Source organism: Mesorhizobium sp. f-mel (assembly GCF_053850215.1).
Genome location: NZ_JBSPTO010000002.1, coordinates 281,528 through 335,488, shown reverse-complemented (window position 1 = coordinate 335,488; position 53,961 = coordinate 281,528). Strand labels below are relative to the sequence as shown.

58 protein-coding genes, 1 other RNA gene and 3 pseudogenes (2 of these 62 only partly in view) are annotated in these 53,961 nt (G+C 62.2%); 33 read left to right on the top strand and 29 right to left on the bottom strand.

Going from position 1 to position 53,961, the window contains the following annotated elements; all coding sequences use genetic code 11:
- From ACWUKX_RS05715 to ACWUKX_RS05685, 7 genes are all read right to left on the bottom strand, one after another.
- A protein-coding gene (locus tag ACWUKX_RS05715) for a 3-methyl-2-oxobutanoate hydroxymethyltransferase (protein WP_456004712.1) crosses the window boundary here: on the bottom strand, nt 1-682 show its 5' portion. Its footprint begins 131 nt before the window's first position; 682 of the gene's 813 nt are visible here — the first part of the coding sequence; it begins with the start codon at nt 680-682; its stop codon lies off the left edge, out of view.
- Between the two features lie 10 nt (nt 683-692).
- Nucleotides 693-1,475, bottom strand: coding sequence for a TIM barrel protein (locus tag ACWUKX_RS05710; RefSeq protein ID WP_455840317.1), 783 nt, complete (start codon nt 1,473-1,475; stop codon nt 693-695).
- Between the two features lies 1 nt (nt 1,476).
- Complete coding sequence (locus ACWUKX_RS05705; RefSeq protein ID WP_455840318.1) at nt 1,477-1,788, bottom strand: MocE family 2Fe-2S type ferredoxin; 312 nt, start codon at nt 1,786-1,788, stop codon at nt 1,477-1,479.
- 103 nt (nt 1,789-1,891) lie between these two features.
- Nucleotides 1,892-2,683, bottom strand: coding sequence for an ATP-binding cassette domain-containing protein (locus ACWUKX_RS05700; protein WP_027153775.1), 792 nt, complete (start codon nt 2,681-2,683; stop codon nt 1,892-1,894).
- Complete coding sequence (locus ACWUKX_RS05695) at nt 2,683-3,684, bottom strand: ABC transporter permease (RefSeq protein ID WP_456004910.1); 1,002 nt, start codon at nt 3,682-3,684, stop codon at nt 2,683-2,685. The genes ACWUKX_RS05700 and ACWUKX_RS05695 overlap by 1 nt, the downstream gene beginning before the upstream one ends.
- 171 nt (nt 3,685-3,855) lie before the next feature.
- Nucleotides 3,856-4,842: a sugar ABC transporter substrate-binding protein gene (locus tag ACWUKX_RS05690; RefSeq protein WP_456004710.1), complete on the bottom strand. Its 987-nt coding sequence runs from the start codon at nt 4,840-4,842 to the stop codon at nt 3,856-3,858.
- Between the two features lie 111 nt (nt 4,843-4,953).
- Nucleotides 4,954-5,961, bottom strand: a complete 1,008-nt coding sequence (locus tag ACWUKX_RS05685) for a sterol desaturase family protein (RefSeq protein WP_456004707.1) — start codon at nt 5,959-5,961, stop codon at nt 4,954-4,956.
- A 270-nt stretch (nt 5,962-6,231) separates the two neighbouring features.
- On the opposite strand from ACWUKX_RS05685, the gene ACWUKX_RS05680 reads away from it, so the two are divergent.
- Nucleotides 6,232-7,269, top strand: coding sequence for a LacI family DNA-binding transcriptional regulator (locus tag ACWUKX_RS05680; RefSeq protein ID WP_456004704.1), 1,038 nt, complete (start codon nt 6,232-6,234; stop codon nt 7,267-7,269).
- Nucleotides 7,270-7,319: 50 nt separating this feature from the next.
- Here the strand turns inward: ACWUKX_RS05680 and ACWUKX_RS05675 are convergent, their stop codons facing one another.
- On the bottom strand, nt 7,320-9,164 hold the full coding sequence (locus tag ACWUKX_RS05675; RefSeq protein ID WP_456004701.1) for an aminopeptidase P family protein: 1,845 nt from the start codon (nt 9,162-9,164) through the stop codon (nt 7,320-7,322).
- A gap of 267 nt (nt 9,165-9,431) precedes the next feature.
- Here ACWUKX_RS05675 and ACWUKX_RS05670 point away from each other — a divergent pair, with 267 nt between their 5' ends.
- Entirely contained in the window at nt 9,432-9,617 is a 186-nt protein-coding gene (locus ACWUKX_RS05670; protein ID WP_029351430.1) for a hypothetical protein, read from the top strand.
- A gap of 35 nt (nt 9,618-9,652) precedes the next feature.
- Here ACWUKX_RS05670 and ACWUKX_RS05665 read toward each other — a convergent pair whose 3' ends face one another.
- Both ACWUKX_RS05665 and ACWUKX_RS05660 read right to left on the bottom strand, forming a co-directional pair.
- Nucleotides 9,653-10,525 carry a 50S ribosomal protein L11 methyltransferase gene (locus ACWUKX_RS05665; RefSeq protein ID WP_456004698.1) on the bottom strand — a complete coding sequence of 291 codons (873 nt, stop codon included), beginning with the start codon at nt 10,523-10,525 and terminating at the stop codon, nt 9,653-9,655.
- 64 nt (nt 10,526-10,589) lie between these two features.
- The gene (locus ACWUKX_RS05660) at nt 10,590-11,168 is read right to left on the bottom strand and encodes an SCO family protein (protein ID WP_455840326.1); all 579 of its coding nucleotides are present in this window, start codon (nt 11,166-11,168) and stop codon (nt 10,590-10,592) included.
- 214 nt (nt 11,169-11,382) lie between these two features.
- Between ACWUKX_RS05660 and ACWUKX_RS05655 the strand changes: the two genes are divergently transcribed.
- From ACWUKX_RS05655 to ACWUKX_RS05645, 3 genes are all read left to right on the top strand, one after another.
- On the top strand, nt 11,383-11,877 hold the full coding sequence (locus tag ACWUKX_RS05655) for a CreA family protein (RefSeq protein WP_455840381.1): 495 nt from the start codon (nt 11,383-11,385) through the stop codon (nt 11,875-11,877).
- Nucleotides 11,878-11,949: 72 nt separating this feature from the next.
- A complete protein-coding gene (locus ACWUKX_RS05650; protein ID WP_029351421.1) occupies nt 11,950-12,591 on the top strand; it encodes a DapH/DapD/GlmU-related protein in 642 nt (213 codons plus the stop codon).
- 83 nt (nt 12,592-12,674) lie between these two features.
- Nucleotides 12,675-13,103 (top strand): low affinity iron permease family protein, encoded by a 429-nt coding sequence (locus ACWUKX_RS05645; RefSeq protein WP_456004907.1) that lies wholly within the window; start codon nt 12,675-12,677, stop codon nt 13,101-13,103.
- A 3-nt stretch (nt 13,104-13,106) separates the two neighbouring features.
- Here ACWUKX_RS05645 and ACWUKX_RS05640 read toward each other — a convergent pair whose 3' ends face one another.
- Complete coding sequence (locus tag ACWUKX_RS05640; protein WP_456004695.1) at nt 13,107-13,973, bottom strand: SDR family NAD(P)-dependent oxidoreductase; 867 nt, start codon at nt 13,971-13,973, stop codon at nt 13,107-13,109.
- Nucleotides 13,974-14,107: 134 nt separating this feature from the next.
- Between ACWUKX_RS05640 and ACWUKX_RS05635 the strand changes: the two genes are divergently transcribed.
- Nucleotides 14,108-14,389, top strand: a complete 282-nt coding sequence (locus tag ACWUKX_RS05635) for a hypothetical protein (protein WP_029351415.1) — start codon at nt 14,108-14,110, stop codon at nt 14,387-14,389.
- A gap of 107 nt (nt 14,390-14,496) precedes the next feature.
- On the opposite strand, the gene ACWUKX_RS05630 is transcribed toward ACWUKX_RS05635, so the two are convergent.
- From ACWUKX_RS05630 to ACWUKX_RS05620, 3 genes and pseudogenes are all read right to left on the bottom strand, one after another.
- Entirely contained in the window at nt 14,497-15,072 is a 576-nt protein-coding gene (locus tag ACWUKX_RS05630; protein WP_065010296.1) for a TMEM175 family protein, read from the bottom strand.
- 143 nt (nt 15,073-15,215) lie between these two features.
- A pseudogene (locus ACWUKX_RS05625) lies at nt 15,216-15,437 on the bottom strand (hypothetical protein); the annotation flags it as partial.
- Between the two features lie 230 nt (nt 15,438-15,667).
- The gene (locus tag ACWUKX_RS05620) at nt 15,668-16,693 is read right to left on the bottom strand and encodes a LacI family DNA-binding transcriptional regulator (RefSeq protein WP_456004692.1); all 1,026 of its coding nucleotides are present in this window, start codon (nt 16,691-16,693) and stop codon (nt 15,668-15,670) included.
- 197 nt (nt 16,694-16,890) lie between these two features.
- On the opposite strand from ACWUKX_RS05620, the gene ACWUKX_RS05615 reads away from it, so the two are divergent.
- From ACWUKX_RS05615 to ACWUKX_RS05590, 6 genes and pseudogenes are all read left to right on the top strand, one after another.
- Nucleotides 16,891-17,925 (top strand): Gfo/Idh/MocA family protein, encoded by a 1,035-nt coding sequence (locus ACWUKX_RS05615; RefSeq protein WP_456004689.1) that lies wholly within the window; start codon nt 16,891-16,893, stop codon nt 17,923-17,925.
- On the top strand, nt 17,922-18,830 hold the full coding sequence (locus tag ACWUKX_RS05610; protein WP_456004686.1) for a sugar phosphate isomerase/epimerase family protein: 909 nt from the start codon (nt 17,922-17,924) through the stop codon (nt 18,828-18,830). The genes ACWUKX_RS05615 and ACWUKX_RS05610 overlap by 4 nt, the downstream gene beginning before the upstream one ends.
- A 103-nt stretch (nt 18,831-18,933) precedes the next feature.
- Nucleotides 18,934-19,947, top strand: a complete 1,014-nt coding sequence (locus ACWUKX_RS05605; RefSeq protein ID WP_095518637.1) for a substrate-binding domain-containing protein — start codon at nt 18,934-18,936, stop codon at nt 19,945-19,947.
- Between the two features lie 89 nt (nt 19,948-20,036).
- Nucleotides 20,037-20,834 carry an ATP-binding cassette domain-containing protein gene (locus tag ACWUKX_RS05600; protein WP_456004683.1) on the top strand — a complete coding sequence of 266 codons (798 nt, stop codon included), beginning with the start codon at nt 20,037-20,039 and terminating at the stop codon, nt 20,832-20,834.
- On the top strand, nt 20,831-21,880 hold the full coding sequence (locus tag ACWUKX_RS05595) for an ABC transporter permease (protein WP_456004681.1): 1,050 nt from the start codon (nt 20,831-20,833) through the stop codon (nt 21,878-21,880). Before ACWUKX_RS05600 ends, ACWUKX_RS05595 begins: the two co-directional genes overlap by 4 nt.
- Before the next feature lie 11 nt (nt 21,881-21,891).
- Nucleotides 21,892-22,081, top strand: a pseudogene (locus tag ACWUKX_RS05590) (ferritin family protein); the annotation flags it as partial.
- An 86-nt stretch (nt 22,082-22,167) separates the two neighbouring features.
- On the opposite strand, the gene ACWUKX_RS05585 reads toward ACWUKX_RS05590, so the two are convergent.
- The 4 genes from ACWUKX_RS05585 to ACWUKX_RS05570 all read right to left on the bottom strand — a co-directional run bounded on the left by ACWUKX_RS05585 (nt 22,168) and on the right by ACWUKX_RS05570 (nt 27,209).
- Complete coding sequence (locus ACWUKX_RS05585; RefSeq protein ID WP_456004679.1) at nt 22,168-22,866, bottom strand: hypothetical protein; 699 nt, start codon at nt 22,864-22,866, stop codon at nt 22,168-22,170.
- Nucleotides 22,867-23,359: 493 nt separating this feature from the next.
- On the bottom strand, nt 23,360-24,250 hold the full coding sequence (locus ACWUKX_RS05580; RefSeq protein WP_456004676.1) for a ParA family protein: 891 nt from the start codon (nt 24,248-24,250) through the stop codon (nt 23,360-23,362).
- Between the two features lie 63 nt (nt 24,251-24,313).
- A complete protein-coding gene (locus tag ACWUKX_RS05575) occupies nt 24,314-24,451 on the bottom strand; it encodes a hypothetical protein (protein WP_456004674.1) in 138 nt (45 codons plus the stop codon).
- A gap of 73 nt (nt 24,452-24,524) precedes the next feature.
- Nucleotides 24,525-27,209, bottom strand: coding sequence for an ATP-dependent helicase (locus tag ACWUKX_RS05570; RefSeq protein WP_456004671.1), 2,685 nt, complete (start codon nt 27,207-27,209; stop codon nt 24,525-24,527).
- 96 nt (nt 27,210-27,305) lie between these two features.
- Between ACWUKX_RS05570 and ACWUKX_RS05565 the strand changes: the two are divergent.
- Both ACWUKX_RS05565 and ACWUKX_RS05560 read left to right on the top strand, forming a co-directional pair.
- Nucleotides 27,306-27,525, top strand: a pseudogene (locus ACWUKX_RS05565) (hypothetical protein); the annotation flags it as partial.
- A gap of 85 nt (nt 27,526-27,610) precedes the next feature.
- Nucleotides 27,611-28,516 (top strand): dienelactone hydrolase family protein, encoded by a 906-nt coding sequence (locus ACWUKX_RS05560; RefSeq protein WP_456004668.1) that lies wholly within the window; start codon nt 27,611-27,613, stop codon nt 28,514-28,516.
- Here the strand turns inward: ACWUKX_RS05560 and ACWUKX_RS05555 are convergent.
- Nucleotides 28,497-29,423, bottom strand: a complete 927-nt coding sequence (locus tag ACWUKX_RS05555; protein WP_456004666.1) for an EamA family transporter — start codon at nt 29,421-29,423, stop codon at nt 28,497-28,499. The genes ACWUKX_RS05560 and ACWUKX_RS05555 overlap by 20 nt on opposite strands.
- Before the next feature lie 89 nt (nt 29,424-29,512).
- Between ACWUKX_RS05555 and ACWUKX_RS05550 the strand changes: the two genes are divergently transcribed.
- A complete protein-coding gene (locus tag ACWUKX_RS05550) occupies nt 29,513-29,992 on the top strand; it encodes an Lrp/AsnC family transcriptional regulator (RefSeq protein ID WP_128343536.1) in 480 nt (159 codons plus the stop codon).
- A 289-nt stretch (nt 29,993-30,281) separates the two neighbouring features.
- On the opposite strand, the gene ACWUKX_RS05545 is transcribed toward ACWUKX_RS05550, so the two are convergent.
- Nucleotides 30,282-30,479 (bottom strand): hypothetical protein, encoded by a 198-nt coding sequence (locus tag ACWUKX_RS05545; RefSeq protein ID WP_029351403.1) that lies wholly within the window; start codon nt 30,477-30,479, stop codon nt 30,282-30,284.
- 122 nt (nt 30,480-30,601) lie between these two features.
- Nucleotides 30,602-31,108 (bottom strand): thioesterase family protein, encoded by a 507-nt coding sequence (locus ACWUKX_RS05540; protein WP_456004663.1) that lies wholly within the window; start codon nt 31,106-31,108, stop codon nt 30,602-30,604.
- 203 nt (nt 31,109-31,311) lie between these two features.
- Here ACWUKX_RS05540 and ACWUKX_RS05535 point away from each other — a divergent pair, with 203 nt between their 5' ends.
- From ACWUKX_RS05535 to ACWUKX_RS05525, 3 genes are all read left to right on the top strand, one after another.
- A complete protein-coding gene (locus ACWUKX_RS05535; RefSeq protein ID WP_456004660.1) occupies nt 31,312-32,730 on the top strand; it encodes an FAD-binding oxidoreductase in 1,419 nt (472 codons plus the stop codon).
- Between the two features lies 1 nt (nt 32,731).
- Nucleotides 32,732-33,289, top strand: a complete 558-nt coding sequence (locus ACWUKX_RS05530; protein ID WP_456004657.1) for a hypothetical protein — start codon at nt 32,732-32,734, stop codon at nt 33,287-33,289.
- Nucleotides 33,290-33,412: 123 nt separating this feature from the next.
- Nucleotides 33,413-37,471: an AsmA family protein gene (locus ACWUKX_RS05525; RefSeq protein WP_456004655.1), complete on the top strand. Its 4,059-nt coding sequence runs from the start codon at nt 33,413-33,415 to the stop codon at nt 37,469-37,471.
- A 6-nt stretch (nt 37,472-37,477) separates the two neighbouring features.
- On the opposite strand, the gene ACWUKX_RS05520 is transcribed toward ACWUKX_RS05525, so the two are convergent.
- The 4 genes from ACWUKX_RS05520 to ACWUKX_RS05505 form a co-directional block, all read right to left on the bottom strand.
- On the bottom strand, nt 37,478-37,705 hold the full coding sequence (locus tag ACWUKX_RS05520) for a ribbon-helix-helix domain-containing protein (protein ID WP_029351392.1): 228 nt from the start codon (nt 37,703-37,705) through the stop codon (nt 37,478-37,480).
- A 20-nt stretch (nt 37,706-37,725) separates the two neighbouring features.
- Nucleotides 37,726-37,971, bottom strand: coding sequence for a DUF4169 family protein (locus ACWUKX_RS05515; protein ID WP_455847333.1), 246 nt, complete (start codon nt 37,969-37,971; stop codon nt 37,726-37,728).
- Nucleotides 37,972-37,989: 18 nt separating this feature from the next.
- Entirely contained in the window at nt 37,990-38,520 is a 531-nt protein-coding gene (locus tag ACWUKX_RS05510; protein ID WP_065010458.1) for an SspB family protein, read from the bottom strand.
- A gap of 118 nt (nt 38,521-38,638) precedes the next feature.
- Nucleotides 38,639-39,328, bottom strand: coding sequence for a TetR/AcrR family transcriptional regulator (locus ACWUKX_RS05505; protein WP_456004652.1), 690 nt, complete (start codon nt 39,326-39,328; stop codon nt 38,639-38,641).
- Between the two features lie 168 nt (nt 39,329-39,496).
- On the opposite strand from ACWUKX_RS05505, the gene ACWUKX_RS05500 reads away from it, so the two are divergent.
- Nucleotides 39,497-40,702, top strand: coding sequence for a multidrug effflux MFS transporter (locus ACWUKX_RS05500; RefSeq protein WP_456004649.1), 1,206 nt, complete (start codon nt 39,497-39,499; stop codon nt 40,700-40,702).
- 515 nt (nt 40,703-41,217) lie between these two features.
- Here the strand turns inward: ACWUKX_RS05500 and ssrA are convergent.
- Nucleotides 41,218-41,576, bottom strand: a transfer-messenger RNA (tmRNA) gene (ssrA, locus tag ACWUKX_RS05495).
- A gap of 169 nt (nt 41,577-41,745) precedes the next feature.
- Between ssrA and ACWUKX_RS05490 the strand changes: the two genes are divergently transcribed.
- The 6 genes from ACWUKX_RS05490 (at nt 41,746) to ACWUKX_RS05465 (ending at nt 46,368) form a co-directional block, all read left to right on the top strand.
- Nucleotides 41,746-42,057, top strand: coding sequence for a DUF2853 family protein (locus ACWUKX_RS05490; protein ID WP_095518624.1), 312 nt, complete (start codon nt 41,746-41,748; stop codon nt 42,055-42,057).
- Between the two features lie 165 nt (nt 42,058-42,222).
- Nucleotides 42,223-43,017, top strand: coding sequence for a thymidylate synthase (locus ACWUKX_RS05485; protein ID WP_456004646.1), 795 nt, complete (start codon nt 42,223-42,225; stop codon nt 43,015-43,017).
- 294 nt (nt 43,018-43,311) lie between these two features.
- Nucleotides 43,312-44,109, top strand: a complete 798-nt coding sequence (gene modA / locus ACWUKX_RS05480; protein ID WP_456004643.1) for a molybdate ABC transporter substrate-binding protein — start codon at nt 43,312-43,314, stop codon at nt 44,107-44,109.
- A gap of 14 nt (nt 44,110-44,123) precedes the next feature.
- Entirely contained in the window at nt 44,124-44,828 is a 705-nt protein-coding gene (gene modB, locus ACWUKX_RS05475; RefSeq protein ID WP_065010276.1) for a molybdate ABC transporter permease subunit, read from the top strand.
- A complete protein-coding gene (gene modC / locus ACWUKX_RS05470; protein WP_456004641.1) occupies nt 44,825-45,937 on the top strand; it encodes a molybdenum ABC transporter ATP-binding protein in 1,113 nt (370 codons plus the stop codon). The genes modB and modC overlap by 4 nt, the downstream gene beginning before the upstream one ends.
- An 89-nt stretch (nt 45,938-46,026) precedes the next feature.
- The gene (locus ACWUKX_RS05465; RefSeq protein ID WP_127211717.1) at nt 46,027-46,368 is read left to right on the top strand and encodes a winged helix-turn-helix domain-containing protein; all 342 of its coding nucleotides are present in this window, start codon (nt 46,027-46,029) and stop codon (nt 46,366-46,368) included.
- Between the two features lie 30 nt (nt 46,369-46,398).
- Here ACWUKX_RS05465 and cobF read toward each other — a convergent pair whose 3' ends face one another.
- Entirely contained in the window at nt 46,399-47,172 is a 774-nt protein-coding gene (gene cobF / locus ACWUKX_RS05460) for a precorrin-6A synthase (deacetylating) (protein ID WP_456004638.1), read from the bottom strand.
- Nucleotides 47,173-47,301: 129 nt separating this feature from the next.
- Between cobF and ACWUKX_RS05455 the strand changes: the two genes are divergently transcribed.
- The 8 genes from ACWUKX_RS05455 to ACWUKX_RS05420 all read left to right on the top strand — a co-directional run bounded on the left by ACWUKX_RS05455 (nt 47,302) and on the right by ACWUKX_RS05420 (nt 53,396).
- Nucleotides 47,302-48,315, top strand: coding sequence for a DUF4424 domain-containing protein (locus ACWUKX_RS05455; RefSeq protein WP_456004635.1), 1,014 nt, complete (start codon nt 47,302-47,304; stop codon nt 48,313-48,315).
- Complete coding sequence (locus tag ACWUKX_RS05450) at nt 48,315-48,833, top strand: dihydrofolate reductase (RefSeq protein WP_456004633.1); 519 nt, start codon at nt 48,315-48,317, stop codon at nt 48,831-48,833. The genes ACWUKX_RS05455 and ACWUKX_RS05450 overlap by 1 nt, the downstream gene beginning before the upstream one ends.
- A 143-nt stretch (nt 48,834-48,976) precedes the next feature.
- Entirely contained in the window at nt 48,977-50,080 is a 1,104-nt protein-coding gene (hflK, locus tag ACWUKX_RS05445; RefSeq protein ID WP_029351366.1) for an FtsH protease activity modulator HflK, read from the top strand.
- Nucleotides 50,080-51,024: a protease modulator HflC gene (hflC, locus tag ACWUKX_RS05440; RefSeq protein WP_029351364.1), complete on the top strand. Its 945-nt coding sequence runs from the start codon at nt 50,080-50,082 to the stop codon at nt 51,022-51,024. Before hflK ends, hflC begins: the two co-directional genes overlap by 1 nt.
- A 6-nt stretch (nt 51,025-51,030) precedes the next feature.
- A complete protein-coding gene (locus ACWUKX_RS05435) occupies nt 51,031-51,219 on the top strand; it encodes a DUF2065 domain-containing protein (protein ID WP_029351362.1) in 189 nt (62 codons plus the stop codon).
- Between the two features lie 142 nt (nt 51,220-51,361).
- Nucleotides 51,362-52,876: a DegQ family serine endoprotease gene (locus ACWUKX_RS05430; protein WP_456004630.1), complete on the top strand. Its 1,515-nt coding sequence runs from the start codon at nt 51,362-51,364 to the stop codon at nt 52,874-52,876.
- A gap of 20 nt (nt 52,877-52,896) precedes the next feature.
- Complete coding sequence (locus tag ACWUKX_RS05425) at nt 52,897-53,097, top strand: PIN domain-containing protein (protein ID WP_456004627.1); 201 nt, start codon at nt 52,897-52,899, stop codon at nt 53,095-53,097.
- Nucleotides 53,094-53,396 carry a hypothetical protein gene (locus ACWUKX_RS05420; RefSeq protein ID WP_456004624.1) on the top strand — a complete coding sequence of 101 codons (303 nt, stop codon included), beginning with the start codon at nt 53,094-53,096 and terminating at the stop codon, nt 53,394-53,396. The genes ACWUKX_RS05425 and ACWUKX_RS05420 overlap by 4 nt, the downstream gene beginning before the upstream one ends.
- Here ACWUKX_RS05420 and ACWUKX_RS05415 read toward each other — a convergent pair.
- Both ACWUKX_RS05415 and serB read right to left on the bottom strand, forming a co-directional pair.
- The gene (locus ACWUKX_RS05415) at nt 53,354-53,917 is read right to left on the bottom strand and encodes a GNAT family N-acetyltransferase (RefSeq protein ID WP_456004621.1); all 564 of its coding nucleotides are present in this window, start codon (nt 53,915-53,917) and stop codon (nt 53,354-53,356) included. The genes ACWUKX_RS05420 and ACWUKX_RS05415 overlap by 43 nt on opposite strands.
- A protein-coding gene (serB, locus tag ACWUKX_RS05410) for a phosphoserine phosphatase SerB (RefSeq protein WP_029357064.1) crosses the window boundary here: on the bottom strand, nt 53,914-53,961 show its 3' portion. It continues 855 nt past the right edge of the window; the window shows 48 of its 903 coding nt (coding positions 856-903); its start codon lies beyond the right edge, outside the window; the stop codon is at nt 53,914-53,916. Before serB ends, ACWUKX_RS05415 begins: the two co-directional genes overlap by 4 nt.

Genomic DNA, 53,961 nt, shown 5'->3' with positions numbered 1-53,961 from the left:
GCAGCCGTTCAAACTCGGCGGCGAAGTTGCGGTAGGTTTTGGCGTGGCGTGGTTTGTGGCCGGCGGTGTGGCCGAGCACGTCCTCGCTGAAAAGGTACTGCGCGTCGGCATGTGGCCCGGCACCCATGCCAAGCATGATCATCGGTGTATTCCTGGTGATCAGTTCGCCGATCCGGTCAGGCACCACTTCCAGCTCGGCGCCGAAGCAGCCGATGGTTTCGAGTCGCTTCACATGGTCCCACACGACGCGCGCACTTTCGGCTGTCCGGCCGACAGCCCTGAAGCCGCCGGTCCAGGTGCATTGCGAGGGGATCAGGCCGACATGGGCGACGATCGGCACGGCATTGTCGCAGAGTGTCTTCTGGATATCGAGCGAGGCTGCGCAATAGAAGCAATCGCCGCCGAGGCGCATGAAGTGGTAGGCAGCTTTGAGATAGTCCTCTGATGTCACCAGATTGCCGGCGGGGCCGTAGGGGAGACCGACCTGCACGAAGCAGCGGCTAGCGGCCTCGCGCATCTCCGGTGAGAAGAAGCGGCTTTCGATCGACAGCATGTCGACGCCGGCCGCGTCCGCCGCGGCTGCCTCTTCGAACGTGGTGACGTAGAGCATGGAGATCTTTTGCCCGCGGCTTTTCATGGCGCGGATGTCCGCGACGGTGGGCCGGCTGTTCTTGGTGACCATTCCTGTTCCCTCAGATGGTGAAAGCGTTGCGAAAGGCTTCGAGCGCCGCCTCGGGATCGCCGGAGGCGAAGGCCTCCATGCCGACCGGCCCCCGATAGCCCATGTCCTTCAGCGCGCGAGCGATGCCGCGATAGTTGATTTCGCCAGTGCCGGGCTCCATCCGTCCTGGCACGTCGGCCACCTGGACCTCGCCGAGCCACGGCAGGCAGGCGCGGCAGAGTTTGATCAGATTCCCTTCGCCGATCTGCGCGTGATAAAGATCGAGATTGAGGCGCAGGCCCGGCCGGTTCACGCTCGATACCAGCGCCAGCGTATGTTCGGCGTGCGCAAACGGCACGCCGGGGTGGTCGACCGGAAGGTTCAAATTCTCCAGCGTGAAGATCACGCCCTCGGCTTCGGCGAGGTCGGCGATGCGGGTCAGCGTGTCGCGGGCCTTGAGCCACATCGCGCCGGTGATGGTCTCGCAGGGCGTGACCGGCAGGCCGCCTTCGCCCAGTCCGGTGCCGTGCAAATTGAGCCGGGCGACGCCGAGGCGCTTGCCGACCGCCGCTGTCTCCTTCGCCGTCCTTAGCAACTCGGCGGCGCCGTCGTCATCGGCAAGCCGGCCCCTGAGATAGCCGTTCATGATCGAGAAGGTCGTGCCGGATTTTTCCAGCATTGCGAGGTCATGGTCAGGCCAGTTCCAGAGGCCGACATGAAAGCCCATTTCAGTGAGGCGCCTGACGCGCCATTCCATCGGCCGGTCGCGCCATAGCATCTCGGCACAGGCCGCAAGGGTGAACGTATCACTCATCTCAGATCTCGATATAGACGCGGCCGGCCTCGACCTTGGTGTTGTAAGTTTTAAGGTTCACGCAAACCGGCGCGCGCAGCGCTTCGCCGGTGCGGTAATCGAACACGCCGTTGTGCTTCGGGCATTCGACCCTGTATTCCATGACCAGCCCGCCGCTCAGATGCACTTTTTCGTGCGTGCATAGGCCATCGGTACAGAAGAATTCGTCATTGGGGCTGCGGTAGATGACGAAGGTCCGGCCATCATGATCGAAGCGGACCAGGTCCTCTTCCTCGATATCGTCAGTCGCACACGCATTAATCCACGTCGCCATTGTCTGCCTGCTGTCTGTCTTCGGTTGGTCGAAAGGCGGCCGGCGGGAACACGCATTCCGCCGGCCGCCCGAGAAGATGCCCTGTGGAGGAGAGCGGGCGTCTTCATTGTGTTGCGCTGAAGCTCTCGATCTCGGCTTCGAGCTCGGCCATCTGCTCGCCGCCGGCCATCAGGTCGGTGATCGCCTCGCGGCTTTTCTCGCCCTTGCGGAAATCGGCGGCCTTGGAGCCTCTGATCAGCACGGCGAAATGGTCGCCGACGGTCAGCGCATGGACGACATTGTGGGTGATGAAGATGACCGCGATGCCCTTGCGGCGCGCCTGCAGCACAATGCGCAGCACGTGAGCCGCCTCCTTGACGCCGAGTGCGGCGGTCGGCTCGTCGAGGATCAGCACGCTGGCGCCGAAGTGGACAGCGCGCGCGATTGCCAACGCCTGCCGCTCGCCACCGGACAGCCCGCCGACGAGGCGGTCGCCGTCGTCGATGCGGGTGATGCCGAGCTGGCGCATCTCGGTGACGGCGATCTCGTTGGCCCGCTTGCGGTCGTAGATGGTGAGCGGCCCCCAGCGCCGTGTCGGCTCGGCGCCGACGAAGAAGGAGCGGCCGATGCTCATCAGCGGGAACGTCCCGCCGAACTGGTGGACCGTCGCGATGCCATGATCGCTGGCGTCGCGGGGGCTGCCGAATTCGACCGCCTTGCCGTCCATTTCCATTGTCCCCGAGGTCGGCTTGTGGACACCGGAGAGGATCTTGATCAACGTGGATTTACCCGCGCCATTGTCGCCGAGCAGGCACAGAACCTCGCCTCTGTTGACGTCGAGCGAGATGTCGTGAAGGACGTCGATCGGACCGAACGACTTGTTGATTCCGGTCAGCCTGAGCAGGGGCGTGGTCATCAGCGGGCCCTCGATTTGGTGCGCGGCGAGTAGGTCAGCGCCATGGTGCGGAACGTGTTATTCATCAGCACGGCGGTGAGCAGCAGGACGCCGATGATGAGGCTCGCCCAGTTGGCGTCGAAGCCGGTGTAGAAAATGCCCTGGTTGACGATCGAGAAGGTCAGCGTGCCAAGCACGATGCCGACCACCGATCCGTACCCGCCGGTGAGCAGCACGCCGCCGATGACCACGGCGATGATCGAGTTAAAGATGAACGACTGGCCGGCGGCCACCTGGGCGCTGTTGTAGAGGATTGCCTGCGACATGCCGACGAAGGCCGCGCACAGACCGCTGCTCATGAATAGCGCGATCGTCACTCGATCGGTCGGGATGCCGGCATTGCGGGCGCTCACGGCGTCGCCGCCCATGGCGAGGATCCAGTTGCCGAAGCGCGAGAAATTCAGGATGAAGCCGACGATCAGGATGACGGCAATCCACCAGAACAGCGTGACCTCGAATTTGCCTCCGAGATAGTCGCCCAGCAGAAATTTTGCCATCGGCCCACTTTTCAGTGCCACGCTTGTGCTTCCCGTCATAATGACCGAGAGACCGAGCGTCAGTCCGGCCAGTGCGAACAGCGTTGCCAGGGTGACGACGAAGGATGGCACTTTGGTGCGGATCACCAGCAGGCCGTTGATGAACCCGACGGTGAGTCCAAGGCCGAGGGCTGCGAGGATTCCGACGATGATCGGCAGGTCGTAGTGGCCCGAGATAATGGCAATGGTCATCGAGCTGGCCGGGACCATCGAGCCGACGGAGAGGTCGAGATGTCCGGCGATCATCAACAGCCCGACCGGCAGTGCGATGATGCCGAGTTCCGAGGCGACGTTGAGCCAGCTCGCGGCGCCGCCGGCCGACATGAAATTGGCGCCGCCAAAGATCGAGAAGAAGACCAGCACGGCGATCATGCCGATCAGCGAGCCGACCTCGGGGCGCCGAACGAGCCCCCCGATCGAGGGCATCGAAGAGTGCGGGGGCGCAGTCGCTGCCACGGCGGGTTGGTCATGGGCTTGGGATGTCATCGAAGTGTCCCTGGCTTGAACATGGGGAGCCTGGCGCGGCCTTCCGTCGGAGGCGCCGGCCGGCGATGTCCGGCCCTCGGACGCATCCTCTGGCCGGACACTTTGCGCAAGCTAGCGAGCGCCGGCGGCGGCACCTGCCAACGTCGCGTCAACGTTGGAGGCGTCGACGATGCCCGGTCCGGTCAGCACCGGCTTCGTTGGCAGGTCGAGCCCATAGTTGACGAAGCCGTTCAGCAGCGACACGGCGAGATAGCCCTGCAGATAGGGCTGCTGGTCGATGGAGAACATCTGCTTGCCCTCCTTGATGCGCTGCAGGCCGGTTTCGTCCATGTCGAAGGAAGCAAGCTTGACCTTGTCGCCGACATTGGCCTGGCCGATTGCGTTGGCGGCGCTGTTGGCGTCGCCGGCGCTGATGGTGATGACTCCGTCGATGGTGTTGTCCTTCAGCACCGCGGCCTTGATCGCCTCCGCCACCACGGTCGGGTTTCCGAAGCTGGACGAGGGCAGCGGCAGCTGGCTGGACTTGCCGCCGCTCTTGGCGATGGCGTCGGCAATGCCCTTGCAGCGGTCTTCGGTGTTGGTGGCGCCCGGCAAGGTGTTGACACACAGCACGTTCTTTGAGCCGTGGCTGCCGTAATATTCGCCGCCGCCCAGACCAGCGGTGTATTCTTCGTTGCCGACATAGTTCATGGCGCCGAGCCGCTTGGCTGCATCCATCCCGCCGGAATTGTAGATGATGAGCGGCACGCCTGCGGCTACGACTTCCTTGAAGGCGTCATCCATGGCCTCGGGCACCCAGTCCGGGCCGACGATGGCGCTCGGATTCTGGCTGAGCGCGGTGCGGATGAGCTTGGCCGCGTCCGGGCCGAGATTGTCGTAATTCTGCGGACCGAGCCAGGTCACCGAGCCGCCCGTCAATTCCGCGACCTTGCCAGCGTCGTCGGCGCCCTTCTTGACCTTCGACCAGAACGGATCGTCGGCCTTGCCGCCGATAACGAAGATTTTCGCTCCCTTGGGCTCCGCCATGGCGGAGGTAGCGGCTGTCGCCGCCACGCTGGCCAGCATGATCGCTGCCAAGAGTTTCGTGATATGCTTCATGTCTTTCTCCTCCCATTTGCCGTCTTCAGACGGGTTTAGAAAACTGTGCCTCTCCCGCACGCGCGCCTCTCTCCCGCTCGCGCTGCATGACGTGATCGATGGTTCGCCGGGTCATGCCCTGGCGTTCATACGCTCCCGCTTTTTCTTGAACCGGGCGTCCATCATGGCGTCGCCCTCCTTGGTGCCGTCGTGCCAGGTGCCGAACCATCTATCGAGCGGGATCAGCCCATCGCCGCCGTAGTTCACCTCGAAATATTTGTGGTGCAGGTAGTGCGCGTAGGCATGGCTTTCGACGGCCTTGTCCTCGGTCACCTCCAGCTTGTCGAAGCCGAGATGACCGTTGACCGCGCCGAAGCCGGCAACATGCAACTGGAACAGCGCGACAATGGGATTGGACGGGATGACCAGGTGCCAGAAGGCGACCGCGTGATAGAGGAACCCTTCCACCGGATGCATCGACAGCGACGACCAGGGCGAGGGGTTGATCGAATTGTGGTGGACCGAATGGATCCAGCGATAGAGCGGCCCCCAGTGGATCAGGCGGTGGATGAAGAAGAAGTGCACCTCGTGGATGGCCGGCGCGATCAGCACCAGCGCGGCGAGGTAGACCGGGTGATCCTGCCAGCTGACCCAGGGGACGTATCCGTTGGCGAAGCACCACAGGAAGACGACTTCAACCACCGTCCACAACGGGATGGTGATGAAGAACGAGCGCAGGAAATTGTCGAGGTTCTGGCTCTGAAACCAGAAGACGTCGGAGGGCGCATCGGCGGGGAATTTGTGGTTGTATTTGAAGCGCGTCGCCTGCGCGCGCTTGATGTAATAGCGCAGCTCGAAAATGCCGTAGAAGACGAAGATGGCGCAAGCGTTGACGGCGTAGAGCCACAGCGCCCAGCGCCAATTGATGGTCTTTATCGTCTCGATGTCAGGGACGATATAGAACCAGTAGAGGAGGGCGGTGGCCATGTGGAAGGCATTCCACGGCCAGAAATAGCCAGGCAGCCAAGCTAGGATCTTCGGCAGCTTAGGCGGCCAGTTCCAGAACGGAACGACCTCGATGCGCCCGTTCGGCTTCCAGTCGCCGCGCTTGTCGCGCACGCCGTATTTGAGATCGTCCATCCAGAACTCCACTCGCAACGCCCTGGGATGGCCCGCACACGCACGCGGCCTCTCCCCGCCGTCGGCGGAGAGTCAGAACGTCTCTGCGCTGTGCTGTTGCTATCCTTGGGCTGGCGGTGCTTCCGCCTTGCTTGCTTTTGTTGAGATAAACATCTTGATCCAAAATGAATCAAGAATAGAATGTTTATTCCAAAATGATTGTATCATTCATCTCAGGATTGCCTAATGAATGATATCTTTGTATCAATTGCTAGACGCTGAAGAGACGAAATGGATCAAGGCAAGCGGCCAACGATCAAGGACGTCGCCGCCGAGGCGAATGTTTCGGTGGCCACGGTCAACCGGGTGCTGAGTGGTTCGGGCGCCGTCCGTCAGGGTACGCGCGAGCGTGTCATGCTGGCCGCGGAGCAGATCGGTTTCTATGGCATGGGGGCGCTGCGCAGCCGTGTGGCGGCCGCCCGGCCGCGTTTCAGGTTCGGCTTCCTGCTGCATCAGCCCGGCCGGGCCTTCTACCGCAACATTGCCGAGGCGCTGCGTGCGGCGGTGCCAACGATGCCCGACTGCGAAATAGAGCTGCGTACCGAGTTTTTGGACGATTTGTGGCCGCAGCACGTCGCCTCGCGCATGCTGGCCTTGGGCGCCGAATGCAACGCTGTTGGCGTCGTCGCCGCGGTCCATCCACTCGTCACCCAGGCGGTGGATACGCTCAATGCCCGCAGCGTGCCGGTCTTTGCGCTGATCTCGCAGATATCGGCGACGGGCCATGCCAGCTATATCGGGCTGGACAATTGGAAGGTCGGGCGCACCGCGGCCTGGGTCTTCGAGCATGTCTGTCGCGCGCCCGGCAAGCTCGGCATCCTCGTCGGCAATCATCGCTACCGCTGCCAGGAGATGAACGAGAGCGGCTTTCGCTCCTATTTCCGCGAGCATGCGCCGGGCTTCACGCTGCTGGAGCCGCTGCTGACCTTCGAATCGAGCGCCATCGCGCAGGAGATGACCGAGAAGCTGCTGAACGACAATCCGGATCTCTCCGGTCTCTATGTCGCCGGCGGTGGCATCACTGGCGCTATCGCGGCACTGCGCTCCACCGGCCGGGCCGGCAGCCTCGTCGTCGTCGGTTATGAGCTGATGGACTCGACCCGCCCGGCGTTGCTCGACGGGACGCTGACCTTTGTCATTTCGCACCCGCTTGCCCGCATCGCGCAGGAAGCGCTGGCAGGGATGGTCCGTGCGGTCTCCGCCCCGAATGGGAGCGGCAACTTCACCACCATCTTGCCCTTTGAAATATACACTCGCGAGAATATCTAGCCGGCAATTTGCCGAGATCGGCAACCCGGTGGCCCGACGCCTTTCAAAACTCAGATCTTTGCATCGTGCGGCAGCGGCGCGGTTGCCTTTTCCAGCCAGGCCAGCGTCTCGCCGTCGAGCATTGGTCCGATCTCGGCCAGCACGCGGGCGTGGTATATGTCGAGCCAATGCAGCTCGTCGCGCGTCAATAGGTCGGACCGCACCAGCCTGACGTCGATAGGCGCCAGTGTCAGTGTCTCGAAGCCGTGCATGGCGATGTCGCCGCCCTCTATCGCCTCGGCCGGCGTCACCAGGACGAGATTCTCGATACGGATGCCGTAAGAGCCTTCCTTGTAGTAGCCCGGCTCGTTGGAAACGATCATGCCTGCCAGCAGCTTTTCGGTGCCGGTCCTGGCGATGCGCTGCGGGCCCTCGTGCACGGCCAGATAGGAGCCGACGCCGTGGCCTGTGCCATGGGCGAAATCGCAACCGTGTTTCCATAGAGCCAGGCGCGCCACAGCATCGATCTCGGAGCCGCGCGTGCGCGGCGGAAAGCGCAGCATGGAAATGCCGATCATGCCTTTTAGCACCAATGTGAAGCGTTCGCGCATTTCCTCGGTCGGCTTGCCGATCGGCACCGTGCGGGTGATGTCGGTGGTGCCGTCCTGGTACTGCCCGCCGGAATCGAGCAGGAACAGCTCGCCAGACTGAAGCTTTCGGCTGGTGGCACGGGAGACACGGTAGTGCATGATGGCGCCGTTCGGACCGGCGCCCGAGATGGTGTCGAAGGACAGGTCGCGCAGCGGCATCTGCGTTTCCTCGCCGGTGCTGCGGCGGCACTCCTCGAGCTTGGTGACGACTGCGATCTCGTCGAGCTTGCCAGGTTCCTGACGGTCGAGCCAGCAAAGCAGCTTGGCTACGGCGGCGCCATCGCGGCGATGCGCGGCGCGGGCGCCGTTGATCTCGGCCTGGTTTTTCGTCGCGCGTGGAATGCGGGCAGGATCAGGTGCAGTGATGACGGTGCCACCATTGTCCTCGACCAGCATTCTCAGTTTCTCCGCCGCCAGCACCGGGTCCAGCGCGATTCTTGCGCCACCCTTGGCCAATCCTGCGATCGCCGCTTCGAATTCACTGGGTTCGTGCAATTCGGCGAGCTGCGTCAGATAGGCCGCGACGGTCCGCGAAAACTTGCGCTGGTCCATGAAAAGCAGGTGCGACCCGTCGGCGGCGAGCACGGCGAAGCCGAGCGCCAGCGGCGTATGCGGCACGTCGCCGCCGCGGATGTCGAAGACCCAGGCGATGGAGGACGGGTCGGTCAGCACGGTATGGGTGGCGCCATCCTTGCCAATGGCCTCGGCCAGCCGTGCCAGCTTGTCCTTGGCCAGTTCGCCGGCAAACGCGATCGGATGGAGCTCGACCGGCGCCAGCGGTGGTTCGGGTTGGTCCTTCCAGATGGCATCGATTGGATTCTTCTCGAGCGGCACCAATGTCGCGCCCGATTTTTCGGCCGAAGCTTTCAGCGCCTTGACGTCGCCGATCGTCTGCAGCCACGGATCGAAGCCAAGCCGCACGCCCTTGCCGAGATTGTCCGTGATCCAGGTGGGGGGCGGATTGTCGACCAGGCTTTCGATCGAGAAGATGTCGAGATCGACCTCCTGGCGAACCTGCAGCGTGTAGCGCCCGTCGACGAACATGAAAGCACGGTCGCCGAGCACGATGGCGACGCCGGCCGAGCCGCTGAAGCCGGTCAGCCATTTTAGCCGCGCCGAGCGGTCGGCGACATATTCGCCCTGATGCTCGTCGGCACGAGGCACGATGAAGCCATCCAGCCCGTTGGCCGCAAGCCATTGACGGAGCAACGCAACACGCGGCTTGCCGACGGCGGGGTCGCCGGCGGAATCAAAGGTCTGGAACATATGGCCTCTCCTCGGATGTTGGCGCGACCGTAGCGCATGACCCCGAAAATCGGAATCGACTTTTGCTACGCCGATCTTCGGTCCGGAGAAAATCAGCGCAAGATCAGAGTGCTACAGCGTCAGCCGCCTAACAATCGGTGGGGCTTGGTCAGAGCATCGCTTTTGCGCATAGACGCCATGCAGAATCAGTGATTTTCAAATAGGTCAGCAGACCTTACGTTTTCGACGTGGAGGAACGAGTCTTATTGCCCTGCAAAGGAGACCATCATGTCCACGATTTCAGCCAGACGCGGATTTTTCAGAAGCGCTGTGAATGCTCTCATCGAAGCACGCCAGCGCGAAGCGAGCCGCTATGTGAGCGGCGTTCTGCTTGGCTTTGACGACGAAACGCTGAAGGCGAACGGCTACGATCGCGAAGAACTGAAGAAGGCGGCAAGGTCGCGCTACGTCTGAGCGAATTTACGGCCTGCGTTTGAAAGTGCTGGGCCTCACCGCTTAAGGTGAATCGTCACCCAGCCTTCGCGGTGCAACGTCCTGACATGGCGGAACTGCTGGCCGACATAGGCCGAAATCACCGCGTCGCGCTGCCGGTCGAGGATACCCGACAGCACGATCGAGCCGCCCAAAGCGATATGCCTTGCCATTTCAGGCGCCAGCCGCATCAGCGGCCGCGCCAGTATGTTGGCAACGATGAGATCGAAGGGGCCGCGCGCGGCAAAAATCGGATGGTGGAATCCCCGCGCCGTCACCGTTTCGACAAGCGCCTTGACGTGGTTGAGCCGCGCATTGGCGGCGGCGACCTTTATGGCGACCGGATCGATGTCGGTCGCCAGCACCGGAATATGGGCGAGCTTGGCCACCGCGATGGCCAGCACCGCACTGCCGGTGCCGAGGTCGAGCGCGTTGCGCGGGCGCTCGCGCCGCACGACCTGTTCCAGCATCTCGAGGCAACCGGCGGTGGTGCCGTGATGGCCGGTGCCAAAGGCGAGGCCCGCTTCGATCTCGATGGCGAGTTCGCCACTGTGGCGCTTCCCGCGGTCATGCGCGCCGTGGACGAAGAAACGGCCGGCGCGCACCGGCTTCAGTCCCTCCAAAGAACGCGCCACCCAGTCGATATCAGGCACGGGCTCGCGCGCAATCGGCCTCGACAAGACAAGCCCGGCAAGGATCTCTCTCACACGAGCCTCGACGGCGTCGACATCGCCGTCGGCATAGAGCGACACTTCGTGGATGTCGCGGTCCTCATCGATTTCGAGGATGGCAATCGGCAGACCCTCGTCTTCGAAGGCTGCTTCGAACGCCGCGAAGATACGGTCGGCCTCGATCTTTCCAGTGGTGAAATAGAGCCGCGTTTGGGTCATCAAGGATGGTCTTGTTTGAGCATGATCTTATCCGAAAACCGGTTCCCACTTTCGGGATCATGCACTAGCCTTCCGCCGCCAGCCGCTTGAGCTTGGCGATGGCGGTCTCCGAGCTTTCGCCATAAGCGATGGTGCCGGCGAAGTCGCCTCGGTCGTTGAGCAGCAGCACCGAAGCCGTGTGGTCCATCGTGTAGTCGCCGTTGCCGGTATCGACCTTCTTCGAATATATGCCGAAGGATTTGGCCATGGCGTGGACCTTGTCGGGGTCGCCGGTGATGCCGAGGATGCGGTCGGAGAAGTTGCTGATATAGGCGTTCATGATTTCCGGCGTGTCGCGCTCCGGGTCGACCGAGACGAAATAGGCGCGCAGGTTCTTGCCGTCGTCACCCATCGTCTTCAGCCAGCCGGCCAGTTCGAACAGTGTGGTCGGGCAAACTTCCGGGCAATGGGTGAAGCCGAAGAAGACGACGCTAGGGTGGCCGCGAAACGCAGCCTCGGTGATCGGGGCGCCCTTCTGGTCGACCAGCGTGAACGGCGCGCCGAACGGCTCACCGCCATAATGCCCGCGGTACCAGTCGAAGGTGAGCCAGCCGATGCCTGCTGCCATCAGGACGAGAATGCCGACCAGTATTGAACGCATCATCAATTGGTGTCCGTCGCGATTTTCATTGGCGCCGTATCGGCGCCATGCAGCTTGTTTGGCGAACACTCTTAACGGTTTGATCTCATCCGCGCAAAGATGTCGCGTTGCCGCAACCGGCTTTCCTGTCAAAAGGTGATCCGCTTGCAAAGCGCTGCCGCCCGTCCCACCTGAGACCGGCGAAACTCGAAACCGCAGGAGGCTCCCCTTGCAAAGACTGATTGGGCGAAAACTGATCGGCGGCGCTTTGGCCGCATGCCTCGTCGTCGGTGCCGGCGCAGCCGCCGCTCAGGAGGTCGGCAAGGTCGGCGTCGACTGGCTCGGCAACGACATCATCGTCGAGGCGATCAAGGATCCGAAGGTCGAAGGCGTGACCTGTCACGTCACCTATTTCGAACGCGGGATGATCGACCGCCTGCAGAAGGGCAACTGGTTCGAAGATCCGTCCGATTCCTCGATCTCCTGCCGCCAGACCGGGCCGATCACCATCGGCGAGATCGACATGAGCGAGGCCGGCGAAGAGGTGTTCAAGCAAGGCATCAGCCTGATCTGGAAGAAACAGGTGGTGAACCGCATCTACGACAAGGCAAACGACACCCTGATCTATCTGTCGCATTCGCGCCAGGTGCAGGACGGCTCGGCGAAAATGTCGGTCACCACCGTGCCGCTCTACGGGCAGAACGTGGTGTGGACCAACGGCAAGCCGAAATAGGCGACCGCAATTGCCCTGACGGACGATCGGTCCCGCTTGCGGGACCAATCGCTCGGGCGTAAAGCCGCGGGGATGGATCGTCCCGAAAATCTTGTCCCCAAGGATCCTGAGCCGCGCATCCATCCGACAGCGGAATTGAAGGCGTGCAAGCTCGGGCGCTACGCCTCGATCGGCGAGCGGGTCATCCTGCGCGAGGTATCGGTCGGCGACTTCTCCTATTTCGAACGTCATGCCGAGGCGATCTACACGACCATAGGCAAGTTCTGTTCGATCGCCGCCAACAGCCGCATCAACGCATTGGAGCATCCGATTGAGCGGGTGACCCAGCACAAGGTCAGCTATCGCCCGAACGAATATTTTCGCTGGCTGGGCGTCGACGGGGCGTTTCGGGAAAGGCGGCGGGCGAAGTCCGTCAGCATCGGCCACGACGTCTGGATCGGCCATGGCGCGGTGATCATGCCTGATGTGACCATCGGCAATGGCGCGATCGTCGGCGCCAACGCTGTGGTGACGCGCGACGTACCTGCCTACGCGATTGTCGCCGGCGTTCCGGCCAGGCAATTGCGCCAACGCTTCGCGGCGGACGTCGCCGCTCGGATCGAAAGCCTCGCCTGGTGGGACTGGCCGCCCGAGAGACTGGCCAAGGCAGTCCCCGACATGCAGACGCTGTCCATCGAGGCCTTCCTCGACGTCTGGGACAACGAAATACCCTGATCTTGCGGGCGCGTGCACGGCTATATCAGTGAAATCCCTCCGTGCAAGGGAACCCGGAGCTGATGCTGGTTGTTTCTCCTGCCATGATAGAGAAGCTTTTCACCAGGATCGCCAACTACGTTGCCCATCTCGCCGGTCTGCCGTCGACATTCGCCGTCTGCTTCCTGATCATTGTTGCGTGGGGGGCAAGCGGACCGATGTTCGGGTTTTCCGATACGTGGCAACTCGTCATCAATACCGGCACGACGATCGTCACCTTCCTGATGGTGTTCCTCATCCAGAATACCCAAAACCGTGATGGCGCCGCGATCCAGGCGAAGCTCGATGAATTGATCCGGGTCAGCAAAGCCAAAAACACCTTTATCGGTATCGAGCATCTGACCGAATCCGAGGTTCAGGAGATCCGCGAAAAATGTGAGCGCGCGGCGAAGCGGCATGACCGGCAGGTCGCCGATATGGCGGTCAAGAAAGCCGCGGCGCAAAAGCCCGGCTCGAAGACGCATGCGGCGTGAGCGTCAGCTTTCCATGAACGCCGCGAATGCTTCCTTGTGGTCCGGGTGCCAACGCGACAGAGCAGGGCGGTTTTCGATGATGTCGCCGATCGCCCAGGCCATGCGCTTTTCGTCCATGGGCCGTGTCGCCTCGTTATCGGGGCACAGGATGTAGAAGTCGCCACGCACCAGCGCGGCCAGCATGAAGTCGATCACCTGCTCGCCGGTCCAGGCGCCGGCGGGTTTTTCGGTCGCACCTTCGGTCAGGCCGGTATAGGTGAACCCCGGAATGAGCAGATGCGCAGCAACTTTTGCGCCGGGCTCGTTGCGCAGCGCGTGTGCCAGGCCTTCGGTGAAGGTCTTCACGCCTGATTTGGAGACGTTGTAGGCAAGGTTGCCGGGCGGCGTGGTGATGCCTTGCTTGGAGCCGGTGTTGACGATCAGGCCCGGCCTGCCGGTCGCCAGCATGCGCGGTGTGAAGGCCTCGACGCCATGAACGATGCCCCAGAAATTGATGTCCAGCAGCCGCTTCCAGGCGTCGCGGTTTTCCCAGGGCTTGCCGGGATTGTTGCCGACGCCGGCATTGTTCATCAACAGGGACACGCCGCCGAAGGCACCGAACGCCTTTTCGGCCAGCCGGTCGAGTTCGTCGGGCCTGGAAACGTCGGTGGCGACAGCAAGCACCGCGCTGTCGCCGGCAATCGTTGCAACGGCGCGGGCAGCCTCATCGAGCCGCGCGCCGCCGATATCGGCCAGCACGATTTTCAGGCCCATCGCCGCCAGCCGCTTGGCCGCGGCAAGGCCGATGCCGCTGGCGCCGCCGGTGATGACGGCAACGTTGCCGGAGGCGAGGGCAGGCAAAGCGCTCTGGATTTCGGCATCGGTGGTCATGGCTATAGCGTCCTCGTTCAAGTTGCGCCGAACTTAACGCGGCGCGGGGCTCGCGCAAGCCCGCTTTGGCGTCCTTGGGTTGACCACATCGGCAGGCGCTGCGCATGCTGTCCGCGTAAGAAGGAGATTACCGATTGACTGACTGGATCGAGATCCTGAAAGAACAGACCGCCACCGGCGACCAGATGAGCCGCGAGGTGCCGCAAATGCTTGCCAATCCCGACATCAGCGAAGCGCAAGTGAAGACGCTGTTTTCGGCGCTCGAAAAGCAAGCGGAATTTGTCGAGAAGCTGCGCATGGCGCTGGAGAAATTCGGTCATGATTTTTCGGTGATCAAGGCGGCCGAGCGGCTTGAGGAGCGCTATGCCGACCTTGCGGCCTCGGTGGCGGAAAAGCTGAAGGCGATGCGAGGCTAGAGCGGAACGCATTCTTATTGAATGGGGCATCCCGCTCTATCTGTTTGTTTTAGCAGCATTTGTGCGACGCCAAGCGATCCACTTGGCTGCAAAATGCTCCAGCAGGCCTATTTTTCGATCACCCGCTCGAAGCGCCTGTCCGGCACGAACCAGATCATGGCGACCAGGACGTAGATAGCGACGCCGATCCACTGGCTGATGAAGGTCAGCGGAATGGCGGCGATATAGAGGGCCAGCGAGATCCTTCCCTTGCGGTCGCTGCCCAGCGCCCTGGCAAAGGCGGTATCGTTGCTGTGCAGCCGATGCAGCATGACGGCGAGGATGATGTAGGCGGCCGCGCACAGCGCGAGTTCGGCCCCGTAGACGGCGACCGGAACCGGCGCGAAATGGTTTTCGCCCATGAAGGCAGTGGTGACCGGCATCAGCGACAGCCAGAACAACAAATTGAGGTTCGCCCATAGCACGCGGCCGTCGACGCGCTGCACGGTGTGGAACATGTTGTGCAGATTGTTCCAGTAGATGCCGACATAGATGAAGGACAAGACATAGCTGAGGAAGACCGGCCATAGTGGCGCCAGGGTTGAAAAATCCTCGCCGTGCGGCACCTTCAATTCCAGCACCATAATGGTGATGATGATGGCGACGACGCCATCGGTAAACGCTTCGACCCGTCCCTTGCCCATGGATTCTCCCTACCAACGCACTGAAGTTAAAAGATAATTTTGCGCAGCGCCACCGGCAATAGCGTCAAACCTTGTCAGGAGCAAGCTAGGGAATACATGGCCGCCGCTCTCCGGCGGCCGGCGACAGCGTTGTCGCGGCGTCCTCACACCCCCGTGACAAACCCATCCAGCACGCGTTTCTGGCCGGCCTTGTCGAAGTCGATGGTCAGCTTGTTGCCTTCGATGGCCGAAACATTGCCGTTGCCGAATTTCTGGTGGAAGACGCGGTCGCCGACATTGAAGGCCGACGGCTTGTCGGCGACGGATTTGGCGACCAGCTCGCCATCGATGGTGCGGCCCTTGATGGAGGTGCGGCCAGGGCCATAGCATATAGAGCGCGACGCCGATCCACTGATTGACGAAGGCCAGCGGGATGGCGGCGATGTAGAGGGCAATTGAGATCTTTCTCTTGCGGTCGGTGCCCAACGCTTTTGTGCAGGCCGAAGCGACCGAGTTCGCCCTTGCCGTTGATGCGTTGGATTTTTTCCAACACCCCTCATTTGCCTTCACTTCGTTCAGGTATTTCTTTTCACAACAACGAGGGGGAAGGCCATCATCAATCGCTGTCTCGTGCGATCAGCTCCAGCGGCCAGACCTCGCGGATGATCCGGGCCCCCTCAGGGCCGGCGAAGGCCGGAATCGACGCCAGCAACATTTCGGCCAGCCGCCGTCCCATCGGCTCCAGGGGAGGGCGGAAGCCGGTCAGCGCCGGTGAGAAATAGCGGCAGAGCGGCGTGTCGACGATGACGATCACCGCAATGTCGTGACCCGGCCTGATGCCCATCTCGGCCAGCGCCTTGCAGCCGCCAAGTGCCATGGCGTCATTGTTGAAGATGATGGCGGTCGGCGGATCCTTGGAGCGCATCACCTCAGGGGTCACCGCGTAGCCGCCGGCCTCGTTGATGAAGCCTTCGGCGACCAGTTCGGGGTCGAATTCGATGCCGTGCCGCCGCAACGCCTTGCGATATCCGGTGAGGAACAGATAACCGAAGTTGAGATCGAGCGACGGGCGGATGGCCGCAATGCGGCGGTGGCCGCGCGCGACGAGACGATCGACCGCGTCAGCCCCGGCTTTTTCGAAGTCGAGGTCGAGCGAGGGGTAGGCATCGCCGCCAGAGCGGCTGCGGCCGAGCGTCGCGAACGGGAAACCGGCCTGGGTCAGATAGTCGATGCGCTCGTCCTCGCGCCGCGTCCAGGCCAGCACCACCGCATCGGCCCGCCGGGTCTCGACGACACGGCGCAGGCGCTCCTGCTGATAGTCGCCCGGCGCGCCCATCACCACGATCAGGTCGAGTCCGCTTTCGGCGAGCTTGGCCTGCAACCCGGTCAGGAACGGAATGAAGAACGGCTCGCCATATTCCTGATCGCCCGGATGCGGCTGCAGCATGAAGGCGATCGAATGGGTGGCGCCGCGCCGCAAACTGCGGCCGGACTGGTTCGGCGAATAATTCAGCTTCTTGGCCGCATCGAGCACGCGCTGGCGTGTGTCGGCGTTGACGTCGGCGCGGCCGTTGAGCGCGCGCGACACCGTGCCGATCGAAATGTTCAGGTGACGCGCAAGGTCGTGAATGCTGGACGCCAAAGGACAGTTCTCCCCTTGCTTGGCTAGCACCGGCTGCTCTCCGGGCCAAGGTGATCAAGGTGATTTTCGGGAGCGGCCAATTGACATTCTACGCCTTCGGGTGTGTTCTCGTAAACGTTTACGGAAAAACGTTTACGGTCATGCCGTGAATGCCGTGACGATCGGTCTGGAGGGGCCGAGCGGAGGAGGAGCGCTGGATGATGAATGTCGTCCTGGTCGGCTGCGGCGCGATGAGCAAGGCCTGGCTCGATGCAGCCAGGCAGGTCGCCGGGCTCGCCATTGTCGGGCTTGTCGACCTTGACGCCGAGCGGGCGAGGGCAAGGGCGCGCGAATACGAGCTTGCCGGCGCGGTTATCGGAACCAGCCTCGACGCCGTGCTCGACCAGACCCGGCCCGATGCGGTGTTCGACGTCGTGGTTCCCGCGGCCCGGCGCGACGTCGCGCTTTCAGCCTTTGCCCATCATTGCCATCTCCTGACCGAGAAGCCGCTCGCCGACAGCCCGGACAATGCGCGCGCCATCGTTGAAGCCGCCCGGCGTGCCAAGCGCGTGCACGCCGTCATCCAGAACCGCCGCTACGTCGCCAATGTCAGGCGTATCAGGCGTTTTCTCGAGTCCGGCGCCATTGGTGCTGCGACCAGCATCCACGCCGATTTCTTCGTCGCGCCGCATTTCGGCGGTTTTCGCGAGGAGATGGCCCATGTCCTGCTGCTCGACATGGCGATCCACACATTCGACGCCGCCCGCTATATGGTCGGTGGCAACCCGGCCAGCGTCTATTGCCAGGAATGGGAGCCGGCCAATTCCTGGTATCGGCAAGGGTCGTCGGCAACCGCAAGCTTCGACCTAGGCGGCGGCAAGCTGTTCACCTATGCCGGCAGCTGGTGCGCGGCCGGATTCCGCACCAGCTGGGACAGTACATGGCGGATCGTCGCCGAGCGCGGCAGCATTGTCTGGGACGGCGAGGACGGGCTGAAGGCGGAAATCGTGCAGCCGGTCCGTGAAGGCCTGTTCGACCGCACCGAACCGATAGCCGTGCCGCCGCTCGACCCGGCCGATCGCGTCGGCGGCCATCTCGGCATCATCCAGGATTTCGTCCGCGCGGTCGAGACCGGCACCGAGCCGGAGACGCGCGGCGCCGACAACATCAAGAGCCTGGCCATGGTTTTCGCTGCGATCGAGAGCGCCGAGACCGGGCGCCGGGTCGCCATCGCTGCACAGGAAGGATCATGATGCCAAACCCGCTGCTCGACATCAGGATCGGCACAATGGTGCGGGCCAATCTCGACGACCCGGCCGCCTATATCAGGCAGATCCTGCCGCTCGGCTTCGAGAGCATCCAGCCGTTCTTCTGGCAGACACTGGGCGGCAAGGACATTCCGCGGCTGGCGGGCGAAATCCGCGAGGCGATCGGCGATGCCGATGTCATCGTCTCGTCGATCGGCGTGTTCGGCAATCCGCTGGAGAGCGGCGAGATCGATCGCGGCGTCCTCCAGGCGTGGGAAACGATCATCGACAACGCGCATCTGTTCGGCACCAGCATGGTCAGCGGCTTCACCGGCCGCATTCGCGGCAAGCCGCTGCCCGACAGCCTGCCGCGCTTCCGCGAGGTGTGGGAACCGCTGGCTAAACGCGCCGCTGACAAGGGCGTGCGCATCGCCTTCGAGAATTGCGCGATGGACGGCAACTGGGCGAGCGGCGACTGGAACATCGCCCACAATCCGGACGCCTGGGAGCTGATGTTCAACGAATTGCCCGATGACAATCTCGGCCTGGAATGGGAACCCTGCCATCAGCTCGTCTATCTGATCGATCCAATCCCGCAGATCCGCAAATGGGCGCCGCGCATCTTCCATGTCCACGGCAAGGACGCGACGGTGCGCTGGGACGTGATCCGCGAGCATGGCGTGTTCGGCCGCCTGCCATTCGTGCAGATGCGCACGCCCGGCTTCGGCGACAGCGACTGGACGCGGGTGATCAGCGAATTGCGGCTGGCCGGATACAAGGGTGCCATCGACATCGAGGGCTGGCACGACCCGGTCTATCGCGGCGACCTCGAGATTACCGGCCAGGTGCGGGCGCTGGATTACCTCAAGCAATGCCGGGGAGGTGCCAGCTACCTGCCAAATCCGGCTTGAGAATCCGGCCGGCGGGAGGGCCGGTCAGTGAAGCATTGCGGCGAAAAGCCGAAGCATTCGTCGAAACCCCTCGGCTTGCGAGGGAACAATGGGAGGAACGTGCATGAGCATCGCGATGAGAACGACAGTTCTGCGCTCGACCGTCGTGGCGGCCGCCACGGCGCTCGCCGCCGCCATCTCCACCTTGCCGGCGCAGGCGCTCGACGCCCAGTGGTGCAAGGACGTCCATATCCGCTTCTTCGTCGGCGGCGCCGAGGGCGACGCCTTCGGCACCATCGTCTACAATGGCGCCAAGCAGGCGGCCGCCGATCTCGGACCGAAGGTCGACTACATCTTCTCCCAGTGGGACGCCGAAAAGATGGTGCAGCAGCTGCGCGAGGCCGTCGCGGTCAAGCCCGGCGGCATCGCCATGATGGGCCATCCTGGTGACGCCTCGATCATGCCGCTCGCCGAACAGGCGCACAAGGACGGCATCAAGATGATGTACCAGAACGTGCCGGTGCCGAAGGTGGTGGCGGCGTTCGGCGGCGGCTATGTCGGCGCCCAGCAGGAGCAGCAGGGCCGCGCGCTTGGCGCCGAAGCGCTCAAGCTTGCCGGGCTCAAGGCCGGCGACAAGGCGATCATGATTGGCCCCTTCGAGAACGAGGCCCGCGGCGCGCGCGAGCGCGGCACGGTTGCCGTGTTGAAGGAGGCCGGCGTCGAGGTCATCCAGCTCCCCTCGCCGCCGAGCGGCGAATGGGCTTCCGATCCCAATCTGGCCATTCCGGTGCTCACGGCGGCACTGCTCAACAATCCCGACGTCAAGGCGGTCGGCTATCCCGGCGGCCAGATGCTCGGCAACGTCGCCACCTACATGCAGGCGGCTGGACGCAAGCCGGGCGACATCTTCAACTTCGGCTTCGACACCAGCCCGCAGATCGTCGAAGCCTTCAAGGGCGGCTGGGTGCAGCTCACCGCCGACCAGCAGCCCTTCCTGCAGGGCTATCTGCCGATCCTCAGCCTCTGCCAGCAGGTGGTGCTGGGTCTGGCGCCGATGAATGTCGACACCGGCGCCGGCTTCGTCACGCCGCAGAATTACGAGATCGTCGCCGAACTCGCCAAGCAGGCGCTGCGCTGACCTCCCAAGCCGCCGCCGGCCGGGATCGACCCCGGCCGGCGGGACCGCCGGCGGAAAAGGCCGGTAAGCGACAATCAAGCGAGGATCCGATGGCCGAACGCATCATCGAACTGCGCGACATCAGCAAGTCCTACGGTCAGGTCTACGCGCTGGGCGGGGTCAATCTCAGCGTCGTCCGTGGCGAGGTCGTCGGCCTGATCGGCGACAACGGCGCCGGCAAATCGACGCTGATCAAGATCCTGTCGGGCGTAGTCAAGCCGACCAGCGGCGAAATCCTTGTGCGCGGCAAGCCGGTGACCGGATGGAGCGCCGCGCGCTCGCGCGACGCCGGCATCGAGACGGTGTTCCAGGACCGGGCGCTCGCCGTGCAGCAGACGATCGTGCGCAACATCTTCATGGGCCGCGAACTCACCGGCTGGCTGGGCTGGCTGAAGGTCAACAAGGAGATCGAGGAGGCGAGCCGGCTGATGCGCGAGATCGGCTTCACCTCGAAGGTGTTCACGCCGCACTCGATCGTCGGCCAGCTCTCGGGCGGCGAACGCCAGGGCGTGGCCATTGCCCGCGCCATCTACAAGAAGGCTGAGCTGATTGTCCTCGACGAGCCGACGACGGCGCTGTCGCTGACCGAGACCGCCAAGGTCTTCCACTTCGTGCGCCAGGTGCGGGCGAGCGGGCGCTCGATCCTGTTCATCGGCCACAACATCCACCATGTCTTCGACATTGCCGATCGCTTCGTGGTGCTCGACCGCGGCAAGGTGGCGTTCACCGCCGGCCGCAGCGAGGTCAAGTCGGCCGAAGACCTGATCAACTTCATGGAAGACCTAGCCCACCCCGGCGGATTGCCCGGGTTGCACGAGGCCGGCGATGCGGGGAGGGCAGCGCGATGAGCAAGACCATGGAACCCGACCTGAAGAGTCCCCTCGGCGGCACGCATAATGAGGCCGCCGGGAAAGAGTGGAGACATCCATCCGACAATTGGCTGCGCGGTTTCATCCTCGACAACCGCGCCGCGCTCGGCACGCTTGCCGTGTTCATCGTCATGATGGCGGTGTTCATGATCGCCAATCCGACCGTTTTCACCACCTGGTACCTCTATAGTTCCGTGCTCACCACGCTGCCGGTGGCGCTGTTCGTGGTGGTGCCGCTGGTGTTCGTCGTCACCTGCGGCGAGATCGACCTGTCGTTTCCGGCGACAATGGGCTTTGCTTCCTGGGTGTTCGCGCTGGTCGTGCAGGCCGGCTACGACCCGTTCCTCGGCATTGCCGCCGCCATCGCCACGGGCACGCTGCTCGGCTTCCTGGTCGGGTCGCTGGTCGTCTATGGCGGGCTGTCGTCGCTGATCGCCACGCTTGGCATGAATTTCCTGCTGCGCGGCCTGATCCAGATCATCAATGAGGGCAGGTCGACGGCGCTGACCAGCCTCGCCGACAGCTGGGCCTACCAGATCTTCTCCAGCCAACTCTATGGCATCCCGGTGCAGATCTTCTGGGCCATCGCTTTCGTCGTGCTGTCGGCGCTGCTCTACAACCGGCATCGCTTCGGCGCGCAAGTGAAGGTCGTCGGCGACAATCCTGACAGCGCCCAGCAGATGGGCATCGACGCCAAGCGCGTCAGGGTCAAGGTCTTCGTCTTCGTCGGCATCGGGGCTGCGATCGCCGGCACGTTTTCGGTGATGATCAACTTCACCTGGTGGCCAACGGCTGGCGACGGCTATCTCCTGCCGGTCCTGGCATCGGTGTTCGTCGGCGGCACGCCAACCTGGGGCGGCATCGGCACCGTGGTCGGCGGCGCTATCGGCGCGGTCACCGTGTCGTTCATCCAGACCGGCGTGGTGGCGGCCGGCCTGAGCGGCTTCTACGTCCAGTTCTTCAACGGGCTGATCATCATCCTGTCGCTGCTCGGCCATAAGTGGAACCAGGCGCGGTATCGGTGAGGGGCTACCCGATCAGCGACTACGAACGGCACTCCTCGGTGGAGAAGGACCCGCAGCCTCGCTATCATGAAGAACGCGCAAGGCGAGGAGTTCAAGCATTTCGGCATGAACCTCGAATTCCTGCTCCGCCAGAAGAAGGACTGGCGGGCGGAATTGAAGGAGATCCTGTTCACCACGGGCGACATCGTGAAACTCGGCGAGGCGAGCGCGATTCCGATCACGTGTTGTCACATCAGTGGAAAGACCGATCGAGCTCGGATTTCAACTTATCGGAAATATCTACGGCTTTAAGTAAAAACTATGTGAATGTTATCCTTTCCGAGCCTCTCTTTCGCTTTGTTCAAAATGGAGTCGGGCAGGGATGCCCATTTGTCGGCAAAGCAAGATAGAAATACGTCCCCAAGATACTCAGAAACTTCAGACTGAAGAGTTATGCATTCACCTACGGATTTGCTTGTTGCCACGATACTTTCTAGATCGCCATAGGTCGGGAGCGTAGAAAATGATTGGCTATGGACGTGCGCGGACAGAAGTCTATACGGATCTTGCTCGCTGCGATGCTTATTCTTTTTCAGAGCAGAAAATCGAGATTTGAACCCCTCATAATAGTTTTCTAAGTACCCAAGAGCTTCCTTTTTGAGAACAAAACCGTCGCCAGTCTCAGTTACCCTCTTCCACTCAATAGGATGATCTTTGAAGTATAGCCATGACAATGCCACATCTATCTGTCCTCTTAGGGCGAATAGCGCGGGTCTAACAATCCCTACTGTCAAGCAGCCTGCTGATTCAACTATTAAGGCCCGAAGCCCTTCAATCAACTCGTCGGCGGTGCCGGTTTTCTCGGATGTTCGTAGATATTCTAACCAAACAAGAAGTGATATACCGGCTTCGTATGTATTCTGGCAATTCGTTTGCCCCTGAGAGCTAATTCTGTCGGCAATACTCTTTGCGAGCCTGTCAACCTGATCTTTGAAATCGACCGTCATTTTTCGCTTTTTCGAGAGAGCGGCCAATCCGACGGGGTGTTGTGGACTCGCGCATTTCGAATTTTGGTTACCAAATGAAGCAATTCGCTTTCACTGATCACCTCTCCAACCTTGTCGATCCATGTTCTGAAAGAATTCCTATTCAGATCTGGTATGGGTCGAGGCGGGTTTAATTCGTCATATATTCTCTCTCTCAAGATGTTAGCCGCAGATGACTTTGACAACCCCGCCTCTTGTAAGAGAAGTCTCTCAATTTTCGAAACGACCTCGTCGCTGAGGTTGCCGCCAGAGATGGGGCCCTGCGATGAGTAAATCCTTGGGGCCCGACCTACGGATCCATCTCCGACATATGACCGAATAAACGAAATTTCGTCCAAAAAGGCACTGGCCCCATATTCATTGATCCATTGAGCTAGCTTGCGCAGCTCTGATTCGCGCAACTCGGAAGCCGCTAAAATGAGGGCGGCTTTGCCAATTGAGGTTTCCATCTATCTTAAAGCCCTATTTTCTTCGCGAGCTCGTCCGCAAAACGATTTAGCTCGGCTCTTACAACGCTGCTCCAAGGACCCGTCCTATCAGATGCAAACCCAGTGTAGTCGGTTTTTGCCCGTAAGTGCGACGATTCGTGAATCACCTGGGCCATCGTCCTGGACCCAAACGTTGGGTGGCCCCGAAGCTCAGCTTCGATCTTATCGATCTCCGGGCCTGACTTCGAGCGCGGTATACCGTTCAACGCCACAATAAACTGCGGCTTGGGTGAGATGGATGGCACGTTGTCTACAAACTCACTAAGTATTTCAAGGCCAAGTATTGAGTACTTATCGGGTTTAACTGGAACCAGAACATGTGTGCAAACTTGTAGAGCACACAAAGTTAAGAATGAGCTACTTGGATTGCAATCGATGCATACGACCCCGTATTTCTTCTTCTCGTTCTCAATAAATTTGAAAAATCTATTCCGTACCGTCTTTAGTTTGCCGTTGTCATCCATCAAACTGTATTTCACAAGACGAAAATCACCAGGAACTATCCTAAGAGATTTTCTTGGATTTGTCGACTTGAAATGAAATAGCTCTCTCGATATATTTTCAGAATCCGGAGGGGAATCCACAGACGTACTTACAGAAAAAAGGCTCGGATTGGATGGCGTTTCCATGGCTGAAAATATAGTGCTATTTTTACTTTTCCATTTTTTCTCATAGTCGTCGCGGGTAAATAGTTGCTGCGTCAGATTGAATTGTGGGTCTAGATCGAGGAGCAGTGTTGAAACTATCTTTCGTTCAAAAAGGGCCCGAAAAACGTGGGCGCTAATTGTCGTCTTCCCGACGCCACCTTTCATATTCAAGACTGCGATGACCGGCACGAATGGTGCACTATTTGCCATGATATCCCCCTCCACTCATAGTAATTAAATAGAAATCTACTGGGGAACGCAACCTGATCGGAGCTAAGATCTGGTCAGCTTCGGCGGCGGATCAATCGCTGTCGCGCGCGGCGGCCAGACTTCGCGGATGATGCGCGTGCCTTCGGGACCGGCAAACGCCGGGATGGAGGCCGGCAGCATTTCGGCCAACCGCCGGCCCATCGGTCCAGCGCCGGGCGCAAGGGCGGCCAGCGCCGGCGATAGCGGCAGAGAGCGGCGCAGCGTAAGGCGGAACTCACACCCCCGTGACAAACCCGTCCAGCACGCGTTTCTGGCCGGCCTTGTCGAAGTCGATGGTCAGCTTGTTGCCTTCTATTGCCGCAATGTTGCCGTTGCCGAATTTCTGGTGGAAGACGCGGTCGCCGACATTGAAGGCCGACGGCTTGTCGGCGACGGATTTGGCGACCAGCTCGCCGTCGATGGTGCGGCCCTTGATCGAGGTGCGGCCGGCGCCATAGCCACTGTCGGTTTCGCCATAGCCGATGCGCTCGACCTGGTGGCCGGAACGCGAGCCCCAGTTGCGGTCGGTCGCCTCGGTGCGGTTCTGTTGCGCGCGCTGCCAGCCCGGCGTCCCATAGGTGCTGGAGAAGGCGCCGGATTTCTCAGTGCCGCCTGTATTGCCGCCCACATTGTCGAAGCGCGACGCGCCATAGGGGTTCTGCCGGCCACCACGTCCCGGGGCAAAAGAACCGCCGCCGTAGGAATTGCCGTAACCACCGTAGCTGTTGCCGCTCTCTGCGACTTCGACATGAGCTTCCGGCAATTCCTCGAGGAAGCGCGACGGGATGGTCGACTGCCAGAGGCCGTGGATGCGGCGGTTGGAGACGAACCAGATGTGCAGGTTCTTCTTGGCGCGGGTCAGGCCGACATAGGCGAGGCGGCGTTCCTCCTCGAGCCCGGAGCGGCCACCCTCGTCGAGGGAACGCTGGTGTGGAAAAAGACCTTCCTCCCAACCAGGCAGGAACACCGTCTCGAATTCGAGGCCCTTGGCCGAATGCAGCGTCATGATGTTGACGGCGTCGAGCTCGGCGTTCTGCTCGGCGTCCATCACGAGTGCGACATGTTCGAGGAAGGAGCGCAGCGATTCGTACTCCTCCATGGAGCGGATCAGTTCTTTCAAGTTTTCCAGCCGGCCGGGCGCTTCAACCGAGCGGTCGTTCTTCCACATGTCGGTGTAGCCGCTCTCCTCCAGGATGGTCTCGGCGAGCTCGGTGTGCGGCGTGGTTTCCAGCGCCTTCTGCCAGCGCTCGAAATTGGCGGCGACTTCGCGCAATGCTGCGCGCGGCTTCGGCTTCAGTTCGTCGCTCTCGGCGAGTTTTTCCGCAGCCTCCAGCATCGGGATGCGCAGCGCCCTGGCGGTGTCGTGGATCTGGCGGATGGTGGCTTCGCCCAACCCGCGCTTCGGCACGTTGACGATGCGCTCGAAGGCGAGGTCGTCGGCGCCTTGGGCGACGACGCGGAAGAAGGCTAGCGCATCGCGGATTTCGAGACGCTCGTAAAAGCGCGGGCCGCCGATGACGCGATAGTTGAGACCGAGCGTGACGAAGCGGTCCTCGAACTCGCGCATCTGGAAGGAGGCGCGGACAAGAATGGCCATATCGTTGAGATTGTGCCGATTTCCTTGTTTATCTGGGCGCTGGTAGGCCTCGATGGTTTCGCCGACGGCGCGGGCCTCTTCCTCGGAATCCCAGGCGGCGTGGACATGCACTTTCTCGTCGTCCTCAGCGACCTTTTCGGTGAACAGCGTCTTGCCGAAGCGGCCCTCATTGTGGGCGATGAGGTGGGAGGCGGTGCCGAGGATGTGCGCGGTGGAGCGGTAGTTGCGCTCTAGCCGGATGATCTTGGCGCCGGGGAAATCCTTGTCGAAGCGCAGGATATTGTCGACCTCGGCCCCGCGCCAGCCATAGATCGACTGGTCGTCGTCGCCGACGCAGCAAATATTTACTTTGTTTTCTCTCACGGGCTGTTCCGCGCCTGCCGGCGCGGGCCCTCCGCGCGGGCCTCGCAACGGCTCGGCCGCCCGGTCGGGCTTGCGGCCTTCGGCCGATCGCAGATCTGTCGACGTTGAAGCACGTCCGGCATCCGGCCGCTGCGCCAGCAGGCGCAGCCACATGTATTGGGCGGTGTTGGTGTCCTGATACTCGTCGACCAGGATGTATTTGAAGCGCTTGTGGTATTCCTTCAGCACGTCTGGATAGGCGCGGAAGATGCGGATCGGGTGGCACAGGAGATCGCCGAAGTCGCAGGCGTTCAGCGTCTTCAGCCGCTCCTGGTAGGCCTTGTAGAGCTCGCGGCCCTTGCCGTTGGCGAAGGCGCGGGCGTCGCCCTCGGGAATGTCGGCGGGGCCAAGCCCCTTGTTCTTCCAGCCGTCGATCATCTGGGCGAACTGCTTGGCCGGCCAGCGTTTGTCGTCCAGCCCTTCGGCCTGGATCAGCTGCTTGATCAGGCGCACGACATCGTCCGTGTCGAGAATGGTGAAGTCGGATTTCAGCCCGGCAAGCTCGGCGTGCCTGCGCAGCAGCTTCACACCAATCGAATGAAAGGTGCCGAGCCACGGCATGCCCTCGACTTTGCCTTCGCCGATCAGCATGCCGATGCGCTGCTTCATCTCCCGCGCCGCCTTGTTGGTGAAGGTGACGGCGAGGATCTGCGAGGGGAAAGCCTTGCCGGTGGCGAGGATGTGAGCAATGCGGGTGGTCAAGACGCGCGTCTTGCCGGTGCCGGCGCCGGCCAGCACAAGAACCGGGCCTTCGGTGGTTTCCACCGCCAGCCGCTGCTCGGGGTTGAGCCCGTTCAGATAATCGGGTGCATTGTTGTGGCCGCTGCGCGCAGCCATGGCACGCGCAGCAATGCCCGACGGGGCCACGGGCCGCGCGTTCGGTTCGTCAAAAAAAGGCATATCTTCCGAAAAGCCGGACATTGTCCCCGAATGTAGTGATTCGGCAGCGAAAGGCCAGAAGTGTCTCCGTTTTGTTCTCGATCCAGGCCGGAACTTACAAATCCGGTAGGACACATGTCCAAGCTGGCCCCGCACGCGGACGTGCCGCCGCCGGGCGATACAAAGGGCAGCGACCAGGGCCTAAACCGCAATGACGTGCGCCTTACGCAGTGATATTGAAGCCGTTTCTGTCGCTGCTCGGTATTCCCTGTCAGCCGCCGCCCTGGGCTTTGTCGCAGGCGTCGATCTCAGGACCGGCAAGATCGTCCACAAGCATCGCAACGGCACCGTCGACGACGGCCTCACTCATCCGTGACTGGACCCTGAGGGCTTCTATCCTATGTTGCGCGGCGGAAGTACTTCCCGAAGCCGAGGAGAGCGCCATGACAAAACCGAGCCCTGCCAGCCCAGCCGTCACGAGACCCGCCATTACCCAGGCGATGATAGACGCCTATGACGAATACACGCATCTGACGCTCGACCGGCGGCGCTTCATGGAACAGTTGACCAGGCTTGCCGGATCAGGTGCGGCGGCGGCCGCAATTGCGCCCCTGCTGGCGGCGAATTCGGCCCGGGCAGCGATCGTTGCCGAGGACGATTCACGCGTGACCGGCGAGGACATCAGCTATCCCGGCAGCGGCGGCGAGATGAAGGGCTATCTGGTCAAGCCGGCCGGCCAGTCCGGCAAGCTCGGCACCGTCATGGTCGTGCATGAGAACAGGGGGCTCAACCCGCATATACGCGATGTGGCGCGGCGCGTGGCGCTGGAAGGCTTCGTGGCACTTGCCCCGGACTTCCTGTCGCAGCTCGGCGGCACGCCGGCCGACGAGGACAAGGCGCGTGACCAGTTCTCCAAGCTCGATCCGGCGCAGACCGTCGCCAATGCGGTCGCAACAGTCGCTTTCCTCAAAGAACACGCGGATGGGAACGGCAAGGTCGGCGCGGTCGGCTTCTGCTGGGGCGGCGGCACGGTGAACACGCTGGCTGCCAACACGCCGGATCTGGCTGCCGCTGTCGCCTATTACGGCATGCAGCCGAAGGCCGAGGATGTGCCGAAGATCAAGGCGGCGCTGCTGCTGCATTATGCCGGGCTCGACACCCGCATCAATGCCGGTATCGACGCCTTCAAGAAGGAACTCGATGCCGCCAAGGTCGAGTACACAGTCTATGTCTATGAAGGCGCCAATCATGCCTTCAACAATGACACGTCCGCGGCCCGCTACGACAAGAACGCGGCGGACCTCGCCTGGGGCCGAACGATCGCCTTTCTCAAGGAGAAGCTTGCCTGATCAGGCATTTGCCCGGTTTGTGAAAAGCGACCCCGGCCATCACCAGCGCAATGCCGATGCAATCGATAGGGCCGGGTATCTGGCGGAGCACAATGACGCCGATCAGGGTGGCGCTGACCGGCAGCAACGACAGCATCAGCGCGAAGCTCGAGCGCGGCAGCCGCGACATGGCAAGCTGGTCGCAGATGTATGGGATGACCGACGAGCAGATGCCGACGCCGATGGCGGCGATGAGCAGTGGCGGCGCCGAGAAAGCCGGCAGCGCATCGGTGAAGCCGACCGGCAGCACGATGAGGAAGGCGACCGCCATGGCGGCACCCAGGCCGGCGATGCCGTCGCCAGCGCCGGCGCGGGCGACGCGATGGCCAAGCACGATGTAGCCAACGAACAGCGCCCCGTTGAGGAAGGCCCAGAGCAGTCCGATCGGGTCGCTTGACCATTTGACGTCGATCAGCAGCAAGGTGCCAATGACGGCGATGACAAGAGCTGCGAGATTGCGCGGGCTTCTGACGCCGACAAGCGCGACGCCGATGGTGCCGACGAATTCGATCGCCGCGACCAGCGAGATCGGCAAGCGTTCCAGCGCCAGGTAGAAGGAGCAATTCATTATGCCCAGGCAGGCACCAAAGGCGAGAAGCAGCAGTCTTGTCGGGCGGTCGGCGTCGGCGAAGACCGTCCAGGGCCGGGTCAGTGGCGCGAAGACGAGGGCGGCCGTGACGATGCGCAGCCAGGCCATGCCGAGCACGCCGACATGCGGGAAAAGCAGCACGGCGAAAGCCGGCCCGAGATAGTGGAACACGGCGCTGACGCCGAACCAGACATGCGGCGGCAGGGAGGTCGCCAGCTTGCCAAAGACAGGCCCGGCGAGGGCAGGGATTGCAGCCGGAGCTTGCGCTGGATCATCCATGAGATCATTATCGCAGGCAGTTTTTTGGATTTATATGGCTGATAGTCGGCCGAAGAGATAATCTCTTTTCCAAAACCAAGGAGTTTTGTCTGAAACGCCTTCGAAACGAAAATACCGATCTGGATGCGGCTGACCTGAAGATCCTGCGCCTGCTGGAAAAGGATGCGCGCACCAGCACCGCCGAACTGGCGCGTTCCGTCGGCCTATCGGCGCCGAGCGTAGCCGAACGCATCAAGCGGCTGCAGGAGAGCGGCGTGATCGAGGCCTATACGGTGCGGATCAACCCGGCCGCGCTCGGCATGAAACTGTCGGCATGGCTGCGGATCAGGCCGGTGCCCGGGCAACTGGCTGTGGTGGCCGAGATCATCCGCGACTTGCCGGAAATCGCGCAATGCGACCGGGTGACCGGCGAGGACTGTTTCGTCGCGCTGGCGCATGTCGGCTCCGTAGCCGAGCTCGAACGGGTGATCGACCGCATCATTCCGTTTGCAATGACCAACACCGCGATCATCCAGTCGTCACCGGTGGTGGCGCGCTCGCCGCTGGGGGCAGTGAAGCACCAGCCCTGATGTTCGAGGTGAAGTGGTCCGCTCGTCAGCGCATCATCAGCTTAACTAGAAACGTCGCGCCGCCCCTCAGCGCCCTGCCGGGCACTTCTCCCCGTATAGTGACGGGGAGAAGGACGCGTTTGCGGCGGATTTCGTTAATCTCCAGCGTTGCAGAGAAAGCGCCAGGCTGCGGCAAGCTCCCTTCTCCCCGTCACTATACGGGGAGAAGGTGGCGGCAGCCGGATAAGGGGCGGCGCAAACGCCCCAGAAAAATGCAACCGAACGACGAGCCTATTTCTTCCCGCACCGATCAGGCATGGCCGCGCTTCGAGCGCGCCTGCTTCAGGATGGCGCGCCAGCGGACCATGGCGAAAGGGATCGGCTCGTTGTTGTTGGCGATGTGAAAGATCTCGTTGTTGAGGTTCTTCAGCGAGCGCCAGAAATCATAGTCGCTGATGCGTGGATCGGCTGCCAGCCTGTCCGCCTCGACCTTGATGTCGGTTTTCATGCACGTTTCCCGAACCGCTTCAGCTCCGCCCCCGTATCAACCCGATGCGGAGGGTTTTCCAACGCCGCGCTGAGTCGTTCAACGCCTCAATTCGACTTGTTCACGTTAAAACCTTGGTAAGGTTAACGGCGGTCCGACTGCGGTTCAAGCGTCTTGCGACGAATACCGATCGAACGGCCGGCGCGCTCAGGCATCGGCAGCGCCGCATGGGCGGCGCGCATGGTTTCCACCTTGGCCAGAACATCGGCCGGGAAGGGCGCCACCTTCGGACCGGACATGTCGACATGCAGCGACAGTGATTCGGAAGTGGCAGCGAGCCAACCGTCGACATGACGAATTTCCTGGTAGGCTCTGAGCCGCTTGTCGTCATGGTCGAGCAGTTGGAAGGAGACATTGACCTTGTGGTCGAAATGCAGCTCCCTGATATAGCAGACATGGACTTCCGCCGTGTAGATGGTCAGGCGCCGCTGCTTCACATAATCCAGCCCCATCCCCATCATCTCGAACGCTTCGTCGGAACAGCGGTCGAACAGCACGTTGTAATAGGCCATGTTGAGGTGGCCGTTGTAGTCGATCCAGTCCTTCTCGATGGCCATGGGAGGAGAGACAAAGGGGGCGGGGGTGGACATCGAAAACTTCCTTCTGACTGGACAGAGCGTGGTCGGTGAGACTAGAGCGGATGTGCGTCCAATTGGACGCACAAAGTACGCGTCTCAAGACTTTGAATCTTCTCATCGTGCTTTCCGAAAATCGATTCCGATTTTCGGGCCGATGCGATAAGCCTCCATAGATCCATAACAGGGTGGGCACTGGTCCATTCGCGGAGGAAAACATGGCTCTGAGCGACCTCAATCCGGTCGAGCGCAACGAAGAAGGGATCGCCGCTGTGCTCGGCATCCTCAAGCAGCGGCTCGGCGGGAGATTCCAGACCGGCGAGGCGATCCGCGCCCAGCACGCGCATACCACCACCTACATTCCGACCCAGGCGCCGGATGGCGTGGCTTTTCCGGAGACGACGGTGGAGGTGCAGGAGATCGTGTCGGCCTGCGCCGCACACCGCGTGCCGATGATCGCTTTCGGCGTCGGCTCCTCGCTGGAAGGCCACACCAACGCGCCGGGTGGCGGAATCTCTGTCGATACGTCGCGGATGAATCGCATCCTCGCGGTCAACCCGCAGGATCTCGACTGCACGGTCGAGCCCGGCGTGACGCGCGAGGATCTCAACCGGCACTTGCGCGACACCGGCCTGTTCTTTCCGATCGATCCGGGCGCCAATGCATCGCTCGGCGGCATGGCGGCGACGCGGGCGTCGGGCACCAATGCCGTGCGCTACGGCACGATGCGCGAGAATGTGTTGTCGCTGACGGCGGTGATGGCCGACGGCGAGACGGTGACGACCGGCAAGCGTGCAAAAAAGAGCTCGGCCGGCTATGATCTGACGCGGCTCCTGATCGGCTCCGAAGGCACGCTCGGCATCATCACCCAGCTGACCCTGAAGCTGCAGGGCATTCCGCAGGCGATTTCCGGCGGCGTCTGCCCGTTTCCCAGCGTCGAGGCGGCCTGCAATGCGGTGATTGCGACAATCCAGATGGGCATTCCGGTGGCGCGCATCGAACTGGTCAATGCGCTGCAGATGCGGGCGATGAAGAGCTATTCGAAACTCGACTACCCGGAAAGCCCATGCCTGTTCGTCGAATTCCACGGCAGTGATGCCGGCGTTGCCGAGCAGGCCGAGACTTTCGGCATGATCGCCGAAGAATATGGCGGCGGACCATTCCTGTGGACCAGCGTCGCCGAGGAACGGACGAAGCTGTGGAAGGCCAGACACGACGCCTATTGGTCGTCGCTGACGCTGCGGCCCGGCGCCAAGGGGCTGTCGACCGACGTCTGCGTGCCGATCTCGCGCTTTGCCGAATGCGTCACGCAAACCGAGGCCGACATCGCTGAGATGGGGTTGATCGCGCCGATCGTCGGCCATGCCGGCGACGGCAATTTCCATGTGCTGGTGCTGATGGACGTGGACGATCCGAAGGAAATCGCCGCAACGGAAGAGTTCGTCGCGCGGCTGAATATGCGGGCGATCGGCATGGACGGAACCTGCACCGGCGAGCACGGCATCGGACAAGGTAAGGTCGGCTTCCTGCGCCATGAACTCGGCCACAGCGTCGACATCATGCGCACGATCAAGCAGGCGCTCGATCCGCTGAATATTATGAACCCTGGGAAGATACTGCCAAGGACCGGCCACTAGGATGCCGACGGCCGAGACACTGTTGTCGATCGACTTACCGCTGTCATCCGCCGGCACGCCTTTGCCTCACGTCTTCGCGGATGAACGCAAGCTGCTCGTTGCCTATCTCATCAACAGACCGGATCCATCATTCAATGGCAAGAATCCGCGCTCGGTTTCGGCGGCGACAAGCAACCAGTCCGTGGCGATACTGACGGCAGACCCTTATCTGGCCTTTCAGTTCGGCCCGCCGAACGACGAAGCCATCGGCGGGCACCGTTTGCATGAGCTGGGTTTGCGGCCATATGGGGCATTCGAAGTTCTCAACTCATCGTGGATCGCTTCCTTGGAAAACGCAAATCGGGTTCACTCATCCCACAGACCAGAACTGTTTTCCGACTATCGGCATTTCGTCCTGACGTTCCAAGATTCGACGCTTGAGTTCATCGCTGAGAGTTTTTCGTGCAGCCTTCACGAAGGGGCGATCTTGCCGACATTGATGGAGGCAGTCGGGCACCGTGCTCCGGTGCACCACGTCAAACCGGTCCGCTTTATTGACAGACTTTGGCGACGCATATGATCTTTCAAGGAATTCCCCTGCTTTGATCGCGTCCGCAAGCGCGTTTGAAGGGAAATTGCCTCTTTATCGACACGCGGATGCGGGTAGAGTGCGGCTGATTTTTCAATCAACTGCTCGGAGCTCATGCTCGCACGCCTGTTCGTGATCTTCGGTGGCCTTTTCGTGCTGGTGCTGTGTGCGGCGCTGGTGGTGCCGTATTTTATCGACTGGACGGGCTACCGTGCCGATTTCGAGCGCGAGGCAAGCGCCATTCTGGGCCGCAAGGTAACCGTTCAGGGCGATGCGACGGCGAAATTGCTGCCGTTTCCGTCGGTGACCTTCTCGAACGTCACTGTTGCCGGCGGCCCCGGCGGCCAGCCGGCAATGACCGTCGAGACCTTTTCGATGGATGCGGAACTGGCGCCCTTCCTGAGCGGAGAAGTGCTGATCTTCGACATGCGGCTGGTGCGGCCGAAGGCGACGATCGACATTGCCGCCGACGGCACGGTCGACTGGGCGATACGCCCGTCGTCGCCCTTCGATCCCAGCCAGATCTCGATCGAGAAGCTGACGGTGACGGACGGAGAGATCGCACTGCGCCATGCCGCCGGCGGGCGCAGCCATCTCCTTTCCGAGATCAATTCGACGATCTCTGCCAAATCGCTGGCCGGACCTTGGCGGATGGATGGTTCGCTGCGGCTCGACGGTCTGCGCAGCATGGTCGTCGCCTCCACCGGCAAGGCCGGTAGCGACGGGCAGATGCGGCTCAGGCTCAAGGCCGATCCGGACGCCTATCCGCTGGTCATCGAAGCCGACGGCAATGCCGGCATCGTCAACGGCGCCGCCATCTATTCGGGCCAGTTCAAGGTCGCAAGTTCCGACAAGAATGGTGCCGACAAGAGTTCGGCGCAGCTTCAAGGCACCGACGGTGAGATGATGAAGGCCAGCGCAGGCAAGCCGGAGCCGGGGTTCAGGCTGAACGGCAAGTTTTCGCTCGACCACCAGAAACTTGGGGTCGACGAATTCCGCTTCGAGACCGGGCCGCTTGACAATCCATACACCGCCGACGGCAAGGCTGCCGTCGAGCTTGGGCCGAACCCAAGCTTTTCGATCGAGGCCGATGGCGCTCAGGTACAGTTCGATGAAGCCGTCGGCGCCGCGGCCGGCGCCGGGCTGACGCTGTCGGCGCGTGTCGCGGCGCTGGAGCAGGCTCTGCTCGAGCTGCCCAAGCCGACCATACCGGGCACCGTCGAGGTGAAGCTGCCGGCGGTGGTGGCCGGCGACACGACGGTTCGCGACGTACGCCTTTCCGCTGAGCCGGCCGATGCTGGCTGGTCAGTGAAGTCGCTGGCCGCGACACTGCCCGGCCGTGCCAGGCTGGAAGCAAATGGCATGCTCAGCGTCGAGGATCACTTCGGCTTCACCGGTTCGCTGCTTCTGGCGGTGGCGCAGCCTTCCGGCTTTGCCGCCTGGCTGTCGAGGGATGTCGACGAAGCGATCCGCCGGCTGCCGGCCGCCGGCTTCAAGGCCAAGGTCGACCTGACCGGAAAGCGCCAAGCCTTCAGCGACCTCGAACTCGTTCTCGGCAAGGCGAAATTTTCCGGTCGCATCGATTCCAGCCAGCCCGACGAGGCGAGGCCGTCGGTGCTGATGCGGCTCGAAGGTGGCGAACTCGATGTCGACGGCCTCGCCGCCTTCGCCTCGATCTTCATCAGCGACAAGGGGGACAACCGTTTTTCCGACCGCGACCTCGATTTCCAGATCAAGGCCGGACCGGTCAGTGCCGGCGGGCTAACCGCCGATACAGTCGATACGGCGCTCAGGCTGCGCGACGGTCTGCTCGAAATCGACCGGCTCTCGGTTGGCGGGCTCGCCGGCGCCTCGATCAGCGCCACCGGCCGGATCAAGGATTTCCCGGTGAGCCCGACCGGTAAGCTCGATGCCTCCGTAGTCGCCGTCGACCTCAAGCCGTTGGTCGATGTCGCGGCGCAGCACTATCCTAATAATGCCGTGCTGAAGGGGTTGGCGGGGCGTGCGGCGGCCTATCCCGAACTGTTCCAGGATGCGCGCGTCGATCTGGTGACGAGTGCCGCCGCCAATGGCGATGGCACGACAGGCCTGGCAGTCAGCGCGCAAGGCAAGGCCGGCGGTTCGGCGTTTTCGGCGTCGCTGTCCGGCAAAGGGGTGGCCGACCGGCTTCTCGAGGCGCCGGTGTCGCTAACCTTCAACGCCAGGAATACCGACGCCACCGCACTTCTGGCGCTTTACGGCCTGCCGGCGTTGCCACTCGGCATGCTTGGCGAGGCGACCACCGATGTCTCGGCAAAAGGCACGCTTGGCGGCGGCATGGCGACGAGCTTCAACCTCATCGGCAACGACTTCAAGGCCGGTTTCGACGGGACGATCGCGGGCACGCCAGAAGGCCCCACCGCAAAAGGCAAGGTCAGTCTGGAAGCCGCCGACATCGAGCCGTGGCTGATGACGACAGGCGTTGGCTTTCCGGGGATGGGGACAGGCATGTCGACGTGGCTTGCGGCCGACGCCGATTTCGGCAACGGCCTTCTGGTTCTGTCCAGGCTCAGCGGCGCTATCAACGAGGCGGCGGTTTCCGGCGACGTCAATGTCGACGTCAAGGACGGGCTGCCGCATCTTGCCGGCGCGCTGGCACTCGATGAACTGGATCTCGATCCGATGGCGGTGGCACTGTTTGGCGACCAGGCCTTCCTGGGCGCCGGCGGGGCTTGGCCGACCGCCCCATTCAGCCAGAAGTCCAGCCTGCCATTCACCGCCGAACTCGACCTGACCACGGCATCGCTGGCCGCCGGCCCGCTGGCCACGGCCTATGACGCAGCGCTTTCGCTGAAGCTCGATCAGGAAGGCATCCGCGTGTCGGACCTCAAGGCAAAGTTCGCCGGCGGTGCGCTTTCCGGGCTGTTCGAGCTGAAGAACAATGACGGCACCGGGCTTTTCTCCGGCCAGATGAAACTTGCCGGCGCCGATCTGGCCACCGTGCTGCCACAGGCTGGCATCAGCGGAAGCGGCGATTTCTCGGCGGCGCTCTCGACCAGCGGCAAATCGGTCGATGCGATGGTTGCGGCGCTGTCCGGTTCCGGCACGGCGGCGCTGAAGGGCTTGACCATTGTCGGTGTCAATCCCGACGCCTTTGGCGCCTTCATCGCCAAGGCCGACGCGATCGGGCGCGATATCGATGCGGCAAAGACTGCCCGCTTCGCGCCGCAGATCGCCGCGGACGGCAGTTTTCCGGCCGGGGATATCGACATCGCCTTCACAATCGCCGGTGGCACGCTGAGGGCACCGCCGGTCAATCTTGAAAATCCGGCGGCGAAGCTGTCCGCCGACATCACGGCGGACCTGAACGCCAGCACGGTCGCCGCCAGCGGTTCGATCACTTATCGGCCCGGCGACGAGGCGCTGGTCGGCTCCGATCCGACTGTGAATTTCAGCGTCGACGGGCCGTTCGGCGCCGCGAAGCGGCAATTCGACAGTGAGCCGCTGTCGCAGTTCCTGACCCAGCGCGCGCTGGAAAAGGAACAGCAGCGGGTCGAGGCCATGCAGGCGGCACTGCTTGAAAAACAGCGGCTGCGGCGCGAGGTGCGTTACTACGCGGCTCTGCAAGCCGAGCGTGAGAGGGCAGCCGAAGAATTGCGCAAACAGCAGGAGGCGGCGCGGCTGCAAGCCGAGGCAGATGCCAGGGCAAAGGCTGAAGCCGAGGCAAAGGCTCAAGCCGAAGCGGAGGCGAAGGCCAAAGCGGATGCGCAGGCGCGGGCTGAAGCCGAGGCTAAAGCCAAGGCCGAGGCGCAGGCCAGGGCTGAAGCGGAGGCCAGAGCCAAGGCGGATGCACAGGCGAAGGCTGAAGCGGAGGTCAAAGCCAAGGCGGATGCTGAGGCCAAGGCTAAGGCGGACGCCGAAACGAGAGCCAGGGCGGCGCAAAAAGCGGCGGACGAGGCGGCGGGGGCCGAAGAACAGCAACGCGGGAAGCTGGAAGAGGCGATGCGGATCGCTGCGGAAGAAAAGGCAAAGCTCGACGCCGAACGCAGGGCCGCCGCTGAGCAGGCGCAGAAAATCGAGCGCGCGCCTCAGCCGCCGGCCAATGACAACCCGCCGCCAGCAGAATCCGCGCCAAAACCCACGCTTGAACCTTCGTCGATCGACAATCTGCTGAAGTCGCTGGGCGGCGGATAGCTCCACCTAGACTGGTTTCATCTTTCGCTTCGCCCAATCCAAGACATAGAGCCTGAGCGCCGAGGACAGGTTGGCATCGCGCGGCCGGGCCTCGTCGATTTCGGCGACGAGGGCGGCGAGCGTCAGTTTGCGCGCGACCGCGATGGCGACGAGGTCGTCGAAAAACGGCTTTTCGAGCGAATAGCTGGTGCGATGGCCGCGAATGGTCACCGAGCGTTTCTCGACCGGGCTCACCGGACGTGACTCATTTCACTTCAAGCATCGGATTTATCCGAAAACCGCGGCGCACTTTTCGGTCCGATATCCGGGGAATCCGGATCGCCCGAGGCTTCGCGGCGATGGCCGGCGACAAACTTTTCTGCCTTGTCGGCGATCAGACGGTCACGCTCCCGGTCGGCCTTGGAACGGCCGTGCAGCGTCCGGTTCTGTTCGGCCAGGCGCCCCTTCTCGGCTCGTGCCTTCTGCTTGCGGGCCTGGCGGAGATTGACGATGTCGGCCATGTCGCGCGGCCCGTCGGATCACTTCTTGCGAAAGGCGTCGAGCGACACCACTTCGGCGCCTTTTGCGGCATCGGCCGCGGCAGGCTTCTTTTCAGCCTCTGCGGTCTTCTTCTTCTCAGGCTTTTTCTCGGCGACGACGGCCAGCGGTTCGGAAGCGGGCTGGCCGCCCAGTTCTTCTTCTGCCGAGGTCTCCGTCCTCACGTCGAACTCGAGCTCGAAATTGACGGACGGGTCGTAAAAGCCGCGCACGGCCGAGAACGGGATTTCCAGCTTTTCCGGCACGTCGGAGAAAGACAGCCCGACTTCGAAGCCGGTGTCGGTCACCTTCAGGTCCCAATACTGGAACTGGATGACGATGGTCATCTGTTCGGGATAGCGCTCGCGCAAGCGGGAAGATACGCGCACGCCCGGGGCGCCGGTCAGGAAAGTGATGAAGAAATGATGGTTGCCGGGAAGGCCGGTGCGCGCGACCTCGGCCAGGACCTTGCGCATGACGCCGCGCAATGCCTCCTGGGCCAGAATGTCGTAGCGGATGTGGTCGTCGGCCATGTGGCTGTCGGGTTCCGTTGAATCGTGCGCATAGCTGTAATCAAGCTTGAGCGCGGCGTAAACCGGATATAGACGCCGGCAGCGCAGATGCGAGAGGGCATGCCTCAGATTTGATCGCTCAGGCGCCAGCGAGCGCGCTGTGCTTTTGCGCGTCGACCGCCGGCTGCCGCTTGCCGAAGGCGCGCAGGAATGTGCGCACGCCATGTGTCGCCGATTGCAGCACCTCGTCATCGGTCGGCGTGCCGCCAAGCATGAAGGTGGTCTGCAATTCGGCATTGGCAAGGGCGAGGAACTGGCGCGCCGCGACATCGGGGTCCTCGATGTCGAGGAAACCGGCATGGGCGAGGCGGGCGAAACGGGCGGCGATCGCCGGCCATGTCCTGCCCGGTCCCTGTTCGCGCCATTCGGCAAAGAGCTCGGGATAGCGCTCGCCCTCGGTCTGAATCAGCTTGCGCAGGAATTTTCCGTCGCGGTTGCAGATACAGTTGCGGTTCATGCGCACAGCAAAAGCGATCAGATCGGCCTCGAGATCTTTCGGCTGGTCCGGAAAGGTGGAAATGGTGGCGAAAATGCCGGCATTGCAGCGCTCGGTGAGGTCGCGGACGATGGCGACGAAGAGTTTCTCCTTGTCGCCATGGTGGTTGTAGATCGTCTGGCGCGAAACGCCGGCCTCGGCGGCAATCATGTCGATATTGGCGCCGGCGAAGCTTTCGCGGCAGAACACCTCGCCGGCTGCGTCCATGATGGAGACGCGCTTGGCCTCGTGGCTGCGTGGCGTGATGGTGTCAGGAGAAACGTTGGACTTCATGAAAACTACATAGAGGTGATTGACGAATTAGACAAGAGTGTCTAAATTTCTGGACTTTCCCTGAAAGAGATTTCGCTCCGCATAGCAGTCGGAATTTCATGGGATGGAGCGTCATTGCCTTACACGCCGGCCCGCGGCGGCAACCAGATCTGAAAGAAGCCTGCTATCATGAGTCCCCAATTCCTCCGCATCGCGATCGTGCTCGGCCTGTTGACCGCCATCGGGCCGTTTGCCATCGACATGTATCTTCCGGCGCTGCCTTCGATCGGCGCGGATCTGCAGGCCAGCACCGCTGCCGTGCAGATGAGTTTGCTGATCTTCTTCCTGTCCATGGGGTTTGGCCAGATCGTCGTCGGACCGATCTCCGACATGGTCGGGCGCAAGCTGCCGCTCTATGGCGGCCTCGCACTGTTCATGGTCGGCGGCATCGGCTCGGCGCTCGCTCCCTCGATCGAATGGCTGATCGCCTTCCGTTTCCTGCAGGGGCTCGGCGCCAGCGCAGGCATGGCGGTGCCGCGCGCCATCGTGCGTGACCTGCACACCGGCACCGACGCTGCCAAGCTGATGTCGCTCTTGATGCTGGTGTTTTCGGTGTCGCCGATCTTGGCGCCGCTGACCGGTAGCGTGATCATCGAGAATTTCGGCTGGCGTGCCGTGTTCTGGACGGTAACGGGTGGGGCGGTGCTCGCCACCATCCTGCTGGCGACCTCGCTCAAGGAGACGCGGCCGGTCGACGCGCGTGCAGGCAGTTCGTTCGGCACCGCGCTCACGGCCTATCGCTTCCTGATGGGCGACCGCAACTTCCTTGGCCTGGCGTCTATAGGCGGCTTCGGGATCGCGAGCTTCTTCGTCTATCTGTCGAGCTCCTCCTTCATCCTGATCAACCATTACGGGCTGTCGCCGTCGGTCTACAGCGTGTTCTTCTCGATCAACGCGGTCGCCTTCATCGGCATGTCGCAGTTGACGGGGGTGCTGTCCGAACGGTTCGGGCTAAGGCCCGTGGTGCGGGTCGCGGTGGTCGGCTATGCGACGACGATGGTGGTGCTGTTCGCGGTGATGGCGTCCGGCGTCGACCGGCTCGACGTGATGGCGGTGCTGCTGTTCGTCGGCTACGGGTTCCTCGGCCTGGTGATCCCGACGACTTCGGTGCTGGCCATGGAGGAGCATGGCGCGATCGCCGGCACGGCCTCGGCGCTGATGGGCACGCTGCACTTCGCGATCGGTGCGGTCGCCATGGGCATCGCCGGCGTGTTCTTCGACGGCACGCCGCTGCCGATGGTGGCCGGCATCACGCTTTGCGCGGTGATCTCGTTCGTGCTGGCCAAGGTGACGCTTGGCCGTGGGCGGGAGGTTGTCGAAGCGCCGGCAGAGTAGAGGCTTTCCAGCGAGAGCATGAAAAGGCCGGGTCATTCCCGGCCTTTTTCACGTCTGGGCTCAAGCTGCAAGCCCGCCTCGGCCAAGATAATCGCAGTCGCGCCTCGACCGGCGCCAAGAGCAACGGGACCAGTTCATAGCCCAATTCGGTGTAGATGCTGGCCAGCGCGTGATAGGTGCGTTCGGCTCCGTCGAGGGGCTGCCTTCGCTCGCAATCCTGCCAAAAAATCTCGCGCCATGGCGGGGCGATGAAGACATGACTGCGTAGCGGAAGCGTTGGCGGCATTCCTGATGTGGTCGGGCACTGGCAGGCCAGTGAGGCGCAGATAACTAAGAGTGTCCGGCACGCCGCGATCGAAAGAAGACGGGACCGTTCTGTTCGAGGGCGGCTCGATAGGCGCGCAGCTCCCAGGACAGCAAGACAGCGTCTCGAAGAGGCATAGCGCAAGAAGCGCGGCCAGCAAGCCTGCTCCCATTATCGTTTCGAAGGGGGAGAGGTGGAATCGAAGGGGAGAAGTGGAGGTTTCTGTTGCCAGGTACCTCCGAACCCCGCCTAGAAGTGCGAACCACTAGGGCTTGAATTGAAGCTATCGCACCGCTTACGCGGCGAGACGTGCTTCCGCATAGTTGTCGTTGGCAACTATAAGTTTAGCCCGATAACGGTGGTACAATGCCGGGCAAAAGTACGATCTTTACACCTTCGTCGATCCTATTTCGCCCCCAGCAAAAGCCGCTCCTCGACAACAGCGGTTTTTGGTGGAGGCGCCGGGTACCGCCCCCGGGTCCGAACGGCTTATTTCATCGCCTGTTTATCGCCATAGTCGGTCGAGCCGACCAAACAGATATAGGGACCGATCGTGGAAAATGAAAGGCCTCAATTGATGCTTTGTCGCTGTGTCAAACAGCCTCGCGAAGGCTTGACTTGTCAACCGTCTCAACCGAAGATTGCGGCGGTGAGGAGTTACCGACTTAGCGCACATTTTGCGGCAGCGCGCCACGACCCTCATCGACCGGATCCCGTGGCGCTGACGAGGGGAATTTTGATGGCCGATTATCTTGCAGACGTGAAGAAGTACGACGCCGCGGCAGATGCCGACGCGGTCGCCAAGATCGTGAAGCATTTGGGCATTGCGCTCAGGAATCGGGATTCCTCGCTGGTGTCCTGCACGGATCCCAAGGAACTCGATCGCGTCAAGGCCAACTGGGTTGCCAAAAAGCTCGGCATAGCCGACGGCAGCAAGGCGGACGCGGCCATCGAAAAGACTTGCAAGGCGATGGAGGCCGACAACACCAAGAGCCGCGTGACCTTCTATTACCTGGTCGCCAAGGATCTGGGTAAGCTCGCCAGCCTCTGAACAATCATCCTGCATCGGCGGATGCTGGCGCGATTCCCGCGCCAGCCCAGAGCATGGCCGCGAGTGTCTTGTCTGAAGATTCTGCGCTTTGATATGTTCGGCCAGCAGCCAGTCGGTTATGATGGCCGGTAACCCGAATCGAGCCCCCGAATCGAGCCGAAGCCGATGCGCCAGTACCTCGACCTCTTGAAGCACGTGCTGGAAAACGGCGCCGATCGCGGCGACCGCACCGGCACCGGAACGCGCTCGGTGTTCGGCTACCAGATGCGCTTCGATCTTGCGCGCGGCTTTCCGGTCACCACCACCAAGAAGCTTCACCTGAAGTCGATCGTGCATGAACTTCTGTGGTTTCTGGCCGGCGACACCAACATCAAATACCTCAACGACCACGGCGTCTCGATCTGGGACGAATGGGCCGATGAGAATGGCAACCTCGGCCCGGTCTATGGCAAGCAATGGCGCTCCTGGCCGGACGGCCATGGTGGCGCCATCGACCAGATTGCCAATCTCTTGAAGGAGATACGCAAGAATCCTAATTCCCGAAGGCTGATCGTTTCGGCGTGGAACCCGGCCGAAGTGGAAGCCATGGCGCTGCCACCCTGTCATTGCCTGTTCCAGTTCTATGTCTCGGAAGGCAGGCTTTCCTGCCAGCTCTATCAGCGTTCCGGCGATATCTTTCTCGGCGTGCCGTTCAACATCGCTTCCTATGCGCTGCTCACCTTGATGGTGGCGCAGGTGACGGAGCTGAAGCCCGGCGATTTCGTCCACACGCTGGGCGACGCGCATCTTTACGCGAACCATTTCGAGCAAGCGCGCGAGCAGTTGCGGCGCACGCCCAAGGCGCTGCCGACGTTGTGGATCAATCCGGAGGTGAAGGACCTCTTTGCCTTCCGCTTCGAGGATTTCCGGCTGGAAAACTACATCGCCGATGCGACGATCAAGGCGCCGATCGCGGTGTGAGCCGCAAACATCGGGCTTCTACCTACCTTGTTTCGAAATTGTTCGGCTGTAGCGCTGTGCCGTCCGCCCGCGATGCCGACCATGACATCAGATGCTTTGACCTGCCTCGTCGGCCCTGCGATGTCGCGCTGTATCCACCGCTATTTCTCGCGGCGGTGGCGGCAACACGCAATGCCATTGGCTGGGCCATTGTTCGGGCTAAGTCTGGCAAAAGCCCTTCCCTTGTTATATTCACATGGATATATCGATTGGCAGGCTCGCGACGATCGGATTTTTCAAGTCCCAGGAGAGTTCATGCTGGTGCGCAACGGTTTCGGATTGAAGGCGGCTGCCATTGGCGGCCTGACAGCGATGCTGATCGCCGCCATGCCGGTTGCCCATGCGGATGACAGACTGATCGTCTTCGCCGCGGCAAGCATGAAGAACGCCCTGGACGCCGTGAACACCGCCTGCGAGGCCGATGTCGGCGAGGTGGCAACCATTTCTTATGCGGCAAGCTCCGCCTTGGCCAAGCAGATCGAGGGCGGCGCGCCAGCCGATGTCTTCATCTCAGCCGACCTCGACTGGATGAAATATCTGTCCGACAAAAAGCTGACCAAGCCGGATACCGAAGTGAAGTTGCTCGGCAACCAGATCGTGCTGGTGGCGCCGAAGGATTCGTCGGTCGAAACCAGGATCGAAAAGGGTTTTGATCTTGCCGGGCTGATCGGCGACGGCAGGCTTGCCATGGGCGATTTCAAAGCGGTGCCGGCCGGCAAATATGGCAGGGCCGCACTTGAATCGCTCGGCGTCTGGTCCTCGATCGAAGGCAAGGTGGCACAGGCCGAGAATGTGCGCGCAGCGCTCAAGCTGGTCTCGACCGGCGAAGCAGCACTCGGCATCGTCTACGCCACCGACGCGAACGCCGAGCCCGGCGTAAAGGTGATCGGCACCCTCCCGGAGGATTCGCACCCGCCGATCGTCTACCCGGTTGCCCAGATGGCGGATTCGACGGACAAGGATGCGCCGGCGTTTTTGGAATGCCTGCAATCCGCCAAGACAGGCGAGATTTTCAAGGCGCAAGGTTTTACGGTCCTTACGCCGAGCAACTGAGGCACGCCAAAAAGATGAACTGGCTGCTGGATCTCACTCCCGACGAATGGAATGCGGTCCGGCTGTCGATCAAGGTGGCGACAGTGGCGATGATCGCCAGCCTGCCACCCGGCATATTGATCGCGCTTGTGCTCGCCCGTGGACAATTCTGGGGCAAGACGCTGCTCAACGGGCTGGTGCATCTGCCGTTGATCCTGCCGCCGGTGGTTGTCGGTTATCTGCTGCTGCTCTCCTTCGGCAGGCGCGGCCCGGCCGGGGCGTTTCTGGCCGAGCATTTCGGCATCGTTTTTTCTTTTCGCTGGACAGGTGCCGCACTGGCCTGCGCCGTCATGGGCTTTCCCTTGATGGTGCGGGCGATCCGGCTGTCGATCGAGGCGGTCGACCGCAGAATCGAGGCGGCGGCCGGAACGCTTGGCGCCAATCCGCTGTGGGTGTTCGGGACGATCACGCTGCCGCTGATCCTGCCCGGCCTGATCACCGGCGCGATCCTGTCTTTCGCCAAGGCGATGGGCGAATTCGGCGCAACGATTACCTTCGTTTCCAACATCCCAAACGAGACGCAGACACTGCCGTCGGCGATCTACACGTTCACGCAGGTGCCGGGCGGCGATGCCGGCGCGCTCAGGCTGACGCTGATCTCGATCGTCATTTCGATGGCAGCACTTGTCGCGTCGGAGGTTCTGGCGCGGCGCGTCGGCAAGCGGATGGATATCGAATGACGGTCGCGCTCGATATCACCCATCGGCTTGGCGATTTGGGGCTCGACGTCCGCTTCGGGAGCGCCGGGCGGCTGACCGCGCTGTTCGGGCCCTCGGGCTCCGGTAAGACGACGCTGATCAACATGATTGCCGGATTAATCCGGCCCGAGAAGGGGCGGATCGAGGCCGACGGCCGCGTGCTGGTCGATACGGATGCGGGCCTGTTCGTGCCGAAGCACAAGCGCCGCATCGGCATGGTGTTCCAGGATGCGCGGCTGTTTCCGCATATGAGCGTGGCCAGCAATCTGCGTTACGGCCGCTGGTTCACGCCAGCGGCGGAACGCTATGCGGACATGACTGCCGTTGTCGACCTGCTCGGCATCGGTCCTTTGCTCGACCGGCGGCCGGCGAAGCTTTCCGGCGGCGAGAAACAGCGCGTGGCAATCGGCCGGGCGCTGCTCGCTAGTCCAAGGTTGTTGCTGATGGACGAGCCGCTGGCTTCGCTCGACGACGCCCGGAAGGCAGAAATCCTGCCTTACATCGAGCGGCTGCGCGACGAGATGAAAATCCCGATCGTCTATGTCAGCCATTCGATCTCGGAAGTGGCGCGGCTGGCAAGCGACGTCGTTGTGCTGGCGCAAGGCAAAGTCGCCGCTTGCGGCCCGACCGGAGCGATCATGCAGCGGCTCGACCTGTTGCCGGCAGAAGAGCGCGGCGAGGGGGGCGCGGTGCTGGATACTGCGGTGCTGCGCCACGACGGAGTCTTTGGCATGACCGTGCTTGGCTCGGCGGCGGGCGACATCCGCGTGCCGCTTCTGGGTGTGCCGGTGGGTGCGCCGGTGCGCGTCCGCATCCGTGCCCGCGATGTGATGATCGCCATCGAACAGCCGACGGGTCTCAGCGCGCTCAACATTCTGCCGGGCACGATCGTTGCGATAGAGCCGGGCGAGGGGCCTACGGTCGAGATCGGCATAGACTGCAATGGCGCAACCGTGCTTGCCCGGATCACCGAGCAATCGCGACAGACGCTGAAACTTCGGCTCGGTCGAAAAGCATACGCGGTGGTCAAGACGGTAAGCTTCGACCAGGCGAATACGAGCGCCGGCCTGCCTGTCGAGGCGGATGGATGACAGACGGATGATTGTCGCTATATCATTTTGGAATAGCGGTATCGCTTGAGAGCTTCTAGGATGGACGTCGCGTGACTGCGGAGGAGCAAATGCCGTCGCTGAGCTTGCGTATAAACCTCGATCCGGGCGGTCGCATCGGACCGGGCAAGATCGAGCTTCTCGAGCAGATCGCCGCCTTCGGATCGATCTCGGCGGCGGCGCGCGGCATGGAAATGTCCTACAAACACGCTTGGGATCTCGTCGAGGACATGAACAGGGTGTTCGGTAAGCCGCTGGTCGCGGCGCAGACCGGAGGGAAAAAGGGCGGCGGCGCCCAGTTGACTCCGGTGGGGCTTGCGGTAGTCAGCCGCTTTCGCGCCATCGAACGGGCTGCGGCTTCCGCGGCGGCGGCGCATATGGAGGCACTACAGGCGGAGATCGATGCCGGGTGAGGTCGATGATGGATTCTGTACCGGCCGAGCCTATTCCTCCGGCTCGCCGGGCTTGCGCAGCAGATAAGTGTCCATGATCCAGCCTTTTTTCCGGCGGGCCTCGTCGCGGGTCTTCACGATCTCGTTGCCGACGTCGCCAAGGCGGCCGGAAATGAGAATCTCGTCGGGCGTGCCGAGATAGGCGCCCCAGTGGATGAGGAGATCCTTGTCATCCAGCGAATCGAAGGCGCATTTGCCGTCCAGCATGACGACGGTGCTGCCGGCATTGTCGGGCAAACCTTCTTCGGTAAGCCGGCGCCCGGTGGTGATCTGAACCGCGTCGCCGATGCGGTTCAGTGCCATCTTGTGGCTGGCGGCGAGCGCCTGGACGGCAGTGATGCCGGGGATCACCTCGAGCTCGAACCCGACATTGCCTCTCATGCGCACACGCTCCAGTATGCGCAGCGCGCTGTCGTAGAGCGAGGGATCGCCCCAGATCAGGAAGGCGCCGCAGCCATCTTGCGAGAGCTCGTCGCGGATCAGGCTTTCATAGATCGCGGCGATCGCCTCGTGCCAGTCATCGACGGTCGAGCGATAGGAGGGCGCTGGTTCGGCCCGCGCCGGCACGTCGAATTCGACGCGACGTGAGTTTGGATTGGTGACGAATCGGTCGCAGATCTGGCGGCGCAGTTCTGCGAGGTCGTTCTTCTTCTCGCCCTTGTCGGGAATGAACAGTACGTCGGCGCGGTTCAAGCCGCCGATGGCCTGCACGGTCATGTGGTCGGGATTGCCGGCGCCGATGCCGATGACGAGAAGCTTGCGCATGAGCGAACTCCTGCCCGATCGGAACGTCGGTGTCCAGAGAGCCATGGCATGTGCGCCAACGCGGAAGGGCTTTGAAACTCCACATTGAAACGGCTAGAGTCATACCGGCATCTCGCCAAGGGAGCTTCCATGTTCCGTTATGTTCTGACCGCAGCGCTGGCGCTCTCGGCCACGCCCGTATTCGCCAATGATTCGATTGCCGAATTGGGAACGGGCGGCCTGATCCTGTCGCGCAGCGACGCGATCGCCATGGAGAGTGAGGACCTCTACATCTCCCCGGAAAAGGTGACGGTCGATTATGTCTTCCGAAACAACACCGACAAGGATGTCGACGCGATCGTTGCTTTTCCGATGCCCGACATCGAAGGCGATCCGAACGAGATGCCGGCGATCCCCGACGGGCAGAGCGACAATTTCCTGGGGTTCGAGGTGACGATCGACGGCGTGGCGGCAAAGCCGCAGCTCGAGCAGAAGGCATTTGCGCTCGGCATCGACATCAGCGCCGATTTGAAGGCGCAAAACGTGCCGCTCTACCCGTTTGGCGATGCGGCCAGGGCGGCATTGGCAAAGCTGCCGCAGGCGGTTGCCGACGACTGGGTCGATCGCGGCATCATCATCGAGGACACCCCCGACGACGGTTCGGGCATGAATACCGTCTATGTGCCGTTCTGGCAATTGCGATCGACCTACTGGTGGCGCTCGACCTTTCCAGCCAATAAGGCAGTCCACGTCGCCCACCGCTACAAACCGAGCGTCGGCGGCACGTCCTCGGTCAGCTTCTTCTACGATGGCCAGTTCCAGGGCCAATACGCCGCCTACAAGACCCGATACTGCATGGACGGCACGTTCGAGAACGCGATCCGCAAGGCAGCGAAGAACAATCCCGACGGCACTCCGAAATATTTCGAGAACCGCATCGCCTATATCCTGACCACGGGCGGTAACTGGGCGACGGGCGCCATCGGCAAGTTCAAGCTGACCGTCGACAAGGGCGATCCAAAGAACCTGGTCTCGTTCTGTGGCGAAAACGTCAGGAAAGTCGGACCGACCCGTTTCGAGATGACGGCAGAAAATTTCTACCCTGAGCACGATATCGACATATTGCTGCTGGTGCCTTCGGACGATGGCGGGAGCGGCGGCTGATGGACGTCGCGATCTATGTCGCCATCGCCGAAAACGGCGTGATCGGGCGCGATGGTGGTTTGCCGTGGCGGCTTTCCAGCGATCTCAAGCGGTTCAAGGCCGACACGATGGGCAAACCTATCATCATGGGTCGCAAGACCTGTGAAGGCATCGGCCGGCCTCTGCCAGGCCGGCTCAACATCGTGGTGACCCGTGACAAGGCCTGGCGCGCCGAGGGCGTCGAAGTCGTGCATTCGCTCGACGAGGCGATCAGTCTGGCGAAGGTGCGCGGGCGCTGCATGGCCGGCGCCGACGAAATCTGCGTTATCGGCGGCGGCGAGATCTACGCCCAGGCGCTACCGCTGGCCGATCGCTTGCATGTCACCCATATCCTTGCCGCGGTCGACGGCGACGCGCATTTCCCGCCGATAGACCCGGATTTGTGGCGCATTGTCCGCTCGCAGGACGTTCCGGCCGGTGAAAAGGATACCCATGCGACACGCTATTCGGTTTACGACCGCCGCCGCGACGTGCATTGAGAGGCGATAAAGGGTCGCGACGGTCCAAAACGGGCGGTGACGACGACCGATCGCGTTGAAAGCGTGCCGTCGCGTCCCTATAGAAGGACGATACTGGATTTTTGCGTCGTCAGGCCGGCGCGTGAGGGAGCGAAAGGACATTCATGCCCTGGAATGACAAAAGCGGCGGAGGCGGCGGCCCATGGGGCGGCGGCAACAATCCAGGACCCTGGGGGCAGGGGCCGAAGGGGCCTAGCGGTCCGCAGGGCTCGCCTCCCGATCTCGAAGATATCATCCGGCGCGGCCAGGACAGGTTGCGGCGTGCTTTGCCGGGTGGCGGCGGCGCCAGCCCTGCCGTGTTCGGGCTGATCGCGGCGGCGCTTGTCGTGCTGTGGGCGTTCAAGGCGGTCTATACCGTGCAGCCCGATGAGGTTGCGGTCGAACTCAGATTTGGCGTGCCAAAGGCGGAGTTCTCGCAGCCAGGCCTGCATTTCCATTGGTGGCCCATCGAAACGGTCGAGACGGCCAACATCGCCGAACAACTCGTCAACATCGGCGGCGGCACGGCCGCCGGCAACGGTTCAGGTCTGATGCTTTCGGGCGACCAGAACATCGTCAACGTCCAGTTCTCTGTGGCCTATCAGGTCTCCGATCCGAGGGCCTATCTGTTCGACGTGTCTGATCCAGACGGCATGCTGCGGCAAGTCGCCGAAAGCGCCATGCGTGAGGCTGTCGGTCGGCGGCCGGCGCAGGACATCTTCCGCGACGATCGCGAGGGCATTGCGGCGTCCGTGCGCGAAATCATCCAGACGACGCTGGACGGCTACAGGGCCGGCCTGAACGTCAACGCGATTTCGATCGAGGATGCCGCACCGCCGCGTGAAGTGGCCGACGCGTTCGACGAGGTGCAGCGCGCCGAACAGGACGAAGACAAGTTTGTCGAGCAGGCCAACCAGTACTCCAACCAGAAGCTCGGCCAGGCGCGCGGCGAGGCCGCACAGATCCGCGAGGAGGCGGCCGGCTACAAGAACCGGGTCGTGCAGGAGGCCGAAGGCGAGGCGCAGCGCTTCATCTCGGTCTATGACGAATACGCCAAGGCGCCGGATGTGACGCGCCAGCGGCTTTATCTGGAAACGATGGAGAGGGTTCTGAAGGATTCCAGCAAGGTCATTATCGAGCAAGGCAGCGGACCAGGGGTCGTTCCCTATCTGCCGCTGCCTGCATTGCAGCAGAAGGCGCCGGCGCCGGTCCTCGGAGGAACCCAGTGATGGCCAACCGTCTTCCCATCATCGCCGTCATCGCCGCGGTTATCCTGTTCCTGCTCTATTCATCGGTCTTCGTTGTCAATGCGCGCCAGCAGGCGCTGGTGCTCAGGTTCGGCGAAATCGTAGACGTCAAGAGCCAGCCGGGCATCTATTTCAAGGCGCCGTTCGCCTTCTTCGACGCCGACAGCGTGCAGTTGATCGAAAACAGGGTGCTACGCTTCGACCTCGACAACATCCGCGTCCAGGTTTCAGGCGGCAAGTTCTATGAGGTCGACGCCTTCATCGCTTATCGGATCTCCGATCCGCGCGTGTTCCGCTCCGCGGTATCCGGCCAGATCGAACTGGCCGAGGCACGGTTGAGAACGCGTCTCGACGCCGCCTTGCGTCGGGTTTACGGTTTGCGCGACTTCGAGGCGGCGCTCTCGGAAGAGCGAGCCGTGATGATGCGTGAAGTGCGCGACCAGCTGAGGCCCGACGCCACGTCGCTCGGCCTGCAAATCGAGGATGTCCGCATTCGCCGAACCGATTTGACGGCGGAAGTCTCGCAACAGACATATGACCGCATGAAGGCTGAGCGTCTGGCCGAAGCCGAGCGGCTGAGGGCGCGCGGCAACGAGGCGGCGCAACGCATCAGGGCGCGCGCCGACCGCGAAGTGGTGGAGATCGTCGCCGAGGCACGGAGAGAGTCTGAAATCCTGCGCGGTGAAGGCGAAGCTCAACGCAGCGCCACCTTCGCGAATGCCTACCAGCGCGATCCAGCCTTCTTCGACTTTTACCGGTCGATGAATGCCTACGGCACGGCGCTGGACAATACCGGGACGACGATGGTGCTGTCGCCGAATTCGGAATTCTTCCGTTTCTTCCGCAACCCCGCCGGCGCGGCTGCGCCGGCAGCGTCGCCCGCAGCACCTGCTGCACCGGCAGCGCAGCCAGGCATCGGCCAGTAACGGCCGGTGCAGGATTTTCTGGCGGCAATAGGCTTGGTTCTCGTGGTAGAGGGCCTGGTCTATGGCGGCTTTCCCGGCCTCGCCAAGAAACTTGCCGGCGAAGTTCTGTCGATGCCGGAGAATGCGCTGCGGGTCGCCGGGCTGATTGCCATCGCCGTTGGCGTCGGCATCGTCTGGCTGGTGCGAGGTGGATGACGGTCTGTGATTTCGGGATAACGGAGGTTTTATCCTCCGCCGATAGCCATAGCCGCAAACGTGCCGTATTTCTTGCCAACATGGTTCGACGCAGCGTTTTCGGCGAGCGCTTTTCTTCTCAGAGACACCGGGAGACTTCTCGATGACATCCAACAGGTTTTTGCGCGCGGCGAGGCGGACGTTCACTGCGGGTGCTGCAGCACTTCTTATCGGCGCCGCTACCGTCCCGTCCCTGGTGACGCCTGCGGCCGCCGCCGACGGCCCGGCTTCGGTCGCCGATCTCGCGCAGGGCCTGCTCGGCGCCGTGGTCAACATATCGACCTCGCAGAGGGTGAAGGGCACGGAAGGCCCGGGCGCGGTACCGATGCCGCAGCTTCCGGAGGGCTCGCCCTTCCAGGATTTCTTCGACGATTTCTTCAAGAACCGCCCCGGCGAACAGGGCAACCCCTCGCAAAAGGTGCAGTCGCTGGGCTCCGGCTTCGTGGTCGACGCCGAGCAGGGCATCGTGGTGACGAATAATCACGTGATCGCCGATGCCGACGACATCGAGGTGAATTTCTCCGACGGCGTGACGCTAAAGGCGACGCTGGTCGGCACCGACACCAAGACCGACGTGGCGGTGCTGAAGGTCGATCCGAAAGGGCACAAACTGACGGCGGTGAAATTCGGCGATTCCAGCAAGATGCGTGTCGGTGACTGGGTGATGGCGATCGGCAATCCGTTCGGCCTCGGCGGCACCGTGACGGTTGGTATCGTCTCGGCCCGCAACCGCGACATCAATTCCGGTCCCTATGACGACTTCATCCAGACCGATGCCGCGATCAACCGAGGCAACTCCGGCGGACCGCTGTTCAACAGCGACGGCGAGGTGATCGGCATCAACACGGCGATCATCTCGCCGTCCGGCGGCTCGATCGGCATCGGCTTTTCCATTCCCTCGCAGCTTGCGTTGGGCGTCGTCGACCAACTCCGCCAGTTCGGCGAGACGCGGCGCGGCTGGCTCGGCGTGCGCATCCAGCCGGTGACGGACGACATTGCCGAAAGCCTCGGCATGGCCACCGCTAAGGGCGCCCTGGTCGCCGGCGTCATCAAGGGCGGGCCTGTCGACAACGGCACCATCCTGGCCGGCGACGTCATCATCAAGTTCGACGGCAGGGACGTCAATGAAATGCGCGACCTGCCGCGCGTCGTCGCGGAAAGCACGGTCGGCAAGGCTGTCGACGTGGTCATCGTGCGCAAGGGTGTCGAGCAGACCGTGAAGGTGACGCTCGGCCGGCTCGAAGATGGCGAAAAGCTTGCCAGCGGCGAGAATGGCACCGCCGACGAGGATAATGGCGACGAGGCGCCCGCCGTTTCGACGGCTTCCGTGCTCGGCATGACCGTTGGCGAGCTCAACGACGAGACGCGGACGAAATTCGGCATCGCCGCCGAAGTCTCCGGCGTCGTCATCACCGAAGTCACCAAGGATTCGGCCGCTGCCGAACGTGGCATCCAGGCCGGCGAGGTGATCACCGAGATCGCTCAGGAATCGGTCGCCACGCCCAAGGATGTCATGGACCGGATTGCTGCGTTGAAGGAGCAGGGACGCAAGAACGCGCTGCTGATGCTGGCGTCGAAGACCGGCGAATTGCGGTTTGTGACGATCCGGATGGACTGAGTCCGGCCGGCTTTGCTGTCTTGGCAGAACCGGTCGAACTGCACTTTCTCTGGCGCCCGCAATTGAATGATCCGAAGGATGAGATGGTGCTTGAGGCAGCGATCAATGGTCGGGCAGACGCATTGGTCACTCACAATCGCCGCGATTTTGTGACTGCGGCAGGCCGTTTTGAAGTTCCAGTGATCAGTCCCGCCGAATTGTTGGAAGGATTTCGAACATGAGCAAGGCGACCTATCCGTTGAAACTTCCCTTGTCGATCAAGGAGGCGGCTGCACGTCTGGCAAAGGCTGATGGGGTGTCGCTGAACCAGTGGATCGCTTCGGCCGTGGCGCAAAAGGTTGGAGCCATGGAGACAGCGGCCGATTTCCTACGTCGACGGGCTGGCGATGCATCAGGCGTGATTTCGCTAAAGTGCTCGATCGCGTCGGCGTCAAACCGCCGCAACCCGGCGACGAGGCTCCGTTTGACAAGCACTGATCAGGGCCGGTTTTTTTGCCAATCCTTGGCTGTCAGCCTGTAGAACACATGCCGCTTGAGCATGGCATGACTGTCCGGAATGCCGGGGTGGTCGAAATCGCTGGCCGGGTCGGCGATCATGCCCAGGCGCTTCATGACGGCTGTGGAACGGCTGTTATCCCTAACGGCGAAGGACACGATTTCGTCGAGGCCAAGCGTTTCGAAGCCATAGGCGAGCCACGCTTCGGCTGCCTCGGTGACATAGTCATGGCCCCAGAATTCGGGCGCCAGCCGCCAGCCGATCTCGACTGTGCCGGCAGACAGGAAGGGCAAATGATCGGTGTCGAGGAGGCCGACGAAGCCGATGCATTGGCGCGTTTCAATTATCTCGGCGGCAGCGAAACCGTAGCCATCCTCGGCGATCCAGGCGCGGAACTCGTCCATTTTGGCGTCCGCGGCAGCGCGGTCGCGGCGAAATGGAAAGTATTCCATGACGCGTTCGTCGGAATTGATGCGGTAGAAGAGCTCACGGTCGCGATCCTCCCAGTTGCGCAGGATCAGGCGCTCGGTGCGGATCGGCGTCACTCCACAAATTCCTCCCGCCGGTAGCCTTGCAGATAGAGCAGCGC

What these genes read in the sequence shown, in the direction of transcription:
- ACWUKX_RS05420 (WP_456004624.1), top strand. Translation starts at nt 53,094, where the DNA reads ATGAGCAAGGCGACCTATCCGTTGAAACTTCCCTTGTCGATCAAGGAG.
- ACWUKX_RS05500 (WP_456004649.1), top strand. Translation starts at nt 39,497, where the DNA reads ATGAGTCCCCAATTCCTCCGCATCGCGATCGTGCTCGGCCTGTTGACC.
- ACWUKX_RS05510 (WP_065010458.1), bottom strand. Translation starts at nt 38,520, where the DNA reads ATGGCCGACGACCACATCCGCTACGACATTCTGGCCCAGGAGGCATTG.
- ACWUKX_RS05535 (WP_456004660.1), top strand. Translation starts at nt 31,312, where the DNA reads ATGGCTCTGAGCGACCTCAATCCGGTCGAGCGCAACGAAGAAGGGATC.
- ACWUKX_RS05575 (WP_456004674.1), bottom strand. Translation starts at nt 24,451, where the DNA reads ATGGGCCGGCGGTTGGCCGAAATGCTGCCGGCCTCCATCCCGGCGTTT.
- ACWUKX_RS05710 (WP_455840317.1), bottom strand. Translation starts at nt 1,475, where the DNA reads ATGAGTGATACGTTCACCCTTGCGGCCTGTGCCGAGATGCTATGGCGC.
- ACWUKX_RS05675 (WP_456004701.1), bottom strand. Translation starts at nt 9,164, where the DNA reads ATGTTCCAGACCTTTGATTCCGCCGGCGACCCCGCCGTCGGCAAGCCG.
- ACWUKX_RS05595 (WP_456004681.1), top strand. Translation starts at nt 20,831, where the DNA reads ATGAGCAAGACCATGGAACCCGACCTGAAGAGTCCCCTCGGCGGCACG.
- ACWUKX_RS05680 (WP_456004704.1), top strand. Translation starts at nt 6,232, where the DNA reads ATGGATCAAGGCAAGCGGCCAACGATCAAGGACGTCGCCGCCGAGGCG.
- ACWUKX_RS05450 (WP_456004633.1), top strand. Translation starts at nt 48,315, where the DNA reads ATGGACGTCGCGATCTATGTCGCCATCGCCGAAAACGGCGTGATCGGG.
- ACWUKX_RS05580 (WP_456004676.1), bottom strand. Translation starts at nt 24,250, where the DNA reads ATGGCAAATAGTGCACCATTCGTGCCGGTCATCGCAGTCTTGAATATG.
- modC (WP_456004641.1), top strand. Translation starts at nt 44,825, where the DNA reads ATGACGGTCGCGCTCGATATCACCCATCGGCTTGGCGATTTGGGGCTC.
- ACWUKX_RS05560 (WP_456004668.1), top strand. Translation starts at nt 27,611, where the DNA reads ATGACAAAACCGAGCCCTGCCAGCCCAGCCGTCACGAGACCCGCCATT.
- ACWUKX_RS05645 (WP_456004907.1), top strand. Translation starts at nt 12,675, where the DNA reads ATGATAGAGAAGCTTTTCACCAGGATCGCCAACTACGTTGCCCATCTC.
- ACWUKX_RS05610 (WP_456004686.1), top strand. Translation starts at nt 17,922, where the DNA reads ATGATGCCAAACCCGCTGCTCGACATCAGGATCGGCACAATGGTGCGG.
- ACWUKX_RS05650 (WP_029351421.1), top strand. Translation starts at nt 11,950, where the DNA reads ATGGATCGTCCCGAAAATCTTGTCCCCAAGGATCCTGAGCCGCGCATC.
- modA (WP_456004643.1), top strand. Translation starts at nt 43,312, where the DNA reads ATGCTGGTGCGCAACGGTTTCGGATTGAAGGCGGCTGCCATTGGCGGC.
- ACWUKX_RS05485 (WP_456004646.1), top strand. Translation starts at nt 42,223, where the DNA reads ATGCGCCAGTACCTCGACCTCTTGAAGCACGTGCTGGAAAACGGCGCC.
- ACWUKX_RS05665 (WP_456004698.1), bottom strand. Translation starts at nt 10,525, where the DNA reads ATGACCCAAACGCGGCTCTATTTCACCACTGGAAAGATCGAGGCCGAC.
- ACWUKX_RS05570 (WP_456004671.1), bottom strand. Translation starts at nt 27,209, where the DNA reads ATGTCCGGCTTTTCGGAAGATATGCCTTTTTTTGACGAACCGAACGCG.
- cobF (WP_456004638.1), bottom strand. Translation starts at nt 47,172, where the DNA reads ATGCGCAAGCTTCTCGTCATCGGCATCGGCGCCGGCAATCCCGACCAC.
- ACWUKX_RS05630 (WP_065010296.1), bottom strand. Translation starts at nt 15,072, where the DNA reads ATGGGCAAGGGACGGGTCGAAGCGTTTACCGATGGCGTCGTCGCCATC.
- ACWUKX_RS05670 (WP_029351430.1), top strand. Translation starts at nt 9,432, where the DNA reads ATGTCCACGATTTCAGCCAGACGCGGATTTTTCAGAAGCGCTGTGAAT.
- ACWUKX_RS05615 (WP_456004689.1), top strand. Translation starts at nt 16,891, where the DNA reads ATGATGAATGTCGTCCTGGTCGGCTGCGGCGCGATGAGCAAGGCCTGG.
- hflC (WP_029351364.1), top strand. Translation starts at nt 50,080, where the DNA reads ATGGCCAACCGTCTTCCCATCATCGCCGTCATCGCCGCGGTTATCCTG.
- ACWUKX_RS05530 (WP_456004657.1), top strand. Translation starts at nt 32,732, where the DNA reads ATGCCGACGGCCGAGACACTGTTGTCGATCGACTTACCGCTGTCATCC.
- ACWUKX_RS05555 (WP_456004666.1), bottom strand. Translation starts at nt 29,423, where the DNA reads ATGGATGATCCAGCGCAAGCTCCGGCTGCAATCCCTGCCCTCGCCGGG.
- modB (WP_065010276.1), top strand. Translation starts at nt 44,124, where the DNA reads ATGAACTGGCTGCTGGATCTCACTCCCGACGAATGGAATGCGGTCCGG.
- ACWUKX_RS05600 (WP_456004683.1), top strand. Translation starts at nt 20,037, where the DNA reads ATGGCCGAACGCATCATCGAACTGCGCGACATCAGCAAGTCCTACGGT.
- ACWUKX_RS05430 (WP_456004630.1), top strand. Translation starts at nt 51,362, where the DNA reads ATGACATCCAACAGGTTTTTGCGCGCGGCGAGGCGGACGTTCACTGCG.
- ACWUKX_RS05705 (WP_455840318.1), bottom strand. Translation starts at nt 1,788, where the DNA reads ATGGCGACGTGGATTAATGCGTGTGCGACTGACGATATCGAGGAAGAG.
- ACWUKX_RS05465 (WP_127211717.1), top strand. Translation starts at nt 46,027, where the DNA reads ATGCCGTCGCTGAGCTTGCGTATAAACCTCGATCCGGGCGGTCGCATC.
- hflK (WP_029351366.1), top strand. Translation starts at nt 48,977, where the DNA reads ATGCCCTGGAATGACAAAAGCGGCGGAGGCGGCGGCCCATGGGGCGGC.
- ACWUKX_RS05540 (WP_456004663.1), bottom strand. Translation starts at nt 31,108, where the DNA reads ATGTCCACCCCCGCCCCCTTTGTCTCTCCTCCCATGGCCATCGAGAAG.
- ACWUKX_RS05640 (WP_456004695.1), bottom strand. Translation starts at nt 13,973, where the DNA reads ATGACCACCGATGCCGAAATCCAGAGCGCTTTGCCTGCCCTCGCCTCC.
- ACWUKX_RS05700 (WP_027153775.1), bottom strand. Translation starts at nt 2,683, where the DNA reads ATGACCACGCCCCTGCTCAGGCTGACCGGAATCAACAAGTCGTTCGGT.
- ACWUKX_RS05505 (WP_456004652.1), bottom strand. Translation starts at nt 39,328, where the DNA reads ATGAAGTCCAACGTTTCTCCTGACACCATCACGCCACGCAGCCACGAG.
- ACWUKX_RS05525 (WP_456004655.1), top strand. Translation starts at nt 33,413, where the DNA reads ATGCTCGCACGCCTGTTCGTGATCTTCGGTGGCCTTTTCGTGCTGGTG.
- ACWUKX_RS05685 (WP_456004707.1), bottom strand. Translation starts at nt 5,961, where the DNA reads ATGGACGATCTCAAATACGGCGTGCGCGACAAGCGCGGCGACTGGAAG.
- ACWUKX_RS05690 (WP_456004710.1), bottom strand. Translation starts at nt 4,842, where the DNA reads ATGAAGCATATCACGAAACTCTTGGCAGCGATCATGCTGGCCAGCGTG.
- ACWUKX_RS05515 (WP_455847333.1), bottom strand. Translation starts at nt 37,971, where the DNA reads ATGGCCGACATCGTCAATCTCCGCCAGGCCCGCAAGCAGAAGGCACGA.
- ACWUKX_RS05455 (WP_456004635.1), top strand. Translation starts at nt 47,302, where the DNA reads ATGTTCCGTTATGTTCTGACCGCAGCGCTGGCGCTCTCGGCCACGCCC.
- ACWUKX_RS05660 (WP_455840326.1), bottom strand. Translation starts at nt 11,168, where the DNA reads ATGATGCGTTCAATACTGGTCGGCATTCTCGTCCTGATGGCAGCAGGC.
- ACWUKX_RS05545 (WP_029351403.1), bottom strand. Translation starts at nt 30,479, where the DNA reads ATGAAAACCGACATCAAGGTCGAGGCGGACAGGCTGGCAGCCGATCCA.
- ACWUKX_RS05695 (WP_456004910.1), bottom strand. Translation starts at nt 3,684, where the DNA reads ATGCCCTCGATCGGGGGGCTCGTTCGGCGCCCCGAGGTCGGCTCGCTG.
- ACWUKX_RS05605 (WP_095518637.1), top strand. Translation starts at nt 18,934, where the DNA reads ATGAGCATCGCGATGAGAACGACAGTTCTGCGCTCGACCGTCGTGGCG.
- ACWUKX_RS05490 (WP_095518624.1), top strand. Translation starts at nt 41,746, where the DNA reads ATGGCCGATTATCTTGCAGACGTGAAGAAGTACGACGCCGCGGCAGAT.
- ACWUKX_RS05585 (WP_456004679.1), bottom strand. Translation starts at nt 22,866, where the DNA reads ATGACGGTCGATTTCAAAGATCAGGTTGACAGGCTCGCAAAGAGTATT.